Raw genomic sequence first — 57671 nt, 5'->3', positions numbered from 1 at the left:
GATCTCGCGGGCCCCGACCTGCTCGATAATCGGCACTAGGATCTCCTTGCTGGTAGCTGATGCCTGCCCCGGGACGGCCTTCAGCCTAAAGCCTGGGACAGTGGTTCATCCTTCTACAGCGGGTGACCCGCCGCATAGGCGGTCGCCCAGTCCCGGACCGCACGTGCGTAGACCCCGGAGTTGTTGTAGGCGCGCAGCGCGGTGACCCATCCACGGGCCGTCGCGAGATCCTTTCCGCGCCAACATAAGTACCCTGCCGCCGCCAGGGCGGCATCGTCGATGTTGTCCGGGCTGAGACGGCCGTCGTTGTGAGCGTCGACCCCGTACAGCCGCCAGGTCTCCGGAATGAACTGCATGGGCCCCATCGCGCGGGCTATCGCGGGCTGGCTGTCCGTGGTGTCTTGCGCGGCGTCGACAATGCGCAGGTTGCCACCGCTGCCGTCCAGCTGGACACCCCGGATTGGTGGATTCACATCCCCGTTGGGCGACAGCGTGGCGCCGCGATAGGTGCCGTGGTGGCTCTCGACCTGCCCGATGCCGGCCAGCGTCGTCCACGCGATGTGGCACTTCGGGTTTTCCACCTCGGCGACGCGGGCCGCGTACGCGTAAGCCTCCAGGGCGATCAGCGGGATTTCCAGGGCCGCGGCGCGAGGCCGCGCCCAGTCCCGCAACTGATCTGCGGGCCGGCCGCTGGCGTGAGTGTTCACCGCGGGCACCGGATCCCCGAATGGCGGCGGCACACCCGCGGGGATGAACAGGCTGAGTTGCCAGGTGCAGCTGGAGGCCATCAGCATCGCGGTCGCGCCTATCACGGCGGCCGCCCGCAACCAGCGCCTCGGCGACACCACGTTCCCCTTAACTTCCCCTACACCAACGTCACCCAATGATTATCGTCCCATGACCTTTCGGAGTATCCGGTCGCATTGAGCCGGCGAACGCGGTTTCGGTCAGTTCGTCGCTTAGCTGCCGCTTGCCCTGGCTAGCAAAGCGCGAACAGTGCTGACTACCGGGATTCACCAACTCACAAGCCACATTACCCGTGGTGACCACGGAAAACGGCAAACATCGCGGCGATCGCTGACCGGTAAAGATGCGAACGCGATTCAAACCGGCATCAGCCTCGGTCTCGGCTCCGCTTGGTGCCTTTGCCGGACTTCTTGGATTCTTTGCCGGTCTCGCCGTCGGTCTGCGCGTCCTCGCTCCCATCGTCGTCTTCGGACTCGTCGTCCTCGGACTCGTCTTCGGACTCGTCGTGTTCCGAATCAGCGTCGACGTCCTCGTCCTCGAAGTCCTCGTCCGCTGCCTCGGGCTCGAGTTCGGCGGCCACCTCGGATGGCCAGTGCTCGCGCCACTCCGCCTCGGTGACCTCGCCCAGCGGGGCCACGTCGAACTCTTCGGGCACGGTGTCCCCGCGGCGCGTGGCGGCGATCGAGCGCTCGACCGCGCGGACCATGTCCACGAATTCCAGAACGCGGGTCCGCAGCACACTTTCCGCGTCGACATCCGTCGACACCGAGACGGAGGTGATCTCGGCGGGAATCAGATCGGCGGGCAAGCCGGCCGCATGCGCGCGCGCAATCACCTTCTGCGCCAGCGCTAACGCCGGCTGGCCGGTATGGACGTCATCCATCACCGAATTGCGGGGTTTCTCCGCGGCTTTGCGCTCTTCCCATTGGGCCAGTTGTTCTTCGAGCGAAATCGATTGTCCTGCAAGCACTCCCGGCACACGGTTGCCCAGCTTCCGCATCAGCGTGGCGGCGACGTCGTCGATGTCGAACGGGAACTGGCGCGCCTCCTCGGCGATGCGGGCATGGAACAGCACCTGCAGCAACACATCTCCGAGCTCTTCGCGCAGCGCCTCGGCGTTGCCGCTGCGGACCGCGTCCAGCAGCTCGTAGGTCTCCTCCAGCAGGAACCGGCGCAGGGAATCGTGGGTTTGCTCGCTTTCCCACGGCCCGGCGGTCCGCAATTTGTCCATCATCGCGACGGCGTCGACGAGACGTTCACCGCGCGGCGTGTCCGGCGCCGAGATCAGCCGGGCGCCGGCGGCCAGCCGCGCGGTCACGGCGGGGTGCTCGGGGTCCGACGACAGCAACACCGGCGCGGGATCATCGGGGCCCCCGGTGTCCACCGGACGCGCGGAAGCCAACGACCAGGGCACCGCGACGGGCATCTCCTCGGTGTACTGGATCTCACCGGTCAGGTGCTCGATCGCCTCGACGGGTACCAGAGATGGCCGACGGGGATCGAACAACACGACGATCACGCTTGTCGCTCCTCCCTGGTCATCGGCGCAGGTGACGAACTCGTTATACCAATTTCTTGCTGCGGTTTCCCCTGTAAAGCCGTCACCAAGTTGGCCACCATCTGCACCAACTCGACATCGCGAAGCCGCGGCGCGCCTCCCAAACTGGTGGAGCCGCCGGCTCGCGGAATCGGAACCTGCACCGTGGACGTCGTGGCCCGGTAGTTGGCGGCCGGATACATCCGCTTGAGCCGCACCTGGGCAGAATCTAGCAGCGTGATCGGCGACAGCCGCACCGTCGCCGCAGATGGGGCCGATACCTCGGTGATGCCCGAAGCGCGGCACAGCAGCCGCAACCGCGCCACCGCCACCAGCCGCAGGGCCGGTTCGGGCAGCGCGCCATAGCGGTCGGTCAGCTCCTCGACGACGGCGTCGACGGCCGCGTCGTCGGGCGCGGCGGCCAGGCGGCGGTAACCCTCCAGCCGCAGCCGGTCACTGGCGATGTAGTCCGGCGGCAGGTGCGCGTCCACCGGCAGGTCGATGCGCACATCTTTGGGCTCTTCGGCGGTGCTGACGGTCTCCCCGTCGGCGGCCGCCTTGTACGCCTCGACGGCCTCGCCCACCAACCGCACATACAGGTCGAAGCCGACCCCGGCGACGTGCCCGGACTGCTCGACACCGAGCACGTTGCCGGCGCCGCGGATCTCGAGGTCCTTCAGCGCGACGGCCATCCCGGCGCCCAGCTCGTTGTTCTGGGCGATGGTCGCCAACCGGTCGTAGGCCGTCTCGGTCAACGGCACGTGCGGCGGATAGAGGAAGTAGGCGTAGCCACGTTCCCGGCTGCGGCCGACCCGGCCCCGCAGCTGGTGCAGCTGGGACAGCCCGAAGGTGTCGGAGCGCTCGACGATCAGCGTGTTCGCGTTGGAGATGTCCAGGCCGGTCTCGATGATCGTGGTGCACACCAGGATGTCGTAGTCGCGGTTCCAGAACCCCTGCACGGTGCGTTCCAGCAGCTCCTCGGGCATCTGGCCGTGCGCGACCACGACACGCGCCTCCGGCACCATGTCGCGCAGCCGGGCCGCGGCCGAGTCGATCGAACTGACCCGGTTGTGCACGTAGAACGCCTGGCCGTCGCGGAGCAACTCGCGCCGCAACGCCGCCGCCACCTGCTTGTCGTCGTGCGGGCCCACATAGGTCAGCACCGGGTAGCGCTCTTCGGGCGGCGTCAGGATCGTCGACATCTCGCGGATCCCGGCCAGGCTCATCTCCAGGGTGCGCGGGATCGGGGTGGCACTCATCGTCAGCACGTCGACGTGGGTGCGCAGGCTCTTGATGTGTTCCTTGTGCTCGACGCCGAAGCGCTGCTCCTCGTCGACGACCACCAGGCCCAGGTCCTTCCAGCGCACCCCGGTCTGCAGCAGTCGATGCGTGCCGATCACGACGTCCACCGACCCGTCGGCCAGGCCGTCGATCACGGCGCGGGACTCGCCTGTGTCGGTGAAGCGGGACAACCCCTTGACGGTCACCGGGAAGCCGGCCATCCGATCGCTGAACGTCTGCAAATGCTGGTCGGCGAGCAGCGTGGTGGGCACCAGCACCGCGACCTGCTTGCCGTCCTGGACGGCCTTGAATGCCGCCCGCACCGCGATCTCGGTCTTGCCGTAGCCGACGTCACCGCAGATCACCCGGTCCATCGGGATCGGCTTCTCCATGTCGGACTTGACCTCGGTGATCGCGGTCAGCTGGTCGACGGTCTCGGTGAAACCGAACGCGTCCTCCATCTCGGCCTGCCACGGGGTGTCCGGAGCGAACGCGTGGCCGGGGCTGGCCTGCCGCTTGGCGTACAGCGACACCAGCTCGCCGGCGATCTCGCGCACCGCGCGACGGGCCTTGGTCTTGGTGTTGGTCCAGTCGCTGCCACCGAGCTTGCTCAGCGCCGGCGCCTGCCCGCCCACGTACCTGGAGAGCTGGTCCAGCGAGTCCATCGGGACATACAGCTTGTCGGAACCGCCGCCCCTCTTGCTCGAGGCGTATTCCAGCACCAGATATTCGCGACGGGCCCCGCCGACGGTCCGTTCGGTCATCTCGACGAACCGCCCGATGCCGTGCTGGTCGTGGACCACCAGGTCGCCGGCGGTCAGCGCCAGCGGGTCGACGGTGTTGCGCCGCTTGGCCGCCAGCCGCTTGCCTTCCGGCGACGTCGCCCGGTTGCCGGTCAGGTCGGTCTCGGTGATGACGACGAGGTTGGCGCCGGGAATCACGACGCCGTCGTGCAGCGGTCCCTTGAGTACACCCACGACGCCCGGCTGCGGCGCCGCACCGCAGTCCAGCATGGCGGCGGGGGTGTCGGACTCGGCCAGCCGCTCCACCACACGATGGGCGGTACCGGTTCCGGGGGCGACGATCACGGCGTAGCCGCCGGTGGACACGTGCGCGCGCAGCATCGCGAAGATGCTTTCGATGTCGTGCTGGTGGCCGCGGGCCGACGGCGCCGTCCGCACCTCCAGCTCGACCGCCGACTCGTCGGACAGCTGACTCAGCGTCCACCACGGGTGACCGGCCTGGGCCGCGGCGGCCGCCACATCGTCCAGCTCGGCGAAGCCCGACCCACCCAGTTCCTCGACGTCGACCGGCGCTTGATCTTCTGAGGTGCCCATCGCCGCGACCGACCAGGACGCCTCGAGGAATTCGCGGCCGGTTTTGATCAGGTCGGCGGCGCGGCTGCGCACCTTTTCCGGGTCGCACAGCAACACCGGGGTGCCGTCGGCCAGCTGATCGGTCAGCAGTGCATGAGCCCCATTTTCCGAATCTTCCGGGGGATGAAGCACCGATTGCAGCGCCTCCATCCCGTCGACCGGGATGCCCTCGGACAGCTTGGCCAGCATGTCGGAGACGCTGCCGGTGATCGCGCCCTCGGCCGCCGGATGGCGGGACAGCAGCTCGGCGGCCCGGGCCTTCACGTCGTCGGTCAGCAGCAATTCACGGCAGGCGACGGCGACGAAGGTGTCGACCTCGATCTCCGGGATGGACCGCTGATCGGCGACCGCGAACATCCGCATCTCGCTGACCTCGTCGCCCCAGAACTCAATGCGCACCGGGTGTTCGGCGGTGGGCGCGAAGACGTCGAGAATGCCACCGCGAACGGCGAATTCACCGCGCCGGCCGACCATGTCGACCCGGGTGTAGGCCAGTTCGACCAGCCGGGTGATCACGCTCTCGAATTCGACTTCCACGCCGGCGCGCAATGTGAGCGGTTCCACAAGACCCAGCCGCGGCGTCATCGGCTGCAACAGCGAACGCGCGGCGGTCACCACCACCTGTAAGGGCGGACCCAGGGTGGTGTCGTCGGGATGCGCGAGCCGGCGCAGCACCATCAAGCGGGCGCCGACGGTGTCGACGCCGGGCGAAAGGCGTTCGTGCGGCAGGGTTTCCCAGGACGGGAACACCGCCACCGCCTCGCCGAACACGCCGCGCAGCTCGGCACCCAGATCGTCGGCTTCCCGCCCGGTGGCGGTGACCACGAGCAGCGGCCCGCGACGCGCCAGGGCGCTGGCGACGAACAGGCGCGCGCTGGCCGGGCCGACCAGGTTCAGTTGGGCCGGCGCAGCGGCCGCATCCGCGGCCAGCTGCTGGAAAGTGGGCGCCGTCAGCGCTAATTCAACGAGCCCCGCGATCGGGGTTTCTGGGCGAGCAGGCCCCGGTGCGGTCATGATGCACCCATTCTAGGTGCGGCGAAAAGTGCACCGAACAACGTCGATATTGCGCCGGGGGCCGTCAAGGGATCGTAAGGATTCCGCCATGCGGGCCCGGCCGGGCGCACTTTGAAGTCATGACATTGCTTGACATGTTGCCCTCGATTGGCCGGGCGGCGCCCCGACGGCTGGATCCCGCGATCTGGCCTGTCACTACGCATTCCGACGAGGACGGCCGGCTCTGCATCGGCAACGTACCCCTGACAGATATCGCCGATGAGTTCCACACCCCCACCTATGTGATCGACGAAACAGATTTCCGCTACCGCGCCCGCCGTTACCGCAAGGTGCTGCGCGACTCCAATATCGCTGAGATCGTCTACGCCGGAAAGTCTCTGCTGACCACGGGGGTGGCGCGCTGGGCCAGCGAAGAAGGCCTGGGCGTCGACGTCTGCTCGGCCGGCGAGCTGGCGGTCGCCCTGGCCGGTGGGGTGGATCCGGCCCGGATCATCATGCACGGCAACGCGAAATCGCCCGAGGAGTTGCGGCAGGCGGTGCACGCCGGGGTGGGGCGCGTCGTGCTGGACTCCTGCATCGAGATCGCGTACTTGGCGGGATGCGCCCGCAAGAGTCAACCGGTGCTGATCCGGGTGACCCCGGACCCCCCCACCTGGCAAGACATCCATGGGCGCTGCGCGGTCACCACCGGTATCAGCGACCAGAAATTCGGCTTCACGCTCGCCGGGGATCATGCCGCCGACGCGGTGCGGCGAGTGCTGGCGCACCCGATCCTCGACCTGGTCGGGCTGCACTGCCATATCGGCTCACAGGTCACCGACCCCGCGCTGTACGGCGAGGCCATCCACCGGGCAATCGCCGCCATGGCCGACATCCGGGCCCGGCACGGAATCATCCTCACCGAGCTGAACATCGGCGGCGGCCACGCGATCCCCTACCTGCCGGGCGATCGCGAACTCGACCTCGACGACCTGGCCGTCGTCCTCGAAGACGCACTCGACGAGGCCTGCGCCGGGCAGCATTTCCCGCGGCCGAGGCTCGTGGTGGAACCCGGTCGCGCGATCAGCGGCCGGGCCGGCGTGACGCTGTATCGCGTGTGCTCGATCAAGACGCAGCCGGGTGGGCGCACCTTCGTCGCGGTCGACGGCGGCATGAGCGACAACCCCCGGATGTCGTTGTACGGCGCGCAGTACACGGTCACGTTGGCCAACCGCCATTCGGTGGGGCTCAAGCAGCGGGTCACGGTGGCCGGCCGGCACTGCGAGGCCGGCGACGAGATCGCCCGCGATATCGAGTTGCCGGTGGACCTGCATCCCGGTGACCTGCTGGCCGTGGCGTGCACCGGGTCGTATCACCACAGCATGGCGTCGAACTACAACATGGTGTGCCGGCCGCCGCTGGTGGCCGTCAAGGACGGTCGGGTTCGGCAACTGGTTCGCCGCGAGACGGTCGCCGATCTGCTCGCACGCGACTGCGGTTGAATCGGGCCGGGGCCCTCGGATGCTGACCGATGGCCCTGGCGCAAAGGCCTTCCGCCCCTGCCACCGGCGCGTTCGCCGGCTTAGCTTCGGCGTATGGCGCTAACGCGGCCTACCGGCCTGTTCATCAATGTGCACAAGGCGCTGGTCATTCCGGTGACGGTGGCGGCCATGCTGACCTTCGGCAACTTCTCCACCGCGATGTGGCTGTACCTGGGGATGCACGGCACCTACTCGATACTGTGGCTCATCAAGGGCCGCACCTACCCGGATCGCCGTTTCGCCGAGCAGGTGCCGATCTGGATCGGCATCGTGTTCGTGTTCTTTCCGCTCGCCGGGTACTACGCCGCGCCGATACTGCTGGCCTGGCTGCACCCCGACGTGCCGGCCTGGGCGGTCGGCCTCGGCGTCTCGATTTTCACCTTCGGGATCTTTCTGCATTACGTCTCCGACGCGCAGAAGTACTACACCCTGCAGGTGCGCTCCGGTCTGATCGACACCGGCCTGTTCGCCCGCACCCGCAACCCGAACTATCTCGGCGAGATCTTGACCTATATGGGTTTCGCGATCATCTCCTGGCACTGGGTCCCGTTCGTCGTCAATTTCGCGTGGATCTTCGGGTTCTTCATCCGCAACATGATCAAGAAGGACCGCTCCATGTCGCGGCTTCCCGGCTTAGCCGCCTACCGGGCCCGCACCGGCATGCTGTTGCCACGCCTGCTCCGGCCCGCAGCTCGGCCGGTTGCCGTCGACTGAGCCGCGCGGAGCGGTCAGAGCTGGCTCGCGCGCTACTCGTCTTGCAGCCGGGGGTCGGATTCGAGATGGGTCAGGCCGTTCCACATCAGGTTGACCAGATGCGCGGCCACGACTTCTTTCTTGGGCTCCCGGGTGTCCAGCCACCACTGCGCGGTCATCGACACCGAACCCACCAACGCCTGCGCGTACAGCGGCGCCAGATCCGGATCCAGGCCGCGGCGGGCGAAGTCGCCGGCCAGGATCGAGGACACCTGCCCGACGGCGTCGTTGAGCAGGCTGGAGTAGGTGCCTGTGCTGATCGCGGCGGGCGAGTCGCGAATCAGGATGCGGAAGCCGTCGGTGCGTTCCTCGACGTAGGTGAGCAGCGCCAGCGCGACGCGCTCGACCCGCACCCGGGACCGGTTGTTGGTCAGCGACGAGGTGATCCCGTCCAGCAGCGCCGACATCTCCCGGTCGACGACGACGGCGTACAGGCCCTCCTTGCCGCCGAAGTGCTCGTAGACGACGGGCTTGGACACGTTGGCGCGCTGCGCGATCTCCTCGATCGAGGTGCCGTCGTAGCCACGTTCGGCGAAAAGTGAGCGCGCGATGCCGATCAACTGGTGTCGTCGCTCGCTGCCGGTCATCCGGGCGCGTGGCGCGCGCACTTCTTTGTCCGGGGCTGCCACGTTACTCAGGGTATCGGTTTCACCTGGTGAAATTGCCCGGGTTCGACGGCGGGCCGCCAATGTCTCGCACACCGTCTGCGCTGAAGTGTCCACTCCTCAACGGACCGCAAGCGGTCCGCATCGTCGTCAGACTAAAGTCTTGGTGGCGCGGTTGGCGGTTAGCCGCCGTCGGCCGTGATCTGCAGTCCGTCGTGGTGTAATCGGCAGCACCTCTGATTTTGGTTCAGATAGTTCAGGTTCGAGTCCTGGCGACGGAGCTTCGGTTGCTGGTTCTGCCAGGGGGCACGGGATGAGATTTTTGCCACCGGTGCAGGTGAATGACAGTCTTGACGGCGTGGCGGTGCTTGCGCGTTCCGCCCGGCGTGGGACACAGCACGAGGAGAGTCGATGTCGTTTCGCGGTGACACTGCGGTCGTCGTTCTAGCGGCCGGGCCCGGCACCCGGATGCGCTCGGATACCCCCAAGGTGCTGCACACCATCGGCGGCCGCAGCATGTTGTCGCACTCCCTGCACGCGATCGCCAAGGTGGCGCCGCAGCGGCTGGTCGTGGTGCTGGGCCATGAACACCAGCGCATCGCACCCATCGTGGCCAACCTCGCCGAGACCCTGGGCCGTCCGATCGACGTCGCCCTGCAGGACCGCCCCCGCGGCACCGGCCACGCCGCGCTTTGCGGCCTGTCCGCGCTGCCGCAGGACTACGCCGGCATCGTCGTGATCACCTCGGGCGATACTCCGCTGCTGGACGCCGACACCCTGGCCGATCTGGTCGCGACCCACCACGCCGTCTCGGCCGCCGCGACGGTGCTGACCACCACGATGCGCGATCCATTCGGCTACGGCCGCATTCTGCGCACCCACGACGACCCCCGGCAAGGCCAAGTGATGGCGATCGTGGAGGAAGCCGACGCGACGGACTCGCAGCGCAAGATCGGCGAGGTCAACGCCGGTGTCTACGCCTTCGACGCCGCGGCGCTGCGTTCAGCGCTCGGCCGGCTGAGCTCCGACAACGCCCAGCAGGAGTTGTACCTGACCGACGTCATCGCGATCCTGCGCGGCGACGGCCTGCCGGTGCACGCCCGCCACGTCGACGACAGCGCGCTGGTCGCCGGGGTGAACAACCGCGTCCAGCTCGCCGCGCTGGGCGCCGAGCTCAACCGCCGCATCGTCGCCGCCCATCAGATGGCCGGCGTGACCGTGATCGATCCGGCCACCACCTGGATCGACGTCGACGTGACGATCGGCCGCGACACCGTCGTGCACCCGGGCACCCAGCTGCTGGGCCGCACCCAGATCGGGGGCGGCTGCGTCGTCGGCCCCGACACCACGCTGACCGACGTCACCGTCGGCGACGGCGCCTCGGTGATCCGCACGCATGGCGACTCGGCGTCGATCGGCAGCGGCGCGACGGTCGGCCCGTACACCTACCTGCGCCCCGGCACCGTGCTGGGAGCCGACGGCAAGCTGGGCGCCTTCGTCGAGGTCAAGAACTCCAGCATCGGGACCGGCACCAAGGTGCCGCACTTGACCTACGTCGGCGACGCCGACATCGGCGAGCACAGCAACATCGGGGCGTCCAGCGTGTTCGTCAACTACGACGGTCAGACCAAGCGGCGCACCACCGTCGGCTCACACGTGCGCACCGGCTCGGACACCATGTTCGTCGCACCGGTGACCGTCGGCGACGGCGCCTACACCGGGGCGGGCACCGTGTTGCGTGACGACGTGCCGCCGGGGGCATTGGCGGTTTCCGCCGGCCCGCAACGCAACATCGAGAACTGGGTGCAACGGAAACGTCCAGGCAGTGCCGCCGCGCAGGCAGCGGACAAGGCCGCCCAGCAAGCTACGACGGCTGCTGAGCCGTCCGAACCCGAATAGACACCATGAATTTGGTGCCTGGCAACCCGGCCGTCCTTCCGTACCATTCGCTACGTACGATGGGCATTTCCAATTTTCGATCCCGAACGGCGAGGGCAGCACGGTGAGCCACGACTGGACCGATAACCGCAAAAATCTGATGCTGTTCTCCGGCCGGGCGCACCCCGAGCTGGCCGAGCAGGTCGCCAAGGAACTCGACGTGCACGTCACCGCGCAGACGGCGCGGGAGTTCGCCAACGGCGAGATCTTCGTGCGCTTCCACGAGTCGGTGCGCGGCTGCGACGCCTTCGTCCTGCAGTCGAATCCGGCGCCGGTGAACAACTGGCTGATGGAACAGCTGATCATGATCGACGCGCTCAAGCGCGGCAGCGCCAAGCGGATCACCGCCGTCATGCCGTTCTATCCCTACGCCCGCCAGGACAAGAAGCATCGCGGCCGCGAGCCGATCTCGGCCCGGCTGGTCGCCGACCTGCTCAAGACCGCCGGCGCCGACCGGATCGTCACCGTCGACCTGCACACCGACCAGATCCAGGGTTTCTTCGACGGGCCCGTCGACCACATGCGCGGCCAGACCCTGCTGACCACCTACATCAAGGACAACTACCCCGACGGCAACATGGTCGTGGTCTCCCCCGACTCCGGCCGGGTGCGCATCGCCGAGAAGTGGGCCGACTCGCTGGGTGGCGTCCCGCTGGCCTTCATTCACAAGACCCGCGACCCGCGGGTGCCCAACCAGGTCGTCTCCAACCGCGTCGTCGGTGAGGTAGAGGGCCGCACCTGCGTGCTGATCGACGACATGATCGACACCGGTGGCACGATCGCCGGCGCGGTCAACCTGCTGATTGAAGACGGCGCCACCGACGTGATCGTCGCGGCGACCCACGGCGTGCTGTCGGACCCGGCCGCCGAGCGGCTGGCCTCCTGCGGTGCCCGGGAGGTCATCGTCACGAACACGCTGCCGATCGGCGAGGAGAAGCGCTTTCCTCAGCTCACGGTATTGTCGATCGCGCCGCTGCTGGCCAGCACGATTCGTGCGGTATTCGAAAACGGTTCTGTCACAGGACTATTCGACGGAGACGCTTAGATGGCTGCCGAGGCTGTCATCTACCACAATCCCAAGTGCAGCACCTCGCGCAAGACGCTGGAGTTGTTGCGGGACAACGGGTTAGAGCCCACCGTCGTCCAGTACCTGAAGACTCCGCCGTCGCGCGCCGAGTTGGTCAAGATGATCCGCGACGCCGGTATCGACGCGCGCACCGCGGTGCGTAAGCGTGAATCGCTGTACGCCGAGCTCGGGCTGGCCGACGCGTCCGATGACGAGTTGCTCGATGCGATGGCCGAGCACCCGATCCTGATCGAGCGCCCATTCGTCGTGACGGACAAGGGCACCCGGCTGGCCCGTCCGATCGACGCGGTCCACGAGATTCTGTGAGACGGCTCGCGGCCGCTGCCACGATTACCGCGCTGACGACGGCGGCGCTTTCTGTGGTCGCTTGTGGGCCGAAAGCTCCTGACTACTCGACGGTTTGGACGACGAGTTCGACGGCGACGACCACCACGGTCGAGAAACCGGTTCCGTTGTCGCAGTATCTGAACAGCATCGGCGTGACGGGCAAGCAGGTAGCGCCGAGCACCCTGACCGATCTGTCGGTGTCGATACCGACACCGCCGGGCTGGTCGCCGTTCACGGATCCGCATATCACGCCCGAGACGGTGATCTTGGCCAAGGACAAGAAGTATCCGACCGCGCGTCTGGTGGTGTTCGCCCTGAACGGTGACTTCGACCCGGCGCAGGTCATCAAGCACGGCAACGACGACGCCCAATTGTTCGAGAACTTCAAGCAATTGGACTCCTCGATGCAGCCCTACAACGGCTTTCCCTCGGCGATGATCCAGGGCAGCTACAACGGCGACAACGGCACCCGGCTGCACAGTTGGAACCGGATCGTGCTGCCGACCGGGTCGCCGCCGGCCAAGCAGCGCTACTTCGTCCAGCTCACGATCACCGGCCTGGCCGACCAGGCCGCCGCGCAGTCGACCGACATCGACACGATCATCCACGGATTCGTCGTCGCGGCGAAATAGCTTGTGAGACCCCAAGACTGCGATGCCGTGCGACTACGCCGGCCGCTACCCGAGCACAGCCTTGCGGCCGGTTCAAAAGGCACTGTTGTCAACGCTTTTCAGGTTCGCGGCCAGCCGACGGCATACCTGGTGGAATTCCCGGATTCCGGCGACAGACCCTTGGTGATCATCCACGTCGCGCAGGAGGACCTCGAGGTCATCTGGCGGCCGCAGTAGCACAACGCCTGGCCGCGAGACTGCCGACTCGCCGCGAGCCCTCGAACACTAGGGTTGTCACTCATGACTGACTGGACCGCCGCCGATCTGCCGTCATTCGCCGGGCGCACCGTGGTTGTCACCGGCGCCAACAGTGGGCTGGGTGTGATCACCGCACGCGAGCTGGCCCGAGTCGGCGCGACGGTCATCATGGCCGTGCGCGACCCGCGCAAGGGCGAGAAGGCCGCTCGCGACATGCGCGGCCGGGTCGAGGTGCGTCAACTCGATCTGGCCGCTCTGACGTCGATTCACCTGTTCGCCGAGGGGGTCGACACGGTCGACGTGCTGATCAACAACGCCGGCATCATGGCCGCCCCGTTCGCCCTGACCGCCGACGGCTTCGAGAGCCAGATGGGCACGAACCACTTCGGTCACTTCGCGCTGACCAACCTGCTGCTCCCCAAGCTGACCGACCGGGTCGTGACGCTGACATCGATGGCGCACTGGGCCGGCCGGATCGACTTCGACGACATCAACTGGAAGAACCGGCGCTACTCGCCCTGGCTGGCCTACAGCCAGTCGAAGCTGGCCAACCTGCTGTTCACCAACGAGCTGCAGCGCCGGCTCAAGCTGGCGGGTTCACCGCTGCGCTCCCTGGCGGCCCACCCCGGTTACTCGCACACCAATCTGCAGGGCGCCACCGGCCGCAGGCTGGGCGACGCGATGATGTCGGCTGTGACCCGGGTGGTGGCCACCAGCCCCGAGTTCGGCGCGCAGCAAACGCTGTACGCCGCGTCGCACGACCTGCCGGGCGACACGTTCATCGGTCCCAAGTTCGGCTGGATCGGCCGAACCCAACCCGTCAGCCGCAGCCGGCACGCTCAGGATCCGACCGCGGCAACCGCGCTCTGGGAGGTCTCCGAGCAGCTCACCAGCACCAAATTTCCGCTCTGAGGTGCCGATGCGCTACCCTGGCCGGGCGTCACGGCGAGGGTGCAGGCTGCTAGCCGGCACCGTTATCGACGGAGACCGACATATGTCGCGACCCTGGCCGTGCCTGGAAACTTAGGTACAAAGCACACAGGAGCGACACGATGGCTAAGAAATCCGCGGTCAACCAACTCAGCGTCACGGTCCGAGCCGAGACCGGCAAGGGTGCGTCCCGGCGGGCCCGGCGCGAGGGCAAGATTCCCGCGGTCCTCTACGGCCACGGCAGCGAGCCCCGGCACCTGGAACTGCCCGGGCACGACTTCGCGGCCGTGCTGCGGCACTCGGGCACCAACGCGGTGCTGACCCTGGACATCGAGGGCTCCGAACAGCTGGCGCTGACCAAGGCGCTCGACATCCACCCGATCCGTCGCAACATCCAGCACGCCGACCTGCTGGTCGTGCGCCGCGGCGAGAAGGTCGTCGTCGAGGTCTCGGTCGTGATCGAGGGTGAGGCCGGACCGGACACCCTGGTCACTCAGGAGACCAACACCATCGAGATCGAGGCCGAGGCCTTGTCGATTCCCGAGCAGTTGACCGTCTCGGTCGAGGACGCCGAACCCGGTACCCAGTTCACCGCCGGTCAGATCCCGCTGCCGTCGGGCGTCAACCTGGTCTCCGACGCGGACATGCTGGTGGTCAACGTGGTGAACGCTCCGACCGCCGCCGACCTCGAGGAAGAGGGCGCGGGCACGACCGGCGAGGGTGCCGAAGCCGCGGAAGAGGGGGCCGGCGAAGCCGAGGCCTCCGAAGAAGAGTCCGAGTAGGCAGTCGACGACGTGGCCGATCCTCTTCTGGTGGTCGGCCTGGGCAATCCCGGAGACAACTACGCCCGAACCCGGCACAACCTCGGGTTCATGGTTGCCGACCTGCTCGCCGCGCGACTGGGCTCAAAGTTCAAGGTGCACAAGCGTTCCGGCGCCGAAGTGGTCAACGGCCGGCTCGCCGGGCACTCGGTGCTGGTGGCCAAGCCGCGCTGCTACATGAACGAGTCCGGCCGCCAGGTCGGCCCGCTGGCCAAGTTCTACTCGGTGGCGCCGGCCGACATCATCGTCGTCCACGACGAACTTGACCTCGACTTCGGTCGCATCCGGCTCAAGCTCGGCGGCGGCGAGGGCGGCCATAACGGGCTGCGTTCGGTGGCCTCGGCGCTGGGCACCAAGGACTTTCAGCGGGTGCGCATCGGCATCGGGCGTCCGCCCGGACGCAAGGATCCAGCGGCGTTCGTGCTGGAGAACTTCACCGCGGGCGAGCGGCCCGAAGTCCCGACGATCTGCGAGCAGGCCGCCGACGCCACCGAGCTGCTGATGGAGCTGGGGCTGGAGCCGGCGCAGAACCGCGTCCACGCCTGGTAATTCACGTCAGGTGTGCGTCCAGGGGCGACCCCGCCCGGCGTGTCGCCGCCGCCAGCGCACAGTCAAATCCCTCAGCGCACACCGCACGCCGCGGGAAATCGCTACCCGGTGACCAGCGTTACGGAGTTGGACCGGCGCAGCTTGCCCGACGGCGTCTTCGGGATGGTGCCCGGGCCGAGCACCACGACGTTGCGGGGCCGCATGTCGACCTCTTTGAGTACCTCGCGGGCGACCTCGTGTTCCATCCGGCGCACCTCGGCCGGGTCGCCGAACGCGTTGGACTCGACCGCGACCGCGAACGTCTCGCGTGAGTGGCCGGCGTCGAGGCGGACCGCCACGGCGCAACCGGGGCGGACACCGTCGACGCGGCAGGCCGCCCGCTCGATGTCGGTCGGGTAGATGTTGCGCCCGGCCATGATGATGACGTCCTTGACGCGGCCGCACACCACGATGTGGCCGTCCTCGTTGATGTAGCCGAGGTCGCCGGTGTCGTACCAGCCGTGCTCGTCCTGAGCGGAGATGAAGCCGCCCATGGTCAGGTAGCCCGGGGTCAGCGACTCGCCGCGCAGCTCGATCACGCCGACACCGCGCGGGGGCATCACGTTGCCCTGCTCGTCGATGATGCGGGCCTCGAGATCCTTGAGCAGCGGGCCGAGCGTGGCCAGCCGGCGGGTGTTGCCCTTGGTCGCGGGTACGGCCCGGCGCAGGGCGGCCAGCAGGTCGGCGTCCACCTCGTCGACGACGAGACCGGCGTTGCACTCCGAGAACGACACGGCCAGCGTCGTCTCGGCCATGCCGTAGGCCGGCAGGATCGCCGAGGATCGCAGGCCGAACGGCTTGCCCGCGTCCAGCAGGTCCTCGACGTCGGCGGGCTCGACGGGCTCGGCGCCGGACAGCGCGAAGCGCAGGGTCGACAGGTCGAAGTCGCCGGCCTTGGCCTGGCGGCGCAGCCGCTTGGCCAGCAGCGCGTAGGCGAAGTTGGGCGCCGCGGTCATGGTGCCCTTGTACTTGTCGATCAGCTTGGCCCACAGCAGCGCGTCACGCAGGAAGTCCATCGGCGTGACCTTGACCAGCTCCGCGCCGAAGTACATCGGAATGGTGAGGAAGCCGACCATGCCCATGTCGTGGAAGCAGGGCAGCCAGCTGACCATCACATCGTTGTCGATGTCGTACTGCGCGCCGATGAACATGGCCTCGGCGTTGGAGTAGATGTTGCGGTGGGTGATCTGCACGGCCTTCGGCGAGCCGGTCGAGCCCGACGTCAGCTGCATCAGCGCCAGGTCGTCCTCGCCCACCTCGATGGGGTCGATCGGCTCCGACGCCAGCAGGTCGGTGACGGTGAGAACCTTGATGCCCTTCTCTTCCAGCACCGGAATCGCGACCAGGAAGGGCTCGGAGACGATCACGACCTGCGCCTCGATCATGCCGATGACGTTCATCGTGTCCTCGGCCCACACGGCCAGATCCGTGCGCGGAGTCGGCTGGTGGAGCATGGTCAGGCTGGCGCCGCGCATCCACAGACCCTGCGCGGTGGGGGCGATCTCTACCGGGTAGCCGGCGAGCACGCCGACGGCGTCACCGAGGCCGATCCCCGCGGCGGCCAGGCCGCCCGCGATACAGCGCGCGCGCTCGTGGACCTCGCCCCAGGTGTGGCGGACGGGCTCGTGGGGTTCACCGGTGACCATGCCCTTCTTGGAGACCCGGGCATTGTGGAACATCTTCTCGGTAAACCTGCTCACGCAAACCTCCTCGGTTCCGGCGCTATCCCCAAGACCCGAAATTTCATGTTCCGCTCGCCGGGCAACACTTTGCAGCAGGCGCGCGAGCACAGTTGGGAAGCGGTTAGATCTCGAAATAGTGATTGGTCAGCAACCCCGTCTCCGGTTGCCCGATCAGCGCGACGACCCCGACCCGCCAAGCCCGGTCGGCATCGACCAAGCGGCCGTCCACCGCAACTTCCGGCGGACGGCCAGACCGAATGCTCGAGCTGATCGATAGTGGTCACCGCGAGTTATCTTAAACTCCTCTTAAGTAGCAACCCACCATTTCGGCAATTTGAGTCGGATTTCACAGCTCGTTCAGTCGTCGGTCATCGGCGTCGGGACCACGCGGGCGCCCGGCACCGGACCGGTGGCGACGCGGACCGTGCGGCATACACCGGCGCCGGACAGGTGCGTGCCGATGTCGACCGCCGAGGACGCTGAACTGCACAGAAACGCGCACGTCGGGCCCGAGCCGGACACGATGCCGGCCAGCGCCCCCGCCTCTTCCCCCGCGCGCAGTGTGCGCCGCAGCGTGGGATTCAGGCTGGCCGCGGCCGCCTGCAGTTCATTGCCCAGCAGCGGTGCCAGCTGTTCGGGATCGCCGGCGGCCAACGCGGCCAGCACCGGCCCGGGCTCGGCGAGCCGCGGCGTGTTCGCGGTTTCCCGCAGCCGGTCGAGCTCGCCGAACACCTTTGGCGTGAGCAACTCGCCGTGGGCGAACGCCAGCACCCAGTGGAAGGTGTTGCGGGAAAGCACCGTGGCCAGCTCCTCGCCCCGCCCGGTGCCCAATGCGGTGCCGCCGTGCAGGGCAAACGGCACGTCGCTGCCCAGCCGCGCGGCCAGCATGCGCAGATCGCGGCGCGGCACGTTGAGCTCCCACAGCGAGTTCATCGCGACCAGCACCGCCGCGGCGTCCGCGCTGCCGCCCGCCATGCCGCCGGCCACCGGGATGGATTTGTCGATCATGATCGAGACGTCGGGCGCGCGGCCGACGTGTTCGGCCATCAGCTCCGCGGCCTGCCAGGCCAGGTTGCGTTCGTCGGTGGGCAGCGTGTCGGCACCCTCGCCGACCAGCTCAAGCGACAAGACGTCGGCATTGCGCACGGTCAACTCGTCGAGCAGCGAGACGGCCTGAAACACGGTCGTCAGCTCGTGGTAGCCGTCGTCGCGCCGGTCGCCGACCGCGAGGTACAGGTTGACCTTTCCGGGCACGCGGACGGTGACGGACCCGGTGGGCACCCACTGCGCGGCGGTGCTGCCGTCAGACATGCGCAGTCTCCCAGCCAACCACCGCCACGGCAGCAGACTATCGCTGCGGCAGGCGAACCACACGCAACGGCGCCGGGCTCAGCCGCCGGATGCCTGCGGCTGCGCGGGGTCGCCGGACCGGCGCAGCAGCCGCACGAAGTCGTCGATGGACAGCGTCTCGCCGCGGCGGGCGGGATCGATGCTGGCCGCCAGCAAGCGATTTGCCGATTCGTTGCCCGAGCCCGCCCACTCCGAGAACGCGTTGCGCGACGTCTTGCGCCGTTGCGCGAACGCGATGTCAATTAATTCGAACACCTGGCGCCGGAAGGCGTCGTCCGTGGGCCATGGCGCGCGGTCGTACCGGTCGATGCGGACCAGCCCGGAGTAGACGCGGGGCACCGGCCAGAACACGGTCGGCGACACCATGCCGCACCGGCGAACCCGCCCGAAGAAGCGCACCTTGACGCTGGGCACGCCGTACTCCTTGCCGCCCGGCTCGGCGGCCAGCCGCTCGGCGACCTCGGCCTGCACCATCACGGTGACGGTCGCGAGGGTCGGGAATTCGGCGAGCAGATGCAGCAACGCCGGGACCGCGACGTTGTAGGGCAGATTCGCGACTAAGGCTGTTGGGCCGGACGGCCCGGGGGCCAGCTCGTCGCGCCGCAGGTTCAGCACGTCGCGGTTGAGCACCGTCAGCCGTTGGATCTCGCTGTGGGAGTGCTCACCGACGGTCTGCGGCAGCCGCTCGGCGAGCACCGGGTCGATTTCGATGGCGGTGACCGTGGCACCGCGGTCGAGCAGCGCCAAGGTGAGCGAGCCGAGACCCGGGCCGACCTCCAGGACGTGGTCGGCGCGGCCGATTCCAGAAGTCGAAACTATCCGCCGGACGGTATTGGCGTCGTGGACGAAGTTCTGGCCCAACGATTTTCGTGGCCGAAATTCAAGTTCTTTGGCCAGCCGCCTGATATCGGTTCGTCCGAGCAGCTGGATTGTCAGCGCGCACCGGCTCTTCCGCTGCACACCGGCCAGGCGCCCCAACCCTGGCGCTCCCTGGTCACCTCGGCGACCGTGATCTGCTCGTCGCGGCTGGCCAGGTCGGCGCGCGGGGCAAACCGCAACCCGCCGTTGCGCTCCCACGTACTTTGATCGAACTGCACGCCGCCGTAATAGCCGTTGCCGGTATTGATCGCCCAGTTTCCACCGGCCTCGCAGCCGGCGATGGCATCCCAGATGGATCCATCGGTCACCGGCGGCACCTCGGTGCCGGGCTTGGTGCCCACCCGCACCACCGAGTCGCGCGCCGGCGCGATCACGATGTTGGCGATCGGCAGCCGGCCGGTCTCCACTCCGTTGACCGTGGCCACCGCGTAGGTCACGTCTTGGGTGCCCGGGCTCCCCGGGTCCTCGACAACCTGGCGGCTCATGTTCATGTCGGGGTCTTCGACCTTGCGTGCGTTGGGCGCCAACGGGACCCGCTCGGTGACCTTCTCGATGCGGTTACGCGTCACCTGGATCTGCATGCCGTCGACGATCGGCGCCGTCGCGGCGGGCACCACCTGATCGCTGTCTTGCAGCGGCACGCCTGCCGCACTCAGCAATCCCGCGACGTTGGGCGCCGGCAGGTGCACCATGCGGATGTTGCCGCCGTCGTTGATCTGGACGCTCTTAGCGCTGACGACCGGCAGGGCCATGCCGGCCAGCGGAACCCGGCTGGCGCGCGAGGCGGCTGCCGGAGCGGTGTCGGTCATCGCGAGCTGCGCCAGCGCTTCGTCGACGGTGGAGGCGGTCGTCCACACCTGCTTGGTGTCGCTGCCGTCCAGCGAGATCTGCAGCGGCCGGCTGCGGCGCAGCGTGATCTTGTCCGCATCGTGGATCTGCACGTCGGCGGCGGGGTACAGGTCGTCGCGCTGATCGACGACGTAGCCGTTCTCTTCGACGATGTCGATCACCTTCGACTTCATCGTCGTCACCCGCATCGCGATGCCGTCGACGGTCAACGTCACCGTCTTGGACACCGAGACCGCGAAACCGCCGGCGACCGCGAGCGCTACCAGCAGCCCTGAAACGACGAGCCGCAACATCGGCGATGGGGTCTGATGAAGCCTTCTCAGTACAGTCAACGCGCGTCTACCCCGACCTCAGCAACCACTTAACGACCTACCCAGCAGCATTCGACAACAGTGCAATAAACCAACAATTCGATCACAAGACGGTAACGAACCGGTCAAGCTGGAGCAACTCCGGCGCGAATATGTTGTGGAAATCACCCGCCCGATTCGACGAGTCCGTAGACCCGTCCGGCATTGCTCGTGGTGATTCGGGCTAGTTCCTCCGCCGGACGATCGAGCAGTTCCGCGATCGCACGAACAGTATAAGGAAGGCAATACGGCTCGTTGGGCGCGCCGCGATAAGGATGTGGTGTCAAAAACGGTGCGTCGGTTTCCACCAGCAGCTGTTCAGCCGGCACCTGCGGCACGGCCTCGCGCAGCGCGCGCGCGTTCCGGAAGCTCACCGTTCCGGACAGGCTGACATACCACCCGGCGTCGGCGCAGCGACGGGCCATCGCGCTGTCGGACGAAAAGCAGTGGAAGATCACGGTTTCGGGAGCGCCTTCGGCGTCCAGCACGTCGAGCACCGCAGCGTCGGCGTCCCGGTTGTGAATCATCAGCGGCTTGCCGCACCGCTTGGCCAGGTCGATATGCCACGCGAAGGCCTCCCGCTGCACATCGGGCGCGGCGCAGCCGTCCAGCCGACCGGGCCAGTACAGGTCCATTCCGCTCTCCCCCACGGCCACCACGCGGGGATCGGCGACCAGTCGCTCGATCTCACCGCGCGCCGCGTCATCGAGGGCGTTCGCGCGCGTGGGGTGCAACGCCACCGCGGCGTACACACGCGGGTCCCAGCCGGCAGCCCGGGCCGCCCACCGCGCCGAGTCCAGATCGTCGGCGATCGTCACGACGGCCCCCACCCCCACCGCGGCGGCACGGTCGAGGATGGCCGCCACGCCGGCGGCGTCGTGGGCGCCGCAGCCGTCGAGGTGGGTGTGCGCATCGATCAGGGGCGCCAGCGGCGCCGGGGCGGGTGGCGCTTCTCGTTTACCAGGTCGGCTGGAGCTCACGCGCACACAATAGGGTGAATCTCGATGAGGCCCTATTACGTCACTACTGCGATCGCGTATCCAAACGGCGCGCCGCACGTGGGTCATGCCTACGAATACATCGCGACCGACGCGATCGCCCGCTTCAAGCGGCTCGACGGTTACGACGTGCGGTTCCTGACCGGGACCGACGAGCACGGCCAGAAAGTCGCCGAGACCGCGGCCGCCGCGGGGGTACCGACCGCCGAGCTGGCCCGGCGCAATTCCGATGTGTTCCAACGCATGCAGGAAGCGCTGAACATTTCGTTCGACCGCTTCATCCGCACCACCGACGCCGACCACCACGAGGCGTCCAAGGAGATCTGGCGGCGCATGCAGGCGGCCGGAGACATCTATCTGGCGACCTATTCCGGGTGGTACTCGGTGCGCGACGAGCGCTACTTCAGCGACTCGGAAACCGAGGTGGTCGACGGAACCCGGATCGCCACCGAGACCGGCGCGCCGGTGACCTGGAGCGAGAAGGAGCAGACGTTCTTCTTCCGGCTCTCGGCCTACGCCGACAAGCTGCTGGCCCACTACGAGGCCAATCCCGACTTCATCGGACCCGAGGTGCGGCGCAACGAGGTCGTCAGCTTCGTCTCGGGCGGGCTGACCGATTTCTCGATCTCGCGAACCACCTTCGACTGGGGCGTGCAGGTGCCCGAGCACCCCGACCACGTCATGTACGTCTGGGTCGACGCACTGACCAACTACTTGACCGGTGCCGGATTCCCCGACACCGGCTCGGAGTTGTTCCGCCGCTACTGGCCCGCCGATTTGCACATGATCGGCAAGGACATCATCCGGTTCCACGCGGTCTACTGGCCGGCGTTTCTGATGTCGGCCGGAATCGAGCTGCCGAGAAGGGTTTTCGCGCACGGGTTCTTGCACCACCGCGGCGAGAAGATGAGCAAATCGGTAGGCAACACCATCGACCCGGTGGCGCTGGCGGATGCGTTCGGCGTGGACCAGCTGCGCTACTTCCTGCTGCGCGAGGTGCCGTTCGGCCAGGACGGCAGCTACAGCGAAGAGGCCATCATCAACCGGATCAACACCGATCTGGCCAACGAGTTGGGGAACTTGGCGCAGCGTTCGTTGTCGATGATCGCCAAGAACCTCGACGGCGTGATGCCCGAACCCGGTGAGTTCACCGCCGCCGACTCCGACCTGCTCGCGACGGCCGACGCGTTATTGGAGCGGGTGCGCGCGAATTTCGACGAGCAGGCCATGCACTTGGCACTCGAGGCGATCTGGCTGATGCTGGGCGAGGCCAACAGATACTTTTCGGCCGAGCAGCCGTGGGTGTTGCGCAAGAGCGAATCCGAGGCGGACCAGGTGCGCTTCCGGACCGTGCTCTACGTCACCTGCGAGGCGGTCCGCATCGCGGCACTGCTGGTGGCGCCGGTGATGCCGGAGTCGGCCGGCAAGTTGCTGGACCTACTCGGGCAGGCCGACGGCCGGCGGACGTTTGCCGCGATCGGTGCGCGGCTAACCCCTGGCTCGGTGCTGCCGGCGCCTACCGGGGTGTTCCCCCGATACCAGCCAGCTTCCGAAGACGAGTGAGCGAAAACGAATGGCAGCAAACCGCCGTCAGGGCACACGACAGGAAATATGTGCAACATGACCTCTGGCATAGACCATAATCGCTCTGTGGAGCGACGACAGAATCGGCACCAGCACAATCAATCGCCGATGACCACCTTGAAGCAGCTGCCTGCCCTGGTGGTGCTGGAGCGGATTCCGGTCCCAGTGCTGGCCGTCGGCGACGACGGGGCGATCCTGTTCACCAACACCGCATTTGCGGAGATGGTCGGCTACGAACCCGAAGAGGTGCTGGCGCTGCGCTTCGGCGAGGTTTTCCACCGGGCTCCCGACTCGGAATCCTCGCTGCTGTCTGTTGTCCATGCCCTGGCGAACGAGGTCGTCGAGTTGGCACACAAGGACGGGTCGGTCGTGCGTGCGCTGATGAGCAAATCAGTGGGGATGCGCGCCGACGACCGATTCGCCCTGGCGACCTTCCAGGATCTGACCGAGCAGCTGTGGGACGACGAGCGCTGACGTCCCGTGAACCCTTGAGCCCGCCGATCAGCGCCGGGCTCGCAGCACGATCACTCCGGCACCGACGACGGTCACCGCGAGCCATGCGCCGCCCACCCACCACAGCCACCCCAGGTCGGAGTGGTCCTCGGGTGCGTTGACCGGACCGGCCGTCGGCGAGTGTTCGACGGTCACCGGGTCCTGTCCGGCCACGGCGACCACCGCGACACCCTTGAGCCGCTGCCAGCGCTTGTTGTTGTCACCGCCCAGCCACCGGATCAGCTCGTCGACCTGAGCCGACGTGCCGTTGGACGTCGCGACCAGCAGTGACCGGCCATGGTTGAAAACCGTTTGGAGAGAACCGAATTTCATCACCGGATCCAGCGCGAGCGTGGTCGGTTTGCCGTCGGCCGTGTAGGCGTTGACGGTGATCGGCCCGCTGGGTCCCGCCGACACCGGAAGTACGACGTTGGAATGGTTCCACCCGTCGGCCGAAATCAGGATCGCGGGATTCGACGAATCGATGGCCTGCTGCACGCTCGTCACATGGGTGTAGATGGGCGTCGAACTGATTCGCTGCAGACCCACCACCAGGCTGACGGCGCGCAGGGTGTCCGGCAGCGAGTGAGCCTCGATGCCCACCTGGACCCGGGGCATCAGCGCCTGGGGCAGCGACTGGAAGCCGTCGGGTACCGGCGGTGTGGCGGGCTTGCTCTCAATAGTGGTGTCGCCGTTGATGTTCAGCGTCAGTAGCTGGTTCCCGGGCCCGGCGGTGTAGAAGTCCCCGCAGTGTCCCACGTTGCTGGCCACATCGAGCACCACGTCGAGGCTGGTGTAACGCTGCAGCAGCCGGTCGGGCACATCCACCCAGCGGTCGATGGTGCCGTGGCCGTCGGTCGGGAAGTGATCGATGGTCTCCGGGCCGATGTTGACCGTGACCTGACCGCCGATATTGGACGGGGTCGGGGTGTAGGAGCCCTGCAGATGCACGCGCACGTTGCGGATGGACCTGCCGAACCGGGTCTGGTCCAACCCGATCGACACCCGCGGCTGCAGCGAGGTGGCGTTGGCGACGGTCTGCCCGAGGTCGCGCATGGTCGTGCTGTCGCCGGGCTGTTGCGGGTTGGGCTTGAGTTGTTCCACGACGGCCTTGGACGAAACCGCCAGCTGGGACAGGTCATTGAACAGCACGGCCGTATCCGATTCGTCGGCCTCCCCCAGCGGTCCCGACATCAGCAGGTACGTCGCCGCACCGGAGCCTTGCAGGGCCAGCCCGTTGTCCGACCCCTCTTTGACGACGATCTGGCGTTCCAGCGATTGCGGCGGTGCCGGCGGCGCGACCTGTCCTTCGGGCAATGGGACGACGGCAATCTCGGGGTTCTGCCGGCCATAACGCGAGGCGGCCGAGGCGGCCAGCTGAATCGCCGTGTCCGACTCCGAGGACGACGGCGATTGCGGCAGGTAGATGCTCAGCTTCTTCAACACCGGCGGCAAGAAGTGCGCCACCGTGGTGGGCGGCTGTTCGACGCCGGTGTAGCTGATCGACGGACTGGACAGCCGCAGCGGGCTTTCCGGGTACAGGCAGACCCCGTCTTGGGGCACCAGGTAGGTCCGCAACGTGATCGTCAGCCAGTTGTCGACCACTTCCGCACCGGCCAGCGGGATGACCAGCGGTGAATTGTCCGTGCCGGGCAGGTTCAGCCGCGCCAGGGTGCGCTGGTCCTGGCTCACGGTGAGCGTGCCCGTCCGCAGATTGATCGGCAGCTCGACGGTGGTGTTCAGCGCGGTCGGCGTCAGCCCGCGCAGCACCGGCACGGTAAGCACTTGTGTGCTGGTCAGGCCCCAGAACTCCAGGTTGGGCGCGGACCCGAGGTCGGCCAGCGACAGGGTCAGCGAGTCCGTCGTCGTACCCGCATCCGAGGGCGCGGCGCCCGCGGGTGGGGCGCTCACGACCAGGAACCCGATCACACCGGCCAGAGCAGCAAGCCTGGCTACATACTTCTGGTACACCACCGGAACAGTATGCATTCTTTCGGTACGTTGTCGAAACGGCGCGCAGTCCAGGCGGCGGGCCGAGGCCCGCGGTGGGCATTCGCCCAGGCTCACCCGATTTCCGAGACCGCGGCGCTGTCGCGACGCATCGCAGCGGGCCGGGCATGGCGCAAGGCCTCGCGGGAAAGGAACTGACGGAAGTACGCCAGCGACGCCTCCGAGACGATGCCGGGGAGCAGCAGTTCCCACACCCGGGTCAAGCGCTCGAGGTCACCGGTGCCGCCACCCTCTTTATCCAGACCGGATATCGCGTCGGCCAGCGCCCGGGCGCCGAACATGGCGCCGACGATGGTCTCGCTGACCCATTCGGGATTGAGGTCTGGGCGCAGGTCACCCTCGGAGATCGCCCGCCTGGCCTCGGCGGCCAGCAGCTCAACCATGCCTGCACAGAAGTGCCCCGCCGCTTGGTTGAAACCGCGCAACGTGCAGGTCAGCTGCTCGGCGGCGCGGGCGGTCTGGTCCGAGCTCAGCATCCCGACGATCGTGAACGTGCCATGCAGCAGGTTTTCCAGCCCCGGTGAGGCCTTCCCGCACACGTTCCGGAACGCGTTGAGCAGCGTGTCGGCACCCTCCTCGATGATGGCCGACGCGAGGGACTCTTTGGAATCGAAGTGGTGGTAGAGGGCGCCTTTGGTCATCCCGGTGCGCTCGATGATGGTGCCCCAGCCGGCGGCCGAATAGCCGACCTCGCCGAACACATCGATGGCGGCGGTAAGGATCTTTCGCCGGGTGACCTCAGACCGGACCTGGCGCGCCATTACCCCTGCTCCTCCGGAGTGTCATCGAGCGCGCAGATAACGGTGATCTCGTCTCACATTGCGCTGCAACAGAATCAAGATTAACAGCAGTCGCAAATCCGGCCGGGATGTTCGCCCTGGTTACGGCGAATCGTCGGCGGTCGACGGGGGCGCGGCGGGGGTTGAACTGGTGTTGACCGCCAGCGCGGCACGTCGCCGCAGGAATTGACGGAAGTAGTCGTCGCGGTCGGGTTGCAGGATCCCGCTTAACAGCAGGCCCCAGCACTTTTCCAGGTCGAGCAGGAACCGCTCGGGATCGTCCAGATTGCTGGTCTTGCGCAGCCCCATGTGCAGGGACACCATCATGCGTCCCACGTCCAACGGTTCGCACCGTTCGTCGACGTCGCCCTCGGCGATGGCCTGTTGCACGACGTCACCCAGGGCTTTGATCCACTGATCCAGCAGCTTCTCCTGTAGTCCTTCGGAACGCCCGACCGACTCGATCAGGTTCAATCCCGCCCTGACCTGGTCGGTCTTGCTGTCCTGAATCGCGATCAGGTACGAGAAATCGATCAGCGTCTCCAGGCCCGACAGACCGCGCGTCACCAGGTCCTGGACGGCCAGGGCGCCCGCTTCGGTCTGCCGGTCGATGATCGCGACCGCCAAGGCGTGCTTCGACCGGAAGTGGAAGTACATCGCACCCTTGGTCAGTTCGGCCTCGGCGAGGATGTCGTCGAGCCCCACCTCGTGATAGGCACGCCGGGCGAACTGGTGCGATGCGGCGCGCAGGATGTGTCGGCGGGCCGCATCGGCCCGTCCGTCGGTTGAATGGCTCGTCATCGAAGCGGACAACTCGGCTCTCCGGCACCGGGGGATCGCCGATCGCTCGCCGGCGGCAATCCCCTGCCGATGCGGAATCTTGCTAGGCCCGCATGTGTCCCCGCTGCGAGGCCCTGACCTGGGGTGATCGCCATCATATCGATGATGCCTTCCTCGAGCAGGGCGCACACCTCGGCTCTTCAGCGGTTGGCGCAAACCCGCACCGCGATTCTCGGGACGACATTTGAACTGTTTCTGAGATTAGCAGCACGGTCACAAAATTAGCGGCTGTGTTCACCAGAACCTCGATACCTGTAGTCAGCATCACTCGCAGAACGTTGACTATTGGTATGTTTTTTACGCTATTATCAACTAGCCAGTTTGTTATAGCGAACCTCTCGGGGATGGAAAACATGTCGTTCGTCGTCACTCAGTCGACCAGCCAGGCCGCACCGGCCCGCGCGGCTCGCTGACCCAGGGATTCAGACAATGGACTTTGGCGCTTTGCCCCCGGAGATCAACTCCGCGCGGATGTACGCCGGCCCCGGCCCGTCTTCGATGGCGATGGCTGCGGTGGCCTGGGCCAACCTGGCCACCGAACTGCATTCGGCTGCGAGCTCATACCGAACGCTGATCAGTGGACTGACCACCGGACGGTGGCTGGGCCCCACCTCGCTGACCATGGCGTCGGCCTTCGGTCCGTACGTCGCGTGGATGTCGGGCGCGGCCGCGCGGGCGGAGGAGGCGGCCAGCCACGCCACGCTCGCCGTCGAGATCTATGAAGCCGCCTTCGCGATGACCATTCCACCGCCAGTGGTGACGGCCAACCGGGTCCAGCTCGCGACGCTGATGTCCACCAACTTCTTCGGCCAGAACTCGGCCGCGATCGCCGCCAACGAAGCCGAATACGGCGAGATGTGGGCCCAGGACGCCGCGGCGATGTACCAGTACGCCGGAAACTCGGTGGCCGTCTGCGACGTCTCCCAGTTCAACCTTCCGCCGAAGGTCACCGATGACGCCGGGTTGGTCGCCCAGAGCAATGCCGTCAGCCAGGCCACGGTCTCCACCGGATTGCAGCACGCAGATCTGGCGAACCTGGTCTCGCAGGTGCCCACCACGATGCAGTCGCTCACCACGCCCGGCACCAGCACGGTGTCGACGGGCACCAGCACCGCAGTTTCGGACACGCTGACCAACCTCGCGTCCCAGGTGCCCAACTGGCTGCCGAACTACCTCAACGCGGGCGCCACCCCGCTGTACGGGATGTCCTCCGTGCTGTCGATGGCCCAGACCGCGCAGGGTATGGCCCGGACGGCCGCGGAGGGCGCCGCGGCCGCCGCCCAGGGTGCGGCGTCGGGTGCGGCAAGTGCGGCCTCGGCGCTGCCGAACATCGGATCGAGCGTAATCGGCAGCCTCGGCACGGCGGCCCACCTGGGCCCGATGTCGGTGCCCACGGCCTGGACCAGCGTGATCCCGCAAACCCCGATGGCGGCCGCCGCGCTGCCGAACATCGCCCTCAACGGCAGCTCGATGCCGAACATGCTGGGCGGTCTGCCCATGGCGCGTGGCACCGCGCCGCGCACTCCTCCGGTTCCTCGCTACGGGCTCATCCCCACCGCGATGGCTCGCCCGTTCGCCGCCGGATAAGGACATGGGTTCCGATGAATGCCTTGTACAGAAGGAGCGGTAGGTGAAGTACACGCCAACGAAGGTCGCCGGCGTGACCATCGTCGACATCGAACCGCAGCGGGACCACCGCGGCTTTTCGTCGCGCTTGTTCTCCGCCAAGGAGTTCGATCGTTACGGCCTGACGTTCAAAGTCACCGAGACGGACGTGTTCTTCAACTACACCCGCGGCACGGTGCGGGGTCTGCACTTTCAGGTGCCGCCCTTCGTCGAGTCCCGGTTGTTGCGCTGCACCCGCGGTGCCATTGCCGCTGCTGTCGTCGACATCCGGCCCGATTCGCAGACTTTTGGCGACCACATGATGGTCGAGCTGAACGCCGACAATCACCGGGCGCTGTTCCTGCCGCCCTTCGTCGCCTACGGCTTTCAGACGCTGACCGCCAACACCGAGGTCAACTACCAGGTCAGCGGTCATCGTGAGCCAGCCGACGAGCAGGGATTGCGCTGGAACGACGCGGAATTCGGAATCGAGTGGCCGCTGCCGGTCACCGTCATCTCCGAGGAGGACGCCAGCTGGCCGGCGTACGCGCCGCGGCCCGTGCCGATTGTGAGCGCCGCATCATGCTGAGGGGCGCCGCGACCGCGCCGGCTCCTCAGGTGATCTACCCGTCATGTGCGAGCTGAGGACGCCGAGCCATGATCATGCCGATGTCTCCGGCACCGTCCGCGACGGCGTTCCGCCCCAACCAGCGACCGTATAAGCGGAGGGCAACAGGGATGATCTCGTTGCCGGGTGGTCGACTTCCTGGTTCCGCGCTGGCCACTCAGTCGGCGCCGATGCCCGACACCAAGGCCGCTCGCCGCTGGCAAGACCTGTACGCGGGACGGCTGCGCGCCAGCGACACGCTGATCGTCTCCGGTTCGGTCATGCTCGCCCAACTCGTCCGGTTCGGGGAGTCGCCGGCCCGGACCTCGGCCTACTCGGGACCGGTCATGACGCTGTTCTCGATTCTCTTCGCGGCGCTGTGGCTGTCGGCGCTCGCCGTGTTCCAGACGCGGTCTGCGCGCATCATCGGGTCGGGCATCGACGAGTACCGCCGGATCGGCAGCGCGTCGTTCTGGACGTTCGGCATCATCGCGATGGTCACCCTGCTCGCCAAGGTCGACCTGGCCCGCGGCTACCTCGCGATCGCGCTGCCCGCCGGCACCTTCGGACTGCTGGCCAGCCGCAGCCTGTGGCGCCAGCACCTGGGCAGCAAGCGGGCCCGCGGCCAATGCCAGACCAAGGTCCTCGCGGTCGGTGACCGCCAGGCCGTCGCGCACCTCGCGCACGAGCTGGCCCGCGACCCCCGGGCGGGGTGCGTCGTGGTCGGGGTCTGCATTCCCGGATACGGCCCGTCGCGCGGCAACACCCTGGTGGTCGAGGGCCGCGAGGTCCCGATCCTGGGTGACGAAAGCCACGCGGTGGACGCGATCGACAACTGCGGTGCCGACACCGTGGCGGTGACGCGGACCGAGCACTTCGGGGTCCGCGGGATCCGAGAACTGATGTGGCAGCTGGAAACCAAGGACGTCGACCTGGTCGTCTCACCCGGCGTGATGGACGTCGCCGAAGCGCGACTGACCCTGCAGCTGACCTCCGGGTTGCCGCTGCTGCACGTCGAGAAGCCGCAATACGAAGGCACCCAGCGCTTTCAGAAGCAGGCCTTCGACTTCTGTTTCTCGCTGGCCGCGCTGATCGCGACCGCGCCGGTGCTGATCGTCGCGGCGATCGCGGTCAAGCTGACCAGTAAGGGACCCGTCTTCTACCCGTCCGAGCGCATCGGCATGGACGGCCGCCCGTTTACGATGCTGAAGTTCCGCACGATGACCGACGGCGCCGACCAGCAGCTCGACCAGCTGCTGGCGCAGAACGAAAGCGCCGGCGGCATGCTGTTCAAGATGCGCCGCGACCCGCGCGTCACGCCGGTCGGCCGGATCCTGCGCCGCTTCAGCATCGACGAGCTGCCGCAGTTCATCAATGTGATCAGGGGCGACATGAGTGTCGTCGGGCCGCGCCCGCCGCTGCGCCGGGAAGTCGAGAACTACGACGGTGACGTCGCGCGCCGGCTGCTGGTGAAGCCGGGCGTCAGCGGATTGTGGCAGGTGAGCGGTCGCTCAGAACTTTCCTGGGAGCAAACCGTCCGGTTGGATCTGTCCTACGTCGACAACTGGTCGATGGCGGGCGACCTGATGATCATCGCCAAGACCGTCAAGGCCGTCCTGACAAGTCACGGCGCATACTAGGGAGTCATGACTGAGCCGACGGCACCCGGTGCGGTCGTACCGTCAGTGCCGCTGCGGCGGATGGCTCACGCGTTCTCCATCCAGCTGATCTGCCGCGCGCTGGGCATGATGGCCTCGGTGGTGTCGGTGGCCATGACCGCCCGCTACCTGGGTCCCGGGCGGTACGGTCTGCTGTCCATCGCGATGCTGTTCATCGCCATGTGGACCAGCCTGGCCGACCTCGGCATCGCCACCGTGATCGTGCGGCGGGTGACCTCCGGCCGCGGCGACCTCGAGCGCCTGGTCCGCGTCAACAGCGGTATGGCCCTGGTCTACTGCGTTCCGCTGGCACTGCTGGCGGCCGGGTCGGGCTTGCTGATCTATCACGACTCCGATGTGCAGGTGATGCTCATCGTGCTGTCCGGGGCGCTGCTGATGCAGACCATGGTGACGCGGTTCGAGCCGGTGTTTCTTGCCACCGTGCGGTTCTCCGCCGTGGCGATCTCCGACGTCGTCGGCCGCCTCGGCGCGCTGGCGATGGTCGCCATCCTGGTGGCACAGCGCGCCGACGTCATCTGGTTCGCTGTCGCACAACTCATTCCGCCCGCCGTGGCGCTGCTGATCCAGGGCGCCGCCGCGATGCGGCACATCTCGGTGCGGCCGGTCTTCGCGCCGCGCGAGGCCACCGACCTGTTGCGGGAAAGCCTGCCGCTGATCGGATTCCTCGTCGTCGGGCTGCTGTACTGCCGCGCCGACGGCGTGATCCTGTCGCTGTTGAGCACCCACTCCGAGGTCGGTGTGTACGGCCTGGCCTTCACGATCGCCTTCAACACGATCGTGGTGTCGCTGATCTTCCTGAAGTCGACGCTGTCGACAGCCACCGAGCTGTTCGCGCGTGACGTCGTCGCGTTCGCCGGCTTTCTGCGCCGCAGCGTCGAGCTGATGTACTTCGTCGCGGTGCCGGTCGCGGTGATCGGCGCGTTGCTCGCCGGTCCGTTGATCGGGCTCTTCGGCGACCAGGCGTTCGTCGCCCGCGGAACCCCGACCCTGGCATTGCTATTCATCGCCGCGGCACTGCGATTCGTCAGCGGCACGCTCGGCCAGGGGCTGGTCGCCAGCCATCATCAGCGGATCCTGTTCTGGTTGACGATCGCCACCCTGGTACTCAACGTCACGCTCAACCTCTCACTGGCCGGGCGCTACGGTGCGGTCGGGCCCGGTGTCGCGCTGGTGTGCACGGAGTTCTTCAACATGGTGATCAGCAGCTGGTGGCTGCGCCGGCATTGCGGCTACCGCACACCGATGGCCTTCCTGCTGCGGGTGCTGGTGCCGACGGGCGCCAGTGTCGTTGTCACACTGCTGCTTTCGGGCCATCACGTGGTTGTCGTCCTGGCGGTGGCCGCGGCCGTCTATCTGGCCACCAGCGCGGCGGTCGGTCCGCTGCGCTGGTCGGACCTGAACTCGCTGCGCCGGAGTCAGCTCGCGGCATGAAGCACGAGTTGGATCGGTCCTATCTCAAGCAACCGGTCGGCGACTCGGCCGCGCTGCCGTCGACGCGGTCACTTGCGGTGCTGATCGTCGCGCAGGGCTCCGCTGACGCGCTGGCGCGTTGCCTGGCCGGCGTCGCCGAGCACCTGCCCGAGCTGCCGGTCTACGTCTATGCCTGCGGCGAGCCGGCCACCCGGTACCCGACGGTGCACTGGGTGCCCGGATCGGCCAATGTCGGTGTCGCGGCGGCATACAACGCGCTGGTGCAGCATGCGCCACCCGACGCCGATCTGCTGTTGCTGCGTGCCGACACCCGGCTGCTGGGGCCCTTGACGCGCACCCGGGAGTTGCTGCGCCGGCCGAAAGTCGCGGCGGTCTCGCCGATGGCGCAGGACACGGCGGCCCGCCGCAAGCCCTGGGACGTCGCGACCCGGCGCCACACCGTCGCCCGCGCGCTGATGGCCGACGCCGGCTACTCCGACTCGCTGCGCGGCACCCCGATCTCACCGCACTATGCCCGACCGCCGCTCGAATCAGACAGTCTCGACGGCGATTTGGACGGCACCTGTCTGGCGATCAACCGCGCGGCGTGGAACACCATCGGCGGCTTCGACGAAGAGTTCTTCGGCTACGGCGAAACAGCCGACTGGCAGGCGCGGGCCCGCGCGGCGGGCTGGCGGTTGCTGCTGGCCGACGAGCTCGGTGTCGATCGGGGCGGCCCGGTGGCCGGCCGGGGCGACCAGCGCCGCCGCGAACTGGAGTTGGCCCGCACCAACACCGCGCTACTGCTCGAGCACCAGAAGAGCGTTCATCACGCGGATCTGTATCTGGCCGGGACCACGCTGCTGCACCGCGTTCAGCGGTCCAGGCGCGAGGTGCCCGTCGCCCGCCGCACCGACCTGCCGTCGATCGTGATCTCCAGCAACCGCCTGGTCTACGGCGGCGCTGAACGCCAAAAGGCTTTGCTTGCAACGGAATTAGACCGGCGCGGCTACTCGGTCACCATCGTCTGCGTGCAGCGGTTCGGCCCGTTGATCGCCGAGATCCCGGCTACCGTGCGCGTGGTGCGCCAGCCCTGGTGGGCGCCGGTGATCGACCTACCCGAGGGCCCGGCCGTGCTGATCACCGCCGATACCAACACCGAGGCGGGCTTTGCGACGTTGTGGCGCGCGGCCGGCAAGGGCCGGCGCTGGCTGGTCGCGCCGCATGTTCCTCCCGAGCAGGACCGGCCCATCTATTCCCGGCCGCTGACCGTCGCCATGCGCCGGGCGGACGGGTTCATCGTTCTGGCGCAACGGCATTGGGACATGCTGGCCGCACAGCATCGGCTGTGGGGCCGGCGTTTCGTCGCCCCCAACGGCGTCGCCCGGGCCGGCGATCCCGTGCCACCGGCCCGGACCAGGACCGCCGGCGAGCCGTTGCACCTGGTGATGTTGTCGCGCATCCTCGAGCACAAGAATCCGCACCTGCTGGTCGAGGCACTCGCCGGGCTGGCCGATATGCCTTGGCAGCTGTCGATTTTCGGTGACGGCCCGGACCGGGAGAGACTGCAGGCACGAACGCCCGCGCAATTGCGCGACCGGGTGCACTGGCGCGGCTGGGTCCCCGGCCCCGAGACGGCGCTGGCCGACGCGGATCTGCTGTGTGTTCCCAGCCGCTCCGAGGCCTTCCCGCTGGTGATTCTCGAGGCGATGGCCCGGTCGATACCGGTTGCGGCGTCCGCGATTTGCGCCGTGCCGGAGATGCTGGATTTCGGAAAGGCGGGATTCCTCGTCGATCCCGTGTCGGTGTCGGGATGGCGAGAGCGCTTGGCCGGCATCCTCGCGCAGCCCGACGAATTGCCGCCGATCGGGCGGCGCGGCTTCGAACGCATGCACAAGCACTACACGGTGGAGGCGATGACCGACGCCTACATCGAGGCGATCAACGCGGTGCTGTGAATCCGGTTGTGCCGCTTCGGACTTACTGCTCGCGCGGGCCCAGGATCTTTTCGATCGTGCGCAGCGATGTCCGGTGCTGCGAGTACCGGCCGGAATAGAGGAAGTACCGGGGTTCGACGTAGAGCTCGCCGATGTCGGTCGGCACATCCGCAAAGTGCTGCGACAGCGCGCTGTCGACGAAAAAGGCATTGGTACCCGAATGGGAATTGCAGCACACCAGCCGGTAGTCGAAGCGCGCGAACATGGCGACGAAGCTACTCAGCGACGCCCCGAAGTAATCGTCGGACTGCCATTGGTGGTCGGGGTCGTAGCTGATCTGAAATTTCACCGGCGGCGGGAACTTGGCGTTGTACTCGACGATGAAAAGCGTCGGTCGCATCCCGTCTGCCAGCAGCTTTTCGATCAGGTAGATGTCGTTGCCGTCCAAATCCAGCGAGACGACGTCGACCGCGCCGGCATCGATGCGCCGCAGGCAGGCCGCGCTCAGCGCCAGGATGTTCTCCGCGGTGATCCAGGCCTTCTCGTAGGTGAAGTGCGGACCGTCCGGGTAGGTGACCGCCAGCTCCTGTCCCCCGACCCAGAAGCCCTTCCAGCCCAGCGCGGCGAGAATCAGCGTGTTGTTTTCCGTCCCGTCGCCGACGCCGAATTCGGCGAATACGCCGTCCTCGAGCCGGCCGACGCGGCGCAGGATCTCCAGCGTGATGCCGTCCTCGTCCGTCGACGAAAAACACTTCTTGCCCGCGCGGTTCAGCGGATTCGGATGGTTCGCCTTCAGCGACTGAGAATGATCGAAGAGGATCAGATCCTTGAGCTGATCCCGCGTTTGGGTGCCGAGGATGCGCCGGATCTTTTCCTTGAGCGTCTCTTTGGGCATTTGGTCACTAAAGCTACCATCCCGAGACCGTGGAATTTGCGTATCGCGGTCGGCAACTGCGCACGTGGGAGTTCTTGTAGCCCCGGCGATTTCCCCCGTACCGCCGGGCCGGCCCGCGGGTGGCGGAGCTCCCCGGCGCGGGGTTGCTCATCGCGCGGAATGTGCCGTAGGTTTTCCACTGTCCTCTCCGGTTTGCTGATATCGCGAGGACGCTCAGGAGGAATGTGAGACCGTGCGGTGCCGCATCTGCAGTTCGGCCGCCACGCCGGCGTTCAATCACGAAGTGCTCTGCAAATACGTTTGCAAGTACTACTTCTGCGATAACTGCGGGGTGCTGGCCACCGAAGAGCCCTATTGGCTCGACGAGGCCTATGCCAGCCCGATGGCGGCGGCGGACACCACGATGCTGTGGCGCAACCAATACCTGGCGCGGGTCATGTCCGTGTTGCTGTATTTCCTCTTCGATCCGCGTGGCCGGTTTCTCGACGCGGCCGGGGGTTACGGCGTTTACACCCGCCTGATGCGCGACATCGGCTTCGACTACTACTGGACCGACAAGTACTCCCCCAACCTGACCGCGCAGGGCTTCGAGGCAACGGCGGGTCCCGGCGCGCCGTATACCGTCGTCACCGCCTTCGAAGTGATGGAGCATCTCGCCGACCCGGTCGCATTCGTGGGCGAGCTGCTCGACACCACCGGCACCGACACGATCGTTTTCACGACGGAGCTTTTCGACGGCGGTCCCCCAGATACCGAGGAGTGGATGTACTACGCGTTCGCCACCGGGCAGCACATCACCTTCTACCAGAAGCGGACGCTGGAACTGATCGGGCAGCGCTTCGGCATGCGGTTCCACACCTCCAAGACCCGGCGGTGGGCGATCGGCGGGATGGGTCTGCACATCTGGACGCGGGCGAAGATCAATCCGCTTGTCTGGCGGCTGCTCGCCTCGCCGCATGTGACGAACCTGCTTGCGGCCGTGCCCAGGCGATCGCTGGAAACCAAGATGTGGACCGACGCCGACATCTTCCTACAGGCCAACGGAGAGCAGTGAATTCACCTCGGGTGCTTTGGCTTTCGCCGTGGACGCGGCCGGCGGTGCGCGTGCAGTCCGAGGCGCTGATCCGCCATGGCGCCGACGTGCTGCTGGTGACCTCCAACAAACACCCGGAGTCCGACGCGGCCCGCGACTACGAGCTGGTGCTCGATCCGCGGTTCAAGACCGCGTCGACCTGGGTGCCGACCTTCAACGCCTGGCGCCAGATCCGCAAGTTCGCTCCCGACGTGGTGATCGCCGAGATCGTCCGCGACCCACGCTGGATCGCGCTGGCCGGGCTGGCGCCGCGCATTCAGGTGGTGCATGACGACCGGCCGCACGACCCCGACGAACTGACGCCGGCCTACGAGCGTGCGGTGTTCGACCGCTGGGGTGCCCGATCGGCGGCCACGATCACCTACAGCCGGTACGTCGCGGCCGGTGTGGCCGCGCGCCGCGACGTCGCGGGCACGCCGGTGCACGTCGTGCCGCTCGCCAGCGATGTCGACCTGTCCCGCATCCCGCCGTTCGTGGGTGCGCAGGGACGCCGTGACTTCGTCCTGTTCGGCCGGCTCAACCCCTACAAGAACGTCGACGTCGTGCTGGAGGCCTGGCAGCGACACGTCGGCGGCGACGGCTGGCGCGGGGACAATCTGGTGCTGATCGGCGACGGCCCACTCGACGCCGCCGCCTTGCCCAAACACACGGTGTGGCGCAACGGCAGTTACCGCTACGCCGATGTCATCCCCGCGTTGTCGACGGCCAAGGGCTCGATCTCGCACTACCGGCGCGCGTCACAAAGCGGGGTGCAGGTGCTCTCGATGCAGCTGGGCGTCATGCCGATCGTGTCCACCGCCGGCGGGCTGCCTGAGTACCAGCCGCCGGGCTGCCCGCCGATCGGTATCGACGACGTCGCCGGGCTGGCCGCCGCGTTCGACCTGCTGGCCGACTCGTCCGTCGCGGCCGAACTCGGGGCTGCGGCGGCGCGCCACTACGCCCAACACTGCGCCGTCGACATCGTCGCGGACCGCTTCCTCGAAGTCATCGACGCGGTGCTGGCCCGCCGGCGCTGACGTCTCAGGCGGTCCGGGAATCCGAGCGCCGACGCTGGGCCCGGACCCTCGCGATGTGGTCGGCGAGCCGCACACCCAGCGCGATGCCGAGCAGTGTCGGGTTGGCCTGGCTCGACGTGGGCAGTACCGACGTGCTCGCGATGTACAACCCGCGCACCCCGTGCACCTGAAGGTTCGCGTCCACCACGCCGTCCTCGGGGGCCACCGACATCCGGGTGGTGCCCACCTGATGGAAACCACCCATCTCGCCCAGGTACTCGCGCACCAGGCCCTCGACGTCGTCACTGAGCCATTCCACCGATCCGGCACCGTGCCGGCGCAGGTGTTCGTCGATCAGGCCGACGGCCTTGCGCACGCTGACCAGATCGTCTTCGGAGAAGTGCATATGAGTGCGAATCCTGCGCATTCCCAAGGCATCCCGTTCGTCGGTCAGCTCGACGCGGCTCTCCCAATGCGGAAGATGCTCACCGTGGTAGTGCAGCGCATAGGTGTTGTCGGCGCTCTTGACGAAAAACCCCGGCGCCTTGCGGCCCCTGCGCACGAACCTGGCGTAGGGGAACGTGACCGCGAAGCGGATCGACGGAAACAGGTCGCGGACGATGTTGCGCAGATGCGCCAGAACCCGGGGCGAGCCGGCCCGCTTGGTGTGTGCCTCACGGATCGCCGCCGCCAACAGGAAACGACCGAACGGCGAGATCAGCGTCAGGTAGACGCCCGACAAAATACCGCTGCCGTGGCTCGGGTCGCTGATCGCCGGATTCACCAGCCACACAGCGGCATTCGGCATCCCGGCGTCCCGCAGCAGCTGGGGGTCGAAGGTGAAGCGGCGCCGGACGTACACGCCGTCGCGGTCCCGCTCGTAGGCGTGGATGACCTTGTCGGTGTTGAAATGCACGCGCGCGACCCGGGCCTCGACGTGCGACATGTACCAGTGCCCGAGGTGGCCGCCGGCGTTTCCCAGACCTGCCGGATGGTGCCGATCGGACACCATCAGCAGCCGGGTTGCCTCCAGTCCGCCCGTCGCGATGATGTAGTCCCGCGCGACGACCCTGCCCTGCCGGCCTGCGAGTGTCTTGACCACGAGATGGTCGACGGCGTCGCCGGCCTCGGTCGTCACGATCTCGGTGCAGGTGAGCCCGGTCCACAGCGTCAGAGTGGGGGCGTCGCGCAACGCGCCGCGGTATTCGCGGCCGAACCGTGTCGGCAAGGCCCAGCGTTCCAGATCGGTGGTGCGCACCGCGCCGTCCGGAAGCCCGACCACCATACTGTTGTCCGCGATCTCGGGGATCTCACGCGCATTGAATTTCGCCTGACCGCACCCCGCCCAATCGCAGGCTCGTTGCCGGTAGGGAGCGATGTCGTCGTCGCCGATCGGCCAGGGCGCCCGCGCGGTGATCGGCCGGTCCTCGAAATCGATCGGGTCGAACTTGACGCAACGCCCGCCCCACAGCGCCGTGGTTCCGCCGACCTGTCGCCGGACCGTCAGCTCGCTGCGCGCATGGAAGTAGTCGTCCTGGTGCGAATCGAGAGTCGCCAGGTCCTGCGCCGCTTGGTCGGTGCGCTCGAGGCCGCTTTCGATCAACGCCACCCGCACGCCGGCCCCGGCGAGTTCCAGCGCCGTGGCGATGCCTACCGCGCCGGCCCCGACGACCACGACGTCGGTCTCGATCGTCGTGAAAGCGGCGAACTCCTCCGGGCCGCGGATCACGCGACAGCACCTTCCCGGAACTGCGCGACGAGGCCGAGGAACCGCGTCAGGGTCTCCGCGTCCAACGGCGACGAGATGGCGCTCGCCGCTTCGGCGATTCGGTGCGGCTTGGTAGTGCTGTAGAGAATCGCGGGCGATCCGGTCGCCGCGGCCGACGACCCGATGATCAGCTTCGGCAGCACGCCGGGTGCCAGCGGATCGAGTTGCAGGGCCTCGCGCCACTGCGCGGCCAGCCGCTGGTCGGCCGACAGCGCCGCGGACAGCGACGTGTACGGCCTGTTCAGCACGCCGAACGCGAGATCGGCCGGGCGCGGCGCGGGATTGAGCACATCGCTGCGGTATTGGCTGACGCCCTCGGGCGCGAACGCCGCCGCGAAATCCACCTCGAGCCCCTCGTCCTGGGAGACGCCCCAGGCGCGAATCTTGCCCTGCTGCTTGGCGTTGTCGAAGAACTCACGCAGTTCGCCGTCGCGCACCGTGTCGCCGGGCTTGGGCGCATGCAGGAAGAGGATGTCGACGTAGTCGACGCCCAACGCGGCGAGGCTCTCGTCGAGGCTGCGCGCCGCGGTCGCCGAGTCGTAGTCCCGGGCAGTCGTGTCGGGTCCCTGGCGTCGCTTGACGGCGCGGCGCAGCGCCGGCGCCTTGCGCAGCAGGGCCCGCGCCGGGGCTTGATACCGGGCGAGCCGCCGGGCGGCTCCGCCGACGTCGATGCCGAACTTGGTGGCAATGGTGACGGCGTCGCGACCGACCGTGCGGACGAACGCCCCCAGTTCCGCCTCGGCCATTCCGAGCCCATACATCCGCGCGGTGTCGAAGTGGGTGATCCCGCTGTCCACCGCGCTGCCGAGGACGGCCATCCGCTCCCTGCGCGACGGCGACTGCATCAATCCGCCGCAGCCGAAACCGACCGCACTCACGGCGAGGTGCGGTCCCCGCAGTTCAACTCGCTTCAATCGCACAGCCCCCGTAAATCCGGCGAAGTTCGGCGTCAATGATTTGGGGGCTGCGCGTCGCCGCGATGTGCTCTTGGCCGCGCAGCCCATCGCGCTCGGCCAAACCCGGATCGCGCAGGTAGCGGCCTATAGCCGCGGCCAGCGCGGGCACATCGCCGACGGGCACGAGCATACCCGGGTCCGATGCGATCTCCGCTGTTCCGCCCACCGGGGTGGCCACGAATGGCCGCGCGCCGGCGAGGGCCTCGGTGAGGATCATCGGCATGCCTTCCGCGTAGGACGGCAGGACGACCACGCGCACCGTCCGGAGCAGATCGCGGATCTCGTCGGGGTGTACCGGGCCTTCCACCGACATCCGCTCGGTGGGCGGCGGGGTGTAGTCGTCGATGCGCCCGACGATCCGAAGATGCCCGTCGATGCCCTGGTCAAGCAGCAACCGCCAGGCGGCGACCAGGTCGTCGACACCTTTGCGGCGACCGACGGTCCCGGCGAACAGCGCCACAGGCGGCGTCAAGCCGGCCGGTGGGGCATCACGATCGATCGGGATCGGGTTGGCGACCACGGAGGTGCGCACGGACGGCGCCACCGCCGCAACGGCGACACGCGCTTCCTCCGACAACACGATCACGTGGTCGGCACATTTCAACGTGGCTCCCACGAAGCGTGGCCGCGTCGCAGCGAAGTCGTGAAAATCGGAGCCGTGGATGGTGACGATGATCCGGAAGCCGCGCGCTCGCGCCAGCCGAATCAGCGGTCCCTCGCGCAGCCACGCTCCGCCGTTGGAGATATGGAAATGCACGATAGCCGGGCAAGCGGTGCGGGCCAGCGCCACGCCCGCGCGGGCCGTGAGCAGAAGGCTCTTCGCGTGGTTGCCGCCGTCCCAGGTGGACAGGACGCGGATGTCGTCCGCGCCGATCTTGTTGTCACGGATGACCCGGATGACGGACTGCGTCCCCCCGAAGCTGTACATGTCGGGGCCAACGTGGGTAACGGCTAACACCCGGCTAGGTCTCCCAGCAAACTGGCCACCAGGTCAAGATAAACCAGGTCAGCGCCGGTCTGGGTAACGCTTTGAAAAAATTCAGCTGGGCGCGGCGGCCAGCTCCGGAATCTCGTCGACGGTGTCGCGGCCCGCCTCGCGGTCCCGGTGATCCAGCCCAGCAAATCCCATCGTCGCTCCGAGGGCCAGACCCAGCGCCAACGCGTCCATCGGCATCTCGGGCAGCGGCCAGACCGCGGAAATCGCTAGCAGACTGGTGCTGACCGCCGCGCTGATCTTGGCCGGCGCCGACGCGCGTCGGGCCGCCTTGAGAATGGGGGTCGCCGCGAACCACGCGAACACCGCCACACCAACCGCCCCGGCCTTGGCCAGCCACCACTGATAGAAGAGGTGCGAGTAGGTGGGACCCAGCTTCCAGGAGAAGGCGTCCGGGTCGTTCCCGGTCGGCAGCTGATAGGCGTAGCCGAGACCGTGGCCGAAGATCGGCGCCTCGGCGATCGCGGTGTTGAGCCGGGCGTTTTCCTGCAGCCGGTCCAGCGTCGACTGGTCGACGGCCAGCGCGCTCGTCGAAATACCGCCCAGCACCCGTTGGCCGAACGCGGTGAACTGATCGCTCAGCCACGCCCCGGCCTGCGAATGCTGCAGCAAGAACAGCGATCCGGGCACCGTGATCGCCAAGGCCGCCAAGCTCACCAACACGACGGTGCCCAGCCGGCGCAACGCCGGCAATCCGAAGCTGGAAAGCAGGGCGACCAGCGCGGCGACCACCATGGCGATCAGCGTGTTCCGGGAGAAGGACAGCAGCGAGATGATCAACGCGGGCGGACCCAGCGCATAGAACATCATCGGCTTCACCCGGCCGACGATCGCGGCAGCGACCAGCGCGGAGAGCACGGCGGTGGCCGGTGTCTGAGTGGACAGCACGATGCGCAGTGCCTGGCCGGCGCCCGTCGCCTCTTCCAGGCTTTCCGCCCGGCCGGCCAACCGGACGGCGTGCAACGAACTGACGATCGCCATGGCCGCCGAAAACCAGAAAATGACGATCATGACGCGGACCAGCCACTCAGCGTGATGGCCCCAGACGACGAGCATTCCCAGCACGAACCCGGCCACCATCTCCAGCAGCGTCGTCGATTCACGCGCCACCATCAGGTCGTCATGCCCGGCCCAGAATCCATAAAAGGTATAGAGCACCACGGTTATCGCGAACCCCCCCGGCAGGAGGTAATCGGAGAACCGGGGTCTGACTTTGGGAAGCAGATATAAGATGGAGAGCAGGGCCGTGATCTGGTAGGCGTAGATCGCGACCGGGCCGATGACCTTTCCGACGTGCAGGCCCTCCGGCAGCGCCGCGAACGCCCCGAAGAACGTGACCGCGACCATCCCTTCTGGCTTCACCCAGTACACGACCAGGCAGAACAGGGCCGCGATCAGGAGCACGCCCTCGGTGGTCCGGCGTACCGAGAACACGCCGAACAGGAAGCATCCCAACAGGAACACCGTCAGCGCAGCGGCAGCCACCACCAGGCGGTCGCGACTGCGCAGGTAGGGAATCACGCCGACCCGCTGATCTTTCCCCGATAGGCGCGGGCCGCGGCCCTGCTGTGCACCGACGGCTTGGCATCGGTCAGCACGGTTCCGACGATGTTCGCGCCGGCGGTACGCAGCGCGGCCAGGGCGTCGGTGAGTTCGTCGACGGTAGTGCGATTCGCACGCACCACCAGCACCGTGGCCTGCACCGCGCCGGCCAGCAGGCCGGAGTCGGCCGTGGCCAGCACCGGCGGGCCGTCCACCACGGTCTGGCCGAACCGCGATGACAGGTTCGCCAGCACGTTGTCGATCACGTTCGGCGTGAACGCGCTGGCGGGCACGCCCTCGCCGCGCCGGCCGGACCGGGCCGCGAGAAGGAACAACCGCGAAATCGGGGTCGCGCGTACGGCCTGCACGGCGATGCTGGGGTCGGCCAGCGCATGCGCGAGTCCTTCACCCGACTCGACGCTGAGCAGACCGGCGATCACCGGCCGCCGGGTGTCGCCCTCGACGAGCAGCACGTCCTGGCCGAGTTCGGTGAAGGCCCGAGCCAGGTTCAGCACCGTCGTCGTGGTGCCCTCGCCGCCGAACGGTGCCGCCACCAGCACCCGGCGGGCATCGGGCCCCATTGCCCGGCTCAGCCGGGTGCGCAGACCGCGCACCGCGTCGTCGAATGCGATGTCGGTGCCGAATTTCGGTGCGGTGCCCCGCTTTCCGGGCAGCTCTCCCAATGTCGGCAAGCCGGACAGCTCTTCCAGCTTCTCGCGGGTGCGCACGGTGCGGTCGGTCGCCTCACGGGTCAGCGCCACCGCGACGCCCAGCAGCAGGCCGGCGATGAGGCCCATCGCCACGTTGCGTACCGGCGACGGGGCGATCGCGTGAGTGGGCACTCGGGGCGACTCCACCACGCGCGCCCTGGCTACCGGCAACGGCTTGGCCGACGGCTGGCCGGGCACCTCCGACGGCAGGGGTGTGTCACCGGTGTCGGGTCGGGGTGCGGTGCTGCTCTGCGGCGCGCCGTTGGTCGAGTGCGCGGTCACGCCGAGCGTCGGGACCATCGTCGCGAACTGGTCGGCCATCGCCCCGGCCAGCGCCGCGGCGCGGGTCGGATCGGTGTCCTTGACAGAGATCGTGAACAGCATCGACTTCGCGGTGTATTTCACCTGCGTCTGACTCACCAGGGCATCGGGACTCATCGGGACCTGCAGCTGGCTGATCGCGCGCTCGGCCACCGTGCGCCCGCCGGCGATCTGGGCGTAGGACGACAGCCGCTCCTGCGCGGTCAGCGTGCCGTTGTACAGCTCGGTGAGGTCGGTGGCCCCGGAGAACGAGATCAGGATCGTGGCCGACGACTGATAGTGCTTGGTCTGCAACGCCGTAACGACCACCGCGCCGAGCACACATGCCAGGAACGCGCCCGCTGCCAGCTTCCAATGCGCCACGATAATCCGGACAAAAGTACGGAAATCCATCGAATCAGTACCCTTCTAGTAGCTCAGCGGGGCTAGAGCATCCATTCGGTCTCCTAAACGCCCGCTGCGCAAACCCAACGCTCATTATGCAGCATCGTCAAATCGAGATCCGATCGTCCGCCCAGGCAGTGGCGGACTTTTGCGTGGTTTGCCGACGCACCCTACGCGCCCTTCACTGCCGAGGCGGGGAAGTGACCACCTCGCGCGGTATGTCGACCGTCGCCAGGGGGTACCACCCGGTGCCGTCGCGCCCGTCGCGGGCCAGCTGCATCGGCGGATAGTTCACCACGTGCGAGGCGCCGGGTTTGTGCTGCTGCCAGGTGGCCGCCGCCTGCAGGGTGTAGTTGCCGGGCGGCAAGCTGCCGATGTCGACGGTCACGGTTTCGTCGGCCGACGCCGGCGTGGGTTCGCTACCGGAGTTGTCCCCGCGCACCAGGGTCTTCAGATTCACGGTCGATTGCATCTCTCGGACCACCGCCCCGGTGAAATCCACCAGCCGGTAGCCGGGGACCCATTTCTCGGAAGCGCCGGCCGCGCCGTAGTTGGTCCAGGTGACGCCGATCGTGGCTTCCCCGTCGTGCGACGCCTGCGAGCCTTTGCGCGCCTCAGCCGAATATCGGTAGCCGGCGACGACGTTGGCTTTCGACCACAGCAGGAACAGCGCCGGGTCCATCGGCGAGGTCGCGTTCACCGCCGGGAAGTTGAAGCTCGACGTCATCGACACGTGGTACTTGACGACGTCGCGCAGTCCCTTCTCGTAGTAGCTGTTCGGGTCGGTCCCGTCGGGCAGCTGGCACCACTCGGTGATCACCAGTCCCGACGCGAGCCGGTCCTTGATCTGCTTGACGAGCGGATCGTTGAGCTGCACGTAGTGCGAGCCGCCGGACTCGGCCCACACCGGCAGCGGTGCGTAGACGCCGAGGCAATCCGACCGGATACCCACCGGCGCCGACAACGCTTTGGTGACCCAGTCGGCGAACAGCTGTCGCACGATGTCCACGTTCATCGGGGTCACCACCAACTGGGTGTGGGGGAAGGCGTTGACGTTCGCCGCCACCAGCTTTGCGATCGACGCGCTGGTGATGTTCTGGTCCCGAAACTGGCTGTAATACCCCAGCTTCGCGACGCTCTCGTCCGGCGACGGGCCCGGCGCGTTCAGCTTGTCGCGCAAGTAGGCGATGTGGTTTTCGCTGAAGTCGCCGTAGCCGGAAAACTCGAAGACGCTCAGCCGCTCGTCGCGGTCGTAGCGGCGGCCCAGCGCGGCCAGCAGCTGGCCGAACGCGTCCAGGTAGCGCGGGTCATTCCAGTTCGGCACCACCTGCGTCACCCCGGGTGTCCACCAGTACTTGGGCGGCGAGGGATAGTCGGTGGCCACCGGCCGCATCCAGTCGGGAATGGCGATGCTCGTGTTGGACGGATAGACGGTGTCGCAGCACGAGCTGTAGGCGACGATCCGGATCGTCAGCCGCATGTTGCGGCCGGCCAGCTTCGTCAACGCGTCGTCAATCGCGCTGAAGTCGAACTTGGCCTCGTCGGGAGCGTCGGGCGGCAGCGTGCTCGGATCGACAGGCTGCAACTGCCGCCAGGTGAAACGCATGCTCGCGTCATACGACGCCGGCCACGACCCGTACCGGCGCTGCGCGGGATTCGCCTGTGGGAAAAGCGGCATCATCAGGTCCTCGTACTGGCCGCGCAGTGGATTCGGCACCTCCTGCACGCCCAGCGGGATGGCCGGGCCGGCGATCACGCTCAGCGGCTCGGGGTCGGTCGTCTTGCTACACGCGCTCAAAACCAGCGCCGCGCATACCGCAACGGCCACCGTGCAGTTGCCCAGTCTTCGGATCACGTAGCGATGCTAATTTGTGCCCTGCGACAAGGCCTCACGATCGGCCAGGAATGGCATCGGCATCCAGCGCGCCGAGAACAATGCCTCCATCGCATCGCCGGGGACGGGCCTGGACAACAGGAACCCTTGCGCGCGGTGACACCCGTGCTGCATCAAAGTCAGTGCGGCAGCAGGGGTCTCGACTCCCTCGGCGACCACTTGCAAACCGAATGCCTCGGCGAGCCCGATGATGGCGCGCACGATGGCCAGGTCGCCGGCGTTGGTCCCCAGGTCGCGCACGAACCCGGCGTCGATCTTGAGCATGTCGACCGGCAGCTGCTTGAGGTGTGAGAGCACCGCATAGCCGGTGCCGAAGTCGTCGATCGCCAACTGCACCCCCACCTCTTTGAGCTCGGCGAGGGTATTGAAGGTCGCTTCGATGTCGTGCACGACGGCGCGCTCGGTGATCTCCAGGCACAACGATCCGGCGTCGATGCCGAACTCGTCGATCGTCTCGGCGACGCTGCGCACGAAGCCGCGGGTGATCAGTTGCACGGGCGACACATTGATCCGCAGGGTGGCGCCCAGCCCCACGCCCTTGGCACGCCACCGGCCGAATTCGGCGCACGCGGTGCGCATCACCCAGCGGCCCAGCTCGCCGGCCAGGTTGGTCGATTCGGCGACGCCGATGAACGAGTCCGGCAACAGCATCCCCCAGATCGGGTGCCGCCAGCGGACCAGGGCCTCGGCTGCCACCACCGCGCCGGTCCACAAGTCGACCTCGGGAAGGTAGTGCAGCAGTAGCGCTTCGCTGCCGATGTCGCCCTGCAGATGCAGCTCGATGTCGTTACGGAAGGCGCTTTTGAGCGACATGTCGTCGGTGAACACCGCGATCTGGTTGCCGCCGGCGCGCTTGGCGGTCAACACGGCCTCGTCCGCACGACGCAGCAGCGCGGTGCAGTTGTCACGCTCCGGCATGCCGACGGCCAGCCCGATGCTGACGGTGCGGCTGATCATGTGGCCGCCGATGGCAAGCCGCTCGCAGAGCATCTTCGACAGCCGCCGGGCGAACGACTCCGCGGTCTCCGGCGACATCGACTGCTCGGGCACGACGACGAACTCGTCGCCACCGAGCCGGGCGATCATGGCCTGGGTGCCGGCACAGACCTGGATGCGTTGCGCGAACACTCTGATGAACCAGTCACCGGCGGTGTGGCCCAGGTAGTCGTTGATCGGCTTGAGCCGATCGAGATCGAGATACAGCACCGCGACGGGCCCCGGCTTTCCGGCGGCAAGCCGTTCGGACAAGTGCGCGACCAGCGCCCGGCGGTTGTACAGGCCGGTCAGGTCGTCGTGCTCGGCCAGATAGCGAAGCTTCTCCTCGGCGACAAGGCGCGCTTGCAGCTGGGCGAACAAGGCGGCGACGGCCTCGAGCGTGTTGATCTCGGTTTGCTTCCACTTGCGGTCGCCGAACCTGACGAATCCGAGCACGCCGGTGGTCACCTCGCCCGACACCAGCGGGGCGGCCGCCACCGAGGGCGCGCTGGGTTGCGTGGGCCGCGTCAGCCAGCGCCACCGCGAACGCCGACCGCCCGATATCACCACCGGCTTCCTGCCCTGCTCGCACTCGGCGAGCAGGGGCTCGGCGTCGCTGTAGGGGACGAGGGCCGTCGCACCCTCATCCACGATCTCGGCGCGCGGCGGGAACTCCGCGACCAACACCGAGGCGTGCGACAACTCGTCGCGGTGCCGCAGAAAGCTTGCGTCCAGGCCGAATTGCTCGACCAGCCGCGCGAGGACTTTTTGGCTCACCTCGGTCGCCGTGGCCGCCGTGGCCTCCATCAGCGCAGTGGCCACGGAGGCTACGACCAGGTCCAGGCTGCGCGGCATGGAGACCTCCGATATGGGGCGCATGTCCCGGCCGAGCGGCCAGATTTGAGCAGGTCACGGAACGTATTAGTTAGATAACCGTATCATGGGCGACGCATTTGCTCCGGGCTTACGCACGGCGTCGCGGGCGGTGTCAACCGTTGGTCGCGCTGGTGTTGTCGCGCGGGATGTCAAGGGTCGCAATCGGGTACAGCCCGGAGCCGTCGCGTCCGTCGCGAGCCAGCGCCATCGGCGCGTAGTTGACCACGTGCGAGGCACCCGGCTTGTGTTGTTGCCAGTCCACCGAGGCACGCAGCGTGTAGTGCCCGGGCGCCAACCCGGACAGGTCGACATGCACGGTCTCGGTGGACGACGCCGGCACCGCCTCCTCGCGAGACGGGCTGGAATCGTCGTGCACCAATGTCTTCAGGTTGACCGTGGCGGGCAGGGTGCGAACCACCGCACCGGTGTAGTCGACCAGCTTGTAGTTGGGCGCCCACTGCTCGGTGGCGGCCGCCGCGCCGTAGTTCGTCCACTCCACCGAGATGGCCGCGACCTTGCCTTGAATCGATTGCGATCCCGGCTTCGCCTCGACCGAATACCGGTATCCGGCAGCGGCATTGGCCTGCGCCCACAACGCATACAGCTTGGGGTCCATCGCCGATGTCGAATCCCGGTCCGGGAAGTTCGCGCTCGCCGTCATCGACACGTGGTATTTGACGACGTCGTGCAAACCCTTCTCGTAGTACCCCTTCGAGTCGGCCCCACCCGGCAGGGAACACCATTGCGTGATCACCGGCGCGGAGCGCAGTCGCTGCTTGATCGCGTTGACGACCGCATCGTTGTTCCGGACGTACGGTGAGTCGCCGGACTCGGCCCAGGCGGGCAACGGCGATGCGACGCCGAGGCAATCCGAGCGGATGCCGACCGGCGCGGACAGCTTCTTGGTGACGTCGTCGGAGAGCAGTTCGCGCACGATCTCCGCGTTCTGCGGCGCCACCACCAATTGCGTGTGACCGAAGGCGTTGACATTCGCCGCGACCAGCCGGTGGAGCGCCGCGCCGCCGATGCCCTGGTCGCGGAACTGGTTGTATCCGGCGAATTCGAAGACGGCCAGCCGCTCGTCGCCGTCGTAGCGGCGGCCGAGCGCGGCGACCAGCCGGCCGAATGCGTCGAGATAGCGCGGGTCGTCCCAGTTCGGCACCACTTGCGGCACCCCGGGGCTGTTCGGCGGCGGCGGGTAGCTGGTGGTCAGCGGCCGCGCCCATTCGGGGACGGCGATGCCGGTGCCGTTCGGATCGGGACTGTAGGCGTAGACGCGCAGGGCGAGCCGCATGTTGCGGCTGGCCAACTTGTTCAGCGCGTCGTCGATCGCGCTGAAGTCGAACTTGCGGTCATCGGGAGCATCGGGCGGCAGCGTGGCCGGATCGGTGGGCTGCAACTGCCGCCACGAGATCTGCATGCTGGCGTCGTAGGAGGCCGGCCACGCCGGGTAGCGCTGTTGGGCGGGATTGCCTTGCGGGAAAAGCGGATTCATCAAGTCTTCGTACTGGCCGCGCAGCGGGTTCGGGATATCCGCAACGCTGGGTGGGATGGCCGGGCTGACCATGGCCGACAACGGCCCGGGGCTGTTGTGACCACCGCAGCCGCTCAACACGAGTACCGCGCAGGCGCCCACCGCCGCCACGCCTCGCCTCAGTGTCCGGACCATCGTTGCGATGCTAGAGGCAGGCGCGCCTCGGTGTGAGTGGCGGCTCCGCGCCTGCGGCCGGCATCGAGTGATACGGCTCACAATCGATGGCCGAATTGTCACGCCCCGCGGTCCTGCGGTGTCTCCAGGGCACAACTTTCGGAAGAGAATAGGGAGACAGCAATGACCAACATCACTCGTGTCGTGGTCGTCGGCGGTGGATACGCCGGCACCCTGGCCGCCAATCGCCTGCGGCGGCGGCCGGACCTCGAGATCACGCTGGTGAATCCCCGCCCGGTCTTCGTCGAGCGAATTCGCTTGCACCAGCTGGTCGCCGACACCGGCGCCGCGACAGCCGACTACGGGTCGCTGCTGGGTGACGGAATCCAGTTGGTGGTCGACGCCGTCGAGCGGATCGACGCTCTTGCCCGCCGCCTGGAGCTGACGTCGGGCACCACGCTGGAGTACGACTACCTGATCTATGCCGTCGGCAGCACGGGCGCGGTGCCCGCGACACCCGGTGCCGCCGAGTTCGCCCATTCGGTCTGCGACCTGGAAAGCGCACAGCGGCTGCGCTACGCGCTGGCCGACCTGCCCCGCAATGCCGCGGTCACGGTGGTCGGCGGCGGGTTAACCGGCATCGAGACGGCTTCCGAGCTGGCCGAGCAGGGCCGCCCGGTGACCCTGGTCTGCGGTGGCACGCTGGGGGCGTCGCTGAGCGCGCGGGGCCGGCGGTCGGTGGCCAAGCAGCTGCGCCGGCTCGAGGTCACCATCTGCGAATCCGTCGCCGTGAGCGAGGTCCGCTGGGACAGCGTGGTGCTCAGCGACGGCGCGGTGCTGCCCAGCGCGGCGACGGTGTGGACGGCCGGGTTCGCCGTGCCGGATCTGGCCGCCCGCAGCGGCCTGCGCACCGACGAGCTGGGGCGGTTGCTCACCGACGAAACGTTGACCAGCGTCGACGATGCCCGCATTGTCGCCGCCGGCGACGCCGCCGCGCCCTCGGACCGGCCGCTGCGGATGAGCTGCCAGGCCGCCGAGCCGCTGGGCGCCCAGGCCGCCGAGACCGTGCTCGCCCGGATCGCCGGCGACACCCCCACGGCGCTCAACCAGGCGTTCGTCGGCCAGTGCATCAGCGTCGGCCGCACCCGCGGCACGCTGCAGTTCGCGCGCACCGACGACACCCCGGTGAACCTGGCCCTGGGCGGCCGCACCGCCGCCGCGATCAAGGAACGAATCTGCCGGGGCACGCTGTGGGCCATCCGGCGCGAGGCCGCCAAACCGGGCTCGTACTTCTGGCTCAAGGGCGGTGACCGGCCTTCGCACGCCACCGGGCACTCGGCCGGCGAGCAGGTCGCGATCAAATGATCGCGACCGGTGAGCACGCGGAACGGTTCACGCTGCTGCGCCCGCTGCTGTTCACCATCGCCTACGAAATCCTCGGCTCGGCCACCGAGTCCGACGACGTCCTGCAGGACAGTTATCTGCGGTGGGCGGACGTCGACTTGTCGACCGTGCACGACACCAGGTCGTATCTGGCTGCGCTGGTGACTCGCCAGGCGCTCAACGCGTTGCGGGCCGGCGCCCGCCGCCGCGAGGAGTACGTCGGGCCGTGGCTGCCCGAGCCGTTGCTGCTCGACGACCAGGATCCGTCGACCGATGTCGTTCTGGCGGAATCGGTTTCGATGGCCATGCTGGTGCTGCTGGAAACGCTGAGCCCGGACGAGCGAGCGGTGTTCGTGCTGCGCGAGGTGTTCGGGTTCGACTATGGGGAGATCGCCGACGCGGTGGGCAAACCGGCGCCGACGGTCCGCCAGGTCGCGCACCGGGCCCGCGAGCACGTGCGGGCCCGGCGCAAGCGCTTCGACGCTGACCCGCAACGCAACGCCGAGATCACCGCGCAGTTCCTGGCCACCGCGGCCAGTGGCGACGTGGACGGGCTGATGGCGATGCTGGCGCCGGACGCCACCTGGATGGCCGACAGCGGCGGCAAGGTGTCCGCGGCCCGACGGCCGGTCGTCGGGGCCGACCGGGTGGCCCGCGCTGTCGCCGGGCTGATGCGCAAGGCCGCGGCCGTGCTGCGCGCGGAAATGGTGACGTGCAACAGCGCCCCGGCGGTGCTGCTGTATCTCGGCGACCACCTCGAGGGCGTGATCACCCTGGAGATCGCCGACGGTGTGATCACCAACTTCTACGTGATGCGCAACCCCGACAAGCTGGCCGCGGTGGCGACCGCCCGCGACATCAGCCGCGGCTGAGCCACGGCGGTCCGGGGCGGGAAAATTCACCTTCTGTCAAGCTAGGACAGTGCGCACTGACCGGCTCGGCAACCTCGGCGAGGCACCCGGTGTGCTGCGCGCGATCGGGGATGCCGCCCGCCGGCTGGGGTTGCCCCCGCCCGCGGCGCTGACTGGCGAGTGGTTCGGCGCGCTGGCGGTGATCGCGCCGAGCCTGGCGGTGCGGCCGGTGGATCCAGCGGATGCCTTCGCGGTTCAGCTGAGCTCGCAGGCCGACGAGTCGCCCGCGGTGGGCGGTGGCTGGGTCGGCTACCTGTCCTATCCGGACGCCGGTGCCGACGGGCGCCCGCATCGGATTCCCGAGGCCGCCGGCGGTTGGACGGACTGCGTGTTGCGCCGCGACCGGGACGGGTGGTGGTGGTACGAGAGCCTGTCCGGGGCGCCGATGCCGCAGTGGCTGACCGCCGCGCTGGCCGCGACCCCGGGGCCGGCGCGTGACTGCCGGATCGACTGGGACGTGGCCGACCGCGAGGCGCACCGCGGCGCGGTGCTGGCGTGCCTGGAGGCGATCCGCGCGGGCGAGGTCTATCAGGCGTGCGTGTGCACGCGGTTTACCGGGACCGTCACCGGGTCCTCGCTGGATTTCTTCGTCGACGGCGTCGCGCGCACCTCGCCGGCCCGCGCGGCCTACGTCGCGGGCCCCCGCGGTGCGGTGGCGTCGCTGTCGCCCGAGCTGTTTCTGCGCCGCCACGGCAACGCCGTGCTGTCGAGCCCGATCAAGGGCACCCTGCCGCTGGACGCCTGGCCGGCGGCGCTGCGCGCCTCACCGAAAGAAGTGGCCGAGAACATCATGATCGTGGACCTGGTTCGCAACGACCTGGGCCGGGTGGCGGTCACCGGCACCGTCAAGGTGCCCGAGCTGCTGGTCGTGCGGCGCGCGCCCGGTGTGTGGCACCTGGTGTCGACGGTGTCGGCGCAGGTGCCCGTCGAGCTGCCCACGTCGGCGCTGCTGGACGCCGCCTTCCCGCCCGCCTCGGTCACCGGCACGCCCAAACATCGTGCCCGCCAGCTTATTTCGCAATGGGAATCGCATAGTCGCGGGATATATTGCGGCACAGTCGGTTTGGCATCGCCTATCGCGGGGTGTGAGCTCAACGTCGCGATCCGCACCGTGGAGTTCGACGACGCTGGTACCGCGGTGCTGGGCGTCGGCGGTGGGATCACCGCCGATTCCAAACCTGACGCCGAATGGGCGGAATGCCTGCACAAGGCGGCACCGGTGGTCGGGGTGCCGTGCGCCGCGGCCGCGGCCGGCGTCGGTTAGCCGGGGCGCGCTCTGAGCACCTCGTCGTACAGCTGTCGCGAGCGCACACCCGGATGCGCGGCGGCCACCTCGTTACAGGCGTCCTTGACGCGAACTCCGTCGGCGACGAGCTCCTGAACCCGGGCCACCAGCGCCGGCACGTCGGCGGGCGGCGTCGCACCACCCAGCACGACGGTGATCTCACCGAGCACGCCGTCACCCGCCCAGGCCGCCAGCTCCTGCAGCGTTCCACGCACCACTTCCTCGTGCACCTTGGTCAGCTCCCGGCAGATCGCGGCGGGACGCGCACCGCCGAGCTGCTCGACGGCATCGCTCAGACACGCCGCCAGCCGGCGCGGCGACTCGAAAAACACGCAGGTGCGCCGCTCGCCGGCCAGCGACGCCAGCCAGGTTTTGCGCGCCCCGCTCTTGCGTGGCGCGAAGCCCTCGAAGCAGAACTTCTCCGCGGGCAGACCCGACACGGCCAGCGCGGTCGTCACCGCCGACGGCCCGGGCAGGCAGGTGACCGGCACACCGGCGTCCACACACGCCGCGACTATCCGGTAGCCGGGGTCGCTGATCAGCGGCATTCCGGCGTCGCTGACCACCAGCACCGTCGCGCCGGCCTTGATCTCGTCGATCAGCGCGGGCACCCGGGTGGCCTCGACTTGATCGAACATGCTGACCACCTTGCCGGTGATCGCGACACCGAGCGCTTTGGCCAGCGTTCGCACCCGCCGGGTGTCCTCGGCGGCCACCACATCGGCCTCGCCGAGCGCCTTGATCAGCCGCGGCGAGGCATCCGACGGCTGGCCCAGCGGGGTCGCACCGAGCAACACGCGACCGTGAGACATGACGGACAGCCTACGATCGAGCTGATGACCGCCCCGCCCAGCGACGCCACCTTTCAGGTGGACAACGCCGTCCGGGAGCGCGCCGTGCCCGTCGTCAGCCCGGGGCCGTTGGTCCCGGTCGCGGATTTCGGGCCGGTCGACACCATCCGCGGCTGGGTGGTCACCGGCATCGTCACCCTGCTGGCGGCCATCAGCCGATTCGTGAACCTGGGCTCGCCGACCGATGCCGGAACCCCGATCTTCGACGAGAAGCACTACGCACCGCAGGCCTGGCAGGTGCTGCACAACCACGGCGTGGAGGACAACCCCGGGTTCGGCCTCGTGGTCCACCCGCCGGTCGGCAAGCAACTGATCGCGGTCGGCGAGGCGATCTTCGGCTACAACGGCGTGGGCTGGCGATTCACCGGCGCGCTGCTCGGCGTCGTGCTGGTGCTGCTGGTGATGCGGATCGTGCGCCGGATCAGCCGCTCGACGCTGGTGGGCGCGATCGCCGGGGTGCTGTGCATCTGCGACGGCGTCACCTTCGTCGCCTCCCGCACCGCGCTGCTCGACGGCATCCTCGTCTTCTTCGTGGTCGCCGCGTTCGGCGCACTGATCGTCGACCGCGATGAGGTGCGACGGCGGATGCACGTCGCGCTGCTGGAGGGCCGCAACACCGCAACCGAGTGGGGCCCGCGCCTGGGCGTGCGCTGGTGGCGGTTCCTGGCGGGCGTCATGCTCGGATTGGCTTGCGGGACAAAGTGGTCCGGCCTCTACTTCGTGGTGTTCTTCGGTTTGATGTCGCTGGGGTTCGACGTGGCGGCACGCCGGCAGTATCAGGTGAACCGGCCCTGGCTGGGAACACTGCGGCGCGACCTCGTCCCCACGGCCTACGCGATCGGCATCATCCCGATCGCGGTATACCTGGCCAGCTATGCGCCGTGGTTCGCGTCCGAGACCGCGATCGAGCGGCACGAGGTGGGCCAGACGATCGGCCCGCACAGCGTCTTCCCGTTCCCCGACGCCTTGCGTTCGTTGTGGCACTACAGCGCGAAGGCGCTGGAATTCCATGCCGGCCTGACGAACTCGGCGGGCAACTACCACCCGTGGGAATCCAAGCCGTGGAGCTGGCCGATGTCGTTGCGGCCGGTGCTCTACGCGATCGATCAGCAGAACGTCGGCGGCTGCGGCGCGCAGTCGTGCGTGAAGGCGGAGATGCTGGTCGGCACGCCCGCGATGTGGTGGCTGGCGGTGCCGGTGCTGCTCTATGCGTGCTGGCGCGCGTTCGTCCGGCGCGACTGGCGTTACGCCGTCGTCCTGGTCGGCTACTGCGCCGGGTGGCTGCCGTGGTTCGCCGACATCGACCGGCAGATGTACTTCTTCTACGCCGCGACCATGGCGCCGTTTCTGGCAATGGGCATCGCGCTGATCTGCGGCGACATTCTCTATCGCCCCGGCCAGACCGCGGAACGCCGGACGCTGGGCCTGATCGTGGTCTCCAGCTACGTCGCCCTGGTGGTGACCAACTTCGCCTGGTTGTTCCCGGTGCTCACCGGTATGCCCATCTCGCAACAGACCTGGGACATGGAGATCTGGCTGCCCAGCTGGCGCTGATTTCCTGGCCGAACCGCCACGCGAGATCCCGGCCGCGCGTAGGCTTTCGGCACATGACCAGGGGGAAAAAGGTTTTCGTTGCGCTGCTGCTGGCGTTCGCCGTCTCGACGACGTCGGTCAGCTGTCTGCCCATCACCACCGTCAACTGCCCGGCGGGCGGCGGCCCGATCGGCTGCTGACGCCGTTGCCCCGAGACTGCAGCTAGCGACGGCGCTACCCGCGAAATGCGTTGTAGTTACAGTTTCGCGGCGTAATTCCGCTAGAGGGCGTCGCGGGCGACCGGGCAGGACATGCACCGCGGCCCGCCGCGGCCGGTGCCCAATTCCGAGCCCGCGATCGTCAGCACCTCGATGCCCGCATCCTGCAGCCGGGTGTTGGTCTGCACGTTGCGTTCGTAGGCGACGACGACGCCCGGCGCCAGCGCCAGCGTGTTGTTGCCGTCGTCCCACTGCTCGCGTTCGGCGACGACGGGGTCCAGCCCGGTGTCGATCACGCGCAGCTTGTCGATGCCCATCGCCCTGGCCGCCGCTTCCAGGAAGGGCGTCTCGTCGCCGATGTTCACGCCATCCGGCGACGGCTGGATCGTGAATGCCGACAGCTTGTCGATGACGTTGGCATACATGACCACGGTCTCGGTGTCGACCATCGTGCACACCGTGTCCAGGTGCATCTGCGCGCGCTGCTGCGCGATCGGCACGGCCAGCACGGTGTGCGCCAGTTCGTCGTCGAACAGACTGCGCGCCAATGCTTCCGCCCCGGCCGGGGTGGTCCGCTCCCCCACCCCGACCGCGACCACGCCCGGGGATAGCAACAGCACGTCGCCGCCCTCGACGGGCGCGGACCTCGACTCGTACGCCTTGCGCACCCCGGTAAACCGCGGGTGGTGGGCGTAGATCAGGTCGGTCAACGACGTCTCGCGGATCCGGGCCCGCAGCGCCAGCGACGGGATCACCACCCGCGCGCCGATCCAGATCGACGAGTCCCGGGTGAACACCAGGTTCGGCAAGGGATCGATCACGAAATCCGCGCCCTGATGCATGCGAAGCACCAGCGACACGTCGGTTCGGGTATCCGGCGGCAACTCGTTGAACGTCATACCGGCCATCAGGATGTGCGCCAGCTTGGCGGGGTCCAGTCCACGCAGGTAGGCCGAAAGCTCTTGCGCCAGCGGCGCTCCCAGTCGGCGCGCATCCACGGCGGCGGCAACGCCTTGCATGCGGGCGGCGCCGCTGTGGTTGAGTGCCTCGGTCAGCAGGTCGGACAGCAGCAACACTTCCACCCCACGCGAGCGCAGCAGCTCGGCGAACTGGTCGTGTTCGTCCTGCGCGCGGTCGACCCACGGCAACCCGTCGAACAGCAGCTGGTCGTTGTTGCGCGGATTGAGTCGCCGCAGCTCCGCGCCGGGACGATGCAGGATCGCCACCCGCAGCGCGCCTACCTCGGAATTCGTGCCGAGCTCGATAACACCCACAGCTAAACCGTAGCCGCGCCAAACGGCACCGTCGCGCCACACCCGGGGCGCGCTGGTAGCCCGGCGAGTCTCGATCAATCGAACGGGTGTGCGATACGCTGTGCGGTGTGGGGACCCAGATATCAGGGGTACAGGGCTCGCTGTTCGAGCACACCCAACGACGACAACTCGGCGACGGTGCCTTCATCGAGATCCGCGCCGGCTGGCTCAGCGACGATCCGTCCGGTTCTCAGGACCTGCTCGACGCGCTGCTGAACACCGTCGCGTGGCGGGCCGAACGCCGCCAGATGTACGACCGCGTGGTCGACGTGCCGCGGCTGGTGAGCTTTCACGACCTGACCGTCGAGGATCCGCCTCACCCGCTGCTGGGGCGGTTGCGCCGCCGGCTCAACGACATCTACGCGGGCGAGCTCGGCGAGCCCTTCACCACGATCGGGCTGTGCTACTACCGCGACGGCGCCGACAGCGTCGCCTGGCACGGCGACACGATCGGCCGCAGCAGCAGCGAAGACACCATGGTCGCGATCATCAGTCTCGGCGCCACGCGGACATTCGCGATGCGTCCGCGCGGGGGCGGGCCGTCGCTACGGCTGCCGCAGGCGCACGGCGATCTGCTGGTGATGGGCGGATCCTGCCAGCGCACCTGGGAGCACGCCGTTCCGAAGACCGCGCTGCGCAAGGGCCCGCGCGTCAGCATCCAATTCCGGCCGCGCGACGTGCG

Annotated in this window: 49 protein-coding genes and 1 tRNA gene (1 of these 50 running past the window's edge); 26 read left to right on the top strand and 24 right to left on the bottom strand. The window is 67.9% G+C overall.

The window, feature by feature from the left end; genetic code table 11:
- The 4 genes from eno to mfd form a co-directional block, all read right to left on the bottom strand.
- A protein-coding gene (gene eno, locus AC5Y5O_RS11305; protein ID WP_342926809.1) for a phosphopyruvate hydratase crosses the window boundary here: on the bottom strand, window positions 1–36 show its 5' portion. The gene continues 1254 nt to the left of window position 1, outside the view; 36 of the gene's 1290 nt are visible here — the first part of the coding sequence; the start codon lies at window positions 34–36; its stop codon lies beyond the left edge, outside the window.
- 77 nt (window positions 37–113) lie between these two features.
- Window positions 114–845 (bottom strand): lytic transglycosylase domain-containing protein, encoded by a 732-nt coding sequence (locus tag AC5Y5O_RS11300; protein WP_330977991.1) that lies wholly within the window; start codon window positions 843–845, stop codon window positions 114–116.
- A 269-nt stretch (window positions 846–1114) separates the two neighbouring features.
- Window positions 1115–2266, bottom strand: a complete 1152-nt coding sequence (locus AC5Y5O_RS11295) for a nucleoside triphosphate pyrophosphohydrolase (protein ID WP_500025194.1) — start codon at window positions 2264–2266, stop codon at window positions 1115–1117.
- The gene (gene mfd, locus AC5Y5O_RS11290) at window positions 2263–5955 is read right to left on the bottom strand and encodes a transcription-repair coupling factor (RefSeq protein WP_500025192.1); all 3693 of its coding nucleotides are present in this window, start codon (window positions 5953–5955) and stop codon (window positions 2263–2265) included. The genes AC5Y5O_RS11295 and mfd overlap by 4 nt, the downstream gene beginning before the upstream one ends.
- A gap of 119 nt (window positions 5956–6074) precedes the next feature.
- Between mfd and lysA the strand changes: the two genes are divergently transcribed.
- The gene (lysA, locus tag AC5Y5O_RS11285; RefSeq protein ID WP_500025189.1) at window positions 6075–7436 is read left to right on the top strand and encodes a diaminopimelate decarboxylase; all 1362 of its coding nucleotides are present in this window, start codon (window positions 6075–6077) and stop codon (window positions 7434–7436) included.
- Window positions 7437–7529: 93 nt separating this feature from the next.
- A complete protein-coding gene (locus AC5Y5O_RS11280; protein WP_500025186.1) occupies window positions 7530–8189 on the top strand; it encodes a DUF1295 domain-containing protein in 660 nt (219 codons plus the stop codon).
- Between the two features lie 32 nt (window positions 8190–8221).
- On the opposite strand, the gene AC5Y5O_RS11275 is transcribed toward AC5Y5O_RS11280, so the two are convergent.
- Window positions 8222–8815 (bottom strand): TetR/AcrR family transcriptional regulator, encoded by a 594-nt coding sequence (locus AC5Y5O_RS11275; protein ID WP_036472997.1) that lies wholly within the window; start codon window positions 8813–8815, stop codon window positions 8222–8224.
- Window positions 8816–9042: 227 nt separating this feature from the next.
- Here AC5Y5O_RS11275 and AC5Y5O_RS11270 point away from each other — a divergent pair.
- From AC5Y5O_RS11270 to pth, 9 genes are all read left to right on the top strand, one after another.
- Window positions 9043–9114 (top strand) — tRNA-Gln (locus AC5Y5O_RS11270).
- A gap of 130 nt (window positions 9115–9244) precedes the next feature.
- Entirely contained in the window at window positions 9245–10732 is a 1488-nt protein-coding gene (glmU, locus tag AC5Y5O_RS11265; protein WP_096289837.1) for a bifunctional UDP-N-acetylglucosamine diphosphorylase/glucosamine-1-phosphate N-acetyltransferase GlmU, read from the top strand.
- Between the two features lie 103 nt (window positions 10733–10835).
- Window positions 10836–11816, top strand: coding sequence for a ribose-phosphate diphosphokinase (locus AC5Y5O_RS11260; protein WP_096289838.1), 981 nt, complete (start codon window positions 10836–10838; stop codon window positions 11814–11816).
- Window positions 11817–12164, top strand: coding sequence for an arsenate reductase (glutaredoxin) (arsC, locus tag AC5Y5O_RS11255; RefSeq protein ID WP_096289839.1), 348 nt, complete (start codon window positions 11817–11819; stop codon window positions 12162–12164). It abuts the gene before it with no gap.
- A 23-nt stretch (window positions 12165–12187) separates the two neighbouring features.
- The gene (locus AC5Y5O_RS11250; protein WP_500025429.1) at window positions 12188–12817 is read left to right on the top strand and encodes an LpqN/LpqT family lipoprotein; all 630 of its coding nucleotides are present in this window, start codon (window positions 12188–12190) and stop codon (window positions 12815–12817) included.
- Between the two features lie 27 nt (window positions 12818–12844).
- Window positions 12845–13033: a DUF4926 domain-containing protein gene (locus AC5Y5O_RS11245; protein ID WP_165796469.1), complete on the top strand. Its 189-nt coding sequence runs from the start codon at window positions 12845–12847 to the stop codon at window positions 13031–13033.
- Window positions 13034–13096: 63 nt separating this feature from the next.
- A complete protein-coding gene (locus tag AC5Y5O_RS11240) occupies window positions 13097–13966 on the top strand; it encodes an oxidoreductase (protein ID WP_500025181.1) in 870 nt (289 codons plus the stop codon).
- 140 nt (window positions 13967–14106) lie between these two features.
- The gene (locus AC5Y5O_RS11235; RefSeq protein WP_096289843.1) at window positions 14107–14766 is read left to right on the top strand and encodes a 50S ribosomal protein L25/general stress protein Ctc; all 660 of its coding nucleotides are present in this window, start codon (window positions 14107–14109) and stop codon (window positions 14764–14766) included.
- Window positions 14767–14778: 12 nt separating this feature from the next.
- Window positions 14779–15354, top strand: coding sequence for an aminoacyl-tRNA hydrolase (gene pth, locus AC5Y5O_RS11230; RefSeq protein WP_096289844.1), 576 nt, complete (start codon window positions 14779–14781; stop codon window positions 15352–15354).
- 101 nt (window positions 15355–15455) lie between these two features.
- Here the strand turns inward: pth and AC5Y5O_RS11225 are convergent, their stop codons facing one another.
- From AC5Y5O_RS11225 to AC5Y5O_RS11205, 5 genes are all read right to left on the bottom strand, one after another.
- The gene (locus AC5Y5O_RS11225; RefSeq protein ID WP_096289845.1) at window positions 15456–17093 is read right to left on the bottom strand and encodes a fatty acyl-AMP ligase; all 1638 of its coding nucleotides are present in this window, start codon (window positions 17091–17093) and stop codon (window positions 15456–15458) included.
- A 339-nt stretch (window positions 17094–17432) separates the two neighbouring features.
- Window positions 17433–18386, bottom strand: coding sequence for a 4-(cytidine 5'-diphospho)-2-C-methyl-D-erythritol kinase (locus AC5Y5O_RS11220; protein WP_423790933.1), 954 nt, complete (start codon window positions 18384–18386; stop codon window positions 17433–17435).
- Between the two features lie 78 nt (window positions 18387–18464).
- Window positions 18465–19394 (bottom strand): 16S rRNA (adenine(1518)-N(6)/adenine(1519)-N(6))-dimethyltransferase RsmA, encoded by a 930-nt coding sequence (gene rsmA, locus AC5Y5O_RS11215; protein WP_096291339.1) that lies wholly within the window; start codon window positions 19392–19394, stop codon window positions 18465–18467.
- Entirely contained in the window at window positions 19358–20485 is a 1128-nt protein-coding gene (locus AC5Y5O_RS11210; protein WP_207768592.1) for a resuscitation-promoting factor, read from the bottom strand. The genes rsmA and AC5Y5O_RS11210 overlap by 37 nt, the downstream gene beginning before the upstream one ends.
- Window positions 20486–20628: 143 nt before the next feature.
- Window positions 20629–21489: a TatD family hydrolase gene (locus AC5Y5O_RS11205; protein ID WP_500025175.1), complete on the bottom strand. Its 861-nt coding sequence runs from the start codon at window positions 21487–21489 to the stop codon at window positions 20629–20631.
- 18 nt (window positions 21490–21507) lie between these two features.
- Between AC5Y5O_RS11205 and metG the strand changes: the two genes are divergently transcribed.
- Window positions 21508–23064 carry a methionine--tRNA ligase gene (gene metG, locus AC5Y5O_RS11200; protein WP_500025173.1) on the top strand — a complete coding sequence of 519 codons (1557 nt, stop codon included), beginning with the start codon at window positions 21508–21510 and terminating at the stop codon, window positions 23062–23064.
- 129 nt (window positions 23065–23193) lie between these two features.
- Complete coding sequence (locus AC5Y5O_RS11195; RefSeq protein WP_096289849.1) at window positions 23194–23559, top strand: PAS domain S-box protein; 366 nt, start codon at window positions 23194–23196, stop codon at window positions 23557–23559.
- A gap of 27 nt (window positions 23560–23586) precedes the next feature.
- Here AC5Y5O_RS11195 and AC5Y5O_RS11190 read toward each other — a convergent pair whose 3' ends face one another.
- The 3 genes from AC5Y5O_RS11190 to AC5Y5O_RS11180 form a co-directional block, all read right to left on the bottom strand.
- Entirely contained in the window at window positions 23587–25566 is a 1980-nt protein-coding gene (locus tag AC5Y5O_RS11190; RefSeq protein ID WP_096289850.1) for a hypothetical protein, read from the bottom strand.
- A 74-nt stretch (window positions 25567–25640) separates the two neighbouring features.
- On the bottom strand, window positions 25641–26348 hold the full coding sequence (locus AC5Y5O_RS11185) for a TetR family transcriptional regulator (RefSeq protein WP_096289851.1): 708 nt from the start codon (window positions 26346–26348) through the stop codon (window positions 25641–25643).
- A 120-nt stretch (window positions 26349–26468) separates the two neighbouring features.
- Window positions 26469–27167: a TetR family transcriptional regulator gene (locus AC5Y5O_RS11180; protein ID WP_500025169.1), complete on the bottom strand. Its 699-nt coding sequence runs from the start codon at window positions 27165–27167 to the stop codon at window positions 26469–26471.
- A gap of 468 nt (window positions 27168–27635) precedes the next feature.
- Between AC5Y5O_RS11180 and AC5Y5O_RS11175 the strand changes: the two genes are divergently transcribed.
- The 5 genes from AC5Y5O_RS11175 (at window position 27636) to AC5Y5O_RS11155 (ending at window position 34465) form a co-directional block, all read left to right on the top strand.
- Window positions 27636–28793: a PPE family protein gene (locus tag AC5Y5O_RS11175; protein WP_096289853.1), complete on the top strand. Its 1158-nt coding sequence runs from the start codon at window positions 27636–27638 to the stop codon at window positions 28791–28793.
- Window positions 28794–28836: 43 nt separating this feature from the next.
- The gene (locus AC5Y5O_RS11170; RefSeq protein WP_096289854.1) at window positions 28837–29400 is read left to right on the top strand and encodes a dTDP-4-dehydrorhamnose 3,5-epimerase family protein; all 564 of its coding nucleotides are present in this window, start codon (window positions 28837–28839) and stop codon (window positions 29398–29400) included.
- A gap of 209 nt (window positions 29401–29609) precedes the next feature.
- Window positions 29610–31058 (top strand): sugar transferase, encoded by a 1449-nt coding sequence (locus tag AC5Y5O_RS11165; protein ID WP_243394217.1) that lies wholly within the window; start codon window positions 29610–29612, stop codon window positions 31056–31058.
- A gap of 6 nt (window positions 31059–31064) precedes the next feature.
- Entirely contained in the window at window positions 31065–32528 is a 1464-nt protein-coding gene (locus AC5Y5O_RS11160) for a flippase (protein WP_096289856.1), read from the top strand.
- The gene (locus AC5Y5O_RS11155; protein WP_096289857.1) at window positions 32525–34465 is read left to right on the top strand and encodes a glycosyltransferase; all 1941 of its coding nucleotides are present in this window, start codon (window positions 32525–32527) and stop codon (window positions 34463–34465) included. The genes AC5Y5O_RS11160 and AC5Y5O_RS11155 overlap by 4 nt, the downstream gene beginning before the upstream one ends.
- A 22-nt stretch (window positions 34466–34487) precedes the next feature.
- On the opposite strand, the gene AC5Y5O_RS11150 is transcribed toward AC5Y5O_RS11155, so the two are convergent.
- On the bottom strand, window positions 34488–35339 hold the full coding sequence (locus AC5Y5O_RS11150) for a hypothetical protein (RefSeq protein ID WP_096289858.1): 852 nt from the start codon (window positions 35337–35339) through the stop codon (window positions 34488–34490).
- 232 nt (window positions 35340–35571) lie between these two features.
- On the opposite strand from AC5Y5O_RS11150, the gene AC5Y5O_RS11145 reads away from it, so the two are divergent.
- Entirely contained in the window at window positions 35572–36393 is an 822-nt protein-coding gene (locus AC5Y5O_RS11145) for a class I SAM-dependent methyltransferase (protein ID WP_500025163.1), read from the top strand.
- An 11-nt stretch (window positions 36394–36404) separates the two neighbouring features.
- Window positions 36405–37448: a glycosyltransferase gene (locus AC5Y5O_RS11140; RefSeq protein WP_096291340.1), complete on the top strand. Its 1044-nt coding sequence runs from the start codon at window positions 36405–36407 to the stop codon at window positions 37446–37448.
- 4 nt (window positions 37449–37452) lie between these two features.
- On the opposite strand, the gene AC5Y5O_RS11135 is transcribed toward AC5Y5O_RS11140, so the two are convergent.
- The 8 genes from AC5Y5O_RS11135 to AC5Y5O_RS11100 all read right to left on the bottom strand — a co-directional run bounded on the left by AC5Y5O_RS11135 (window position 37453) and on the right by AC5Y5O_RS11100 (window position 49516).
- Window positions 37453–39156, bottom strand: a complete 1704-nt coding sequence (locus AC5Y5O_RS11135) for a GMC oxidoreductase (RefSeq protein WP_096289860.1) — start codon at window positions 39154–39156, stop codon at window positions 37453–37455.
- Complete coding sequence (locus AC5Y5O_RS11130) at window positions 39153–40073, bottom strand: aldo/keto reductase (protein ID WP_279304540.1); 921 nt, start codon at window positions 40071–40073, stop codon at window positions 39153–39155. Before AC5Y5O_RS11130 ends, AC5Y5O_RS11135 begins: the two co-directional genes overlap by 4 nt.
- A 22-nt stretch (window positions 40074–40095) precedes the next feature.
- The gene (locus tag AC5Y5O_RS11125; RefSeq protein ID WP_165796470.1) at window positions 40096–41109 is read right to left on the bottom strand and encodes a glycosyltransferase family 4 protein; all 1014 of its coding nucleotides are present in this window, start codon (window positions 41107–41109) and stop codon (window positions 40096–40098) included.
- Window positions 41110–41190: 81 nt separating this feature from the next.
- On the bottom strand, window positions 41191–42666 hold the full coding sequence (locus AC5Y5O_RS11120; RefSeq protein ID WP_500025159.1) for an O-antigen ligase family protein: 1476 nt from the start codon (window positions 42664–42666) through the stop codon (window positions 41191–41193).
- Entirely contained in the window at window positions 42663–44111 is a 1449-nt protein-coding gene (locus AC5Y5O_RS11115) for a tyrosine-protein kinase domain-containing protein (protein WP_500025157.1), read from the bottom strand. Before AC5Y5O_RS11115 ends, AC5Y5O_RS11120 begins: the two co-directional genes overlap by 4 nt.
- A gap of 172 nt (window positions 44112–44283) precedes the next feature.
- Window positions 44284–45957, bottom strand: coding sequence for a hypothetical protein (locus AC5Y5O_RS11110; protein ID WP_423790934.1), 1674 nt, complete (start codon window positions 45955–45957; stop codon window positions 44284–44286).
- A 9-nt stretch (window positions 45958–45966) separates the two neighbouring features.
- Window positions 45967–47826 carry a putative bifunctional diguanylate cyclase/phosphodiesterase gene (locus AC5Y5O_RS11105; protein ID WP_500025155.1) on the bottom strand — a complete coding sequence of 620 codons (1860 nt, stop codon included), beginning with the start codon at window positions 47824–47826 and terminating at the stop codon, window positions 45967–45969.
- Window positions 47827–47959: 133 nt separating this feature from the next.
- Window positions 47960–49516, bottom strand: coding sequence for a hypothetical protein (locus tag AC5Y5O_RS11100; protein ID WP_096289866.1), 1557 nt, complete (start codon window positions 49514–49516; stop codon window positions 47960–47962).
- Window positions 49517–49678: 162 nt separating this feature from the next.
- Between AC5Y5O_RS11100 and AC5Y5O_RS11095 the strand changes: the two genes are divergently transcribed.
- From AC5Y5O_RS11095 to AC5Y5O_RS11085, 3 genes are read left to right on the top strand one after another with little or no spacing between them, the layout of a single operon-like run.
- Entirely contained in the window at window positions 49679–50860 is a 1182-nt protein-coding gene (locus tag AC5Y5O_RS11095) for an NAD(P)/FAD-dependent oxidoreductase (protein ID WP_096289867.1), read from the top strand.
- Window positions 50857–51750 carry an RNA polymerase sigma-70 factor gene (locus AC5Y5O_RS11090; RefSeq protein WP_500025150.1) on the top strand — a complete coding sequence of 298 codons (894 nt, stop codon included), beginning with the start codon at window positions 50857–50859 and terminating at the stop codon, window positions 51748–51750. Before AC5Y5O_RS11095 ends, AC5Y5O_RS11090 begins: the two co-directional genes overlap by 4 nt.
- 49 nt (window positions 51751–51799) lie before the next feature.
- A complete protein-coding gene (locus AC5Y5O_RS11085; protein ID WP_096289869.1) occupies window positions 51800–53053 on the top strand; it encodes an aminodeoxychorismate synthase component I in 1254 nt (417 codons plus the stop codon).
- Here the strand turns inward: AC5Y5O_RS11085 and rsmI are convergent.
- Window positions 53050–53886, bottom strand: coding sequence for a 16S rRNA (cytidine(1402)-2'-O)-methyltransferase (rsmI, locus tag AC5Y5O_RS11080; protein ID WP_096289870.1), 837 nt, complete (start codon window positions 53884–53886; stop codon window positions 53050–53052). The two genes, AC5Y5O_RS11085 and rsmI, sit on opposite strands and share 4 nt — an antisense overlap.
- A 24-nt stretch (window positions 53887–53910) precedes the next feature.
- On the opposite strand from rsmI, the gene AC5Y5O_RS11075 reads away from it, so the two are divergent.
- Together AC5Y5O_RS11075 and AC5Y5O_RS11070 are read left to right on the top strand one after the other, a co-directional pair.
- Window positions 53911–55479: a dolichyl-phosphate-mannose--protein mannosyltransferase gene (locus tag AC5Y5O_RS11075; RefSeq protein ID WP_500025147.1), complete on the top strand. Its 1569-nt coding sequence runs from the start codon at window positions 53911–53913 to the stop codon at window positions 55477–55479.
- Window positions 55480–55532: 53 nt separating this feature from the next.
- Window positions 55533–55658 carry a hypothetical protein gene (locus AC5Y5O_RS11070; protein WP_279304541.1) on the top strand — a complete coding sequence of 42 codons (126 nt, stop codon included), beginning with the start codon at window positions 55533–55535 and terminating at the stop codon, window positions 55656–55658.
- Between the two features lie 80 nt (window positions 55659–55738).
- On the opposite strand, the gene arcA is transcribed toward AC5Y5O_RS11070, so the two are convergent.
- Window positions 55739–56950, bottom strand: coding sequence for an arginine deiminase (gene arcA / locus AC5Y5O_RS11065; RefSeq protein ID WP_096291342.1), 1212 nt, complete (start codon window positions 56948–56950; stop codon window positions 55739–55741).
- A gap of 107 nt (window positions 56951–57057) precedes the next feature.
- On the opposite strand from arcA, the gene AC5Y5O_RS11060 reads away from it, so the two are divergent.
- The coding region (locus AC5Y5O_RS11060; RefSeq protein ID WP_243394173.1) for an alpha-ketoglutarate-dependent dioxygenase AlkB at window positions 57058–57671 on the top strand (614 nt) is incomplete at its 3' end.

This window comes from Mycobacterium sp. NGS40, assembly GCF_059812735.1.
This window is presented reverse-complemented; position numbering and strand designations above follow the sequence as displayed.

Excerpts from the sequence above, each read along its gene's own strand:
- mfd (WP_500025192.1), bottom strand. The coding sequence starts at position 5,955 with ATGACCGCACCGGGGCCTGCTCGCCCAGAAACCCCGATCGCGGGGCTC.
- lysA (WP_500025189.1), top strand. The coding sequence starts at position 6,075 with ATGACATTGCTTGACATGTTGCCCTCGATTGGCCGGGCGGCGCCCCGA.
- AC5Y5O_RS11280 (WP_500025186.1), top strand. The coding sequence starts at position 7,530 with ATGGCGCTAACGCGGCCTACCGGCCTGTTCATCAATGTGCACAAGGCG.
- AC5Y5O_RS11275 (WP_036472997.1), bottom strand. The coding sequence starts at position 8,815 with ATGACCGGCAGCGAGCGACGACACCAGTTGATCGGCATCGCGCGCTCA.
- glmU (WP_096289837.1), top strand. The coding sequence starts at position 9,245 with ATGTCGTTTCGCGGTGACACTGCGGTCGTCGTTCTAGCGGCCGGGCCC.
- arsC (WP_096289839.1), top strand. The coding sequence starts at position 11,817 with ATGGCTGCCGAGGCTGTCATCTACCACAATCCCAAGTGCAGCACCTCG.
- AC5Y5O_RS11240 (WP_500025181.1), top strand. The coding sequence starts at position 13,097 with ATGACTGACTGGACCGCCGCCGATCTGCCGTCATTCGCCGGGCGCACC.
- AC5Y5O_RS11235 (WP_096289843.1), top strand. The coding sequence starts at position 14,107 with ATGGCTAAGAAATCCGCGGTCAACCAACTCAGCGTCACGGTCCGAGCC.
- AC5Y5O_RS11220 (WP_423790933.1), bottom strand. The coding sequence starts at position 18,386 with ATGTCTGACGGCAGCACCGCCGCGCAGTGGGTGCCCACCGGGTCCGTC.
- metG (WP_500025173.1), top strand. The coding sequence starts at position 21,508 with ATGAGGCCCTATTACGTCACTACTGCGATCGCGTATCCAAACGGCGCG.
- AC5Y5O_RS11195 (WP_096289849.1), top strand. The coding sequence starts at position 23,194 with ATGACCACCTTGAAGCAGCTGCCTGCCCTGGTGGTGCTGGAGCGGATT.
- AC5Y5O_RS11190 (WP_096289850.1), bottom strand. The coding sequence starts at position 25,566 with ATGCATACTGTTCCGGTGGTGTACCAGAAGTATGTAGCCAGGCTTGCT.
- AC5Y5O_RS11185 (WP_096289851.1), bottom strand. The coding sequence starts at position 26,348 with ATGGCGCGCCAGGTCCGGTCTGAGGTCACCCGGCGAAAGATCCTTACC.
- AC5Y5O_RS11180 (WP_500025169.1), bottom strand. The coding sequence starts at position 27,167 with ATGACGAGCCATTCAACCGACGGACGGGCCGATGCGGCCCGCCGACAC.
- AC5Y5O_RS11175 (WP_096289853.1), top strand. The coding sequence starts at position 27,636 with ATGGACTTTGGCGCTTTGCCCCCGGAGATCAACTCCGCGCGGATGTAC.
- AC5Y5O_RS11165 (WP_243394217.1), top strand. The coding sequence starts at position 29,610 with ATGCCCGACACCAAGGCCGCTCGCCGCTGGCAAGACCTGTACGCGGGA.
- AC5Y5O_RS11160 (WP_096289856.1), top strand. The coding sequence starts at position 31,065 with ATGACTGAGCCGACGGCACCCGGTGCGGTCGTACCGTCAGTGCCGCTG.
- AC5Y5O_RS11155 (WP_096289857.1), top strand. The coding sequence starts at position 32,525 with ATGAAGCACGAGTTGGATCGGTCCTATCTCAAGCAACCGGTCGGCGAC.
- AC5Y5O_RS11150 (WP_096289858.1), bottom strand. The coding sequence starts at position 35,339 with ATGCCCAAAGAGACGCTCAAGGAAAAGATCCGGCGCATCCTCGGCACC.
- AC5Y5O_RS11115 (WP_500025157.1), bottom strand. The coding sequence starts at position 44,111 with ATGGATTTCCGTACTTTTGTCCGGATTATCGTGGCGCATTGGAAGCTG.
- AC5Y5O_RS11105 (WP_500025155.1), bottom strand. The coding sequence starts at position 47,826 with ATGCCGCGCAGCCTGGACCTGGTCGTAGCCTCCGTGGCCACTGCGCTG.
- AC5Y5O_RS11100 (WP_096289866.1), bottom strand. The coding sequence starts at position 49,516 with ATGGTCCGGACACTGAGGCGAGGCGTGGCGGCGGTGGGCGCCTGCGCG.
- AC5Y5O_RS11095 (WP_096289867.1), top strand. The coding sequence starts at position 49,679 with ATGACCAACATCACTCGTGTCGTGGTCGTCGGCGGTGGATACGCCGGC.
- AC5Y5O_RS11090 (WP_500025150.1), top strand. The coding sequence starts at position 50,857 with ATGATCGCGACCGGTGAGCACGCGGAACGGTTCACGCTGCTGCGCCCG.
- rsmI (WP_096289870.1), bottom strand. The coding sequence starts at position 53,886 with ATGTCTCACGGTCGCGTGTTGCTCGGTGCGACCCCGCTGGGCCAGCCG.
- AC5Y5O_RS11075 (WP_500025147.1), top strand. The coding sequence starts at position 53,911 with ATGACCGCCCCGCCCAGCGACGCCACCTTTCAGGTGGACAACGCCGTC.
- AC5Y5O_RS11070 (WP_279304541.1), top strand. The coding sequence starts at position 55,533 with ATGACCAGGGGGAAAAAGGTTTTCGTTGCGCTGCTGCTGGCGTTCGCC.